The sequence below is a fragment of the Streptomyces sp. NPDC050433 genome (assembly GCF_044458565.1).
In the GTDB taxonomy this organism is placed as follows: domain Bacteria; phylum Actinomycetota; class Actinomycetes; order Streptomycetales; family Streptomycetaceae; genus Streptomyces.
In genome coordinates this window covers 1-56,170 of sequence record NZ_JBITIB010000011.1, presented here as the reverse complement: position 1 = coordinate 56,170, position 56,170 = coordinate 1, and the positions used below count along the sequence as shown (strand labels likewise).

51 protein-coding genes, 2 tRNA genes and 1 pseudogene (1 of these 54 cut by a window edge) are annotated in these 56,170 nt (G+C 69.4%); 26 read left to right on the top strand and 28 right to left on the bottom strand.

What is annotated here, in order from left to right:
• The 3 genes and pseudogenes from ACIBLA_RS15505 to ACIBLA_RS15495 all read left to right on the top strand — a co-directional run.
• A protein-coding gene (locus tag ACIBLA_RS15505) for a hypothetical protein (RefSeq protein WP_363244080.1) crosses the window boundary here: on the top strand, positions 1-61 show its final stretch. Its footprint begins 287 nt before the window's first position; the window shows 61 of its 348 coding nt (coding positions 288-348); the start codon falls outside the window, past its left edge; the stop codon is at positions 59-61.
• A 130-nt stretch (positions 62-191) separates the two neighbouring features.
• Positions 192-944: pseudogene (locus ACIBLA_RS15500) on the top strand (bifunctional DNA primase/polymerase).
• Positions 935-1,008 (top strand) — tRNA-Lys (locus ACIBLA_RS15495). Before ACIBLA_RS15500 ends, ACIBLA_RS15495 begins: the two are co-directional and overlap by 10 nt.
• 68 nt (positions 1,009-1,076) lie before the next feature.
• Here the strand turns inward: ACIBLA_RS15495 and ACIBLA_RS15490 are convergent.
• The gene (locus ACIBLA_RS15490) at positions 1,077-2,321 is read right to left on the bottom strand and encodes a M6 family metalloprotease domain-containing protein (protein WP_363244082.1); all 1,245 of its coding nucleotides are present in this window, start codon (positions 2,319-2,321) and stop codon (positions 1,077-1,079) included.
• Between the two features lie 327 nt (positions 2,322-2,648).
• Here ACIBLA_RS15490 and ACIBLA_RS15485 point away from each other — a divergent pair, with 327 nt between their 5' ends.
• Entirely contained in the window at positions 2,649-4,517 is a 1,869-nt protein-coding gene (locus ACIBLA_RS15485; protein WP_399198882.1) for a putative bifunctional diguanylate cyclase/phosphodiesterase, read from the top strand.
• A 17-nt stretch (positions 4,518-4,534) separates the two neighbouring features.
• Here the strand turns inward: ACIBLA_RS15485 and ACIBLA_RS15480 are convergent, their stop codons facing one another.
• The 3 genes from ACIBLA_RS15480 to ACIBLA_RS15470 form a co-directional block, all read right to left on the bottom strand.
• A complete protein-coding gene (locus tag ACIBLA_RS15480; RefSeq protein WP_363244084.1) occupies positions 4,535-5,602 on the bottom strand; it encodes an LLM class flavin-dependent oxidoreductase in 1,068 nt (355 codons plus the stop codon).
• 102 nt (positions 5,603-5,704) lie between these two features.
• Positions 5,705-6,424, bottom strand: a complete 720-nt coding sequence (locus ACIBLA_RS15475; RefSeq protein WP_363244085.1) for a decarboxylase — start codon at positions 6,422-6,424, stop codon at positions 5,705-5,707.
• On the bottom strand, positions 6,421-7,407 hold the full coding sequence (locus tag ACIBLA_RS15470; RefSeq protein ID WP_363244086.1) for a decarboxylase: 987 nt from the start codon (positions 7,405-7,407) through the stop codon (positions 6,421-6,423). The genes ACIBLA_RS15475 and ACIBLA_RS15470 overlap by 4 nt, the downstream gene beginning before the upstream one ends.
• A 130-nt stretch (positions 7,408-7,537) precedes the next feature.
• On the opposite strand from ACIBLA_RS15470, the gene ACIBLA_RS15465 reads away from it, so the two are divergent.
• Positions 7,538-8,488 carry a D-2-hydroxyacid dehydrogenase gene (locus ACIBLA_RS15465; RefSeq protein ID WP_363244087.1) on the top strand — a complete coding sequence of 317 codons (951 nt, stop codon included), beginning with the start codon at positions 7,538-7,540 and terminating at the stop codon, positions 8,486-8,488.
• The gene (locus ACIBLA_RS15460; RefSeq protein WP_363244088.1) at positions 8,481-9,890 is read left to right on the top strand and encodes an amidase; all 1,410 of its coding nucleotides are present in this window, start codon (positions 8,481-8,483) and stop codon (positions 9,888-9,890) included. Before ACIBLA_RS15465 ends, ACIBLA_RS15460 begins: the two co-directional genes overlap by 8 nt.
• Positions 9,891-9,924: 34 nt before the next feature.
• Here the strand turns inward: ACIBLA_RS15460 and ACIBLA_RS15455 are convergent, their stop codons facing one another.
• Positions 9,925-10,425, bottom strand: coding sequence for a DUF3830 family protein (locus ACIBLA_RS15455; RefSeq protein ID WP_363244089.1), 501 nt, complete (start codon positions 10,423-10,425; stop codon positions 9,925-9,927).
• 173 nt (positions 10,426-10,598) lie between these two features.
• Between ACIBLA_RS15455 and ehuB the strand changes: the two genes are divergently transcribed.
• From ehuB to ACIBLA_RS15430, 5 genes are all read left to right on the top strand, one after another.
• Positions 10,599-11,531 (top strand): ectoine/hydroxyectoine ABC transporter substrate-binding protein EhuB, encoded by a 933-nt coding sequence (ehuB, locus tag ACIBLA_RS15450; protein ID WP_363244090.1) that lies wholly within the window; start codon positions 10,599-10,601, stop codon positions 11,529-11,531.
• On the top strand, positions 11,528-12,274 hold the full coding sequence (gene ehuC, locus ACIBLA_RS15445; protein WP_363244091.1) for an ectoine/hydroxyectoine ABC transporter permease subunit EhuC: 747 nt from the start codon (positions 11,528-11,530) through the stop codon (positions 12,272-12,274). The genes ehuB and ehuC overlap by 4 nt, the downstream gene beginning before the upstream one ends.
• Positions 12,274-12,924, top strand: coding sequence for an ectoine/hydroxyectoine ABC transporter permease subunit EhuD (ehuD, locus tag ACIBLA_RS15440; RefSeq protein ID WP_363244092.1), 651 nt, complete (start codon positions 12,274-12,276; stop codon positions 12,922-12,924). The genes ehuC and ehuD overlap by 1 nt, the downstream gene beginning before the upstream one ends.
• On the top strand, positions 12,914-13,738 hold the full coding sequence (gene ehuA / locus ACIBLA_RS15435) for an ectoine/hydroxyectoine ABC transporter ATP-binding protein EhuA (RefSeq protein WP_363244093.1): 825 nt from the start codon (positions 12,914-12,916) through the stop codon (positions 13,736-13,738). Before ehuD ends, ehuA begins: the two co-directional genes overlap by 11 nt.
• 226 nt (positions 13,739-13,964) lie before the next feature.
• Positions 13,965-14,723, top strand: a complete 759-nt coding sequence (locus ACIBLA_RS15430) for an IclR family transcriptional regulator C-terminal domain-containing protein (protein WP_363244094.1) — start codon at positions 13,965-13,967, stop codon at positions 14,721-14,723.
• A gap of 135 nt (positions 14,724-14,858) precedes the next feature.
• On the opposite strand, the gene ACIBLA_RS15425 is transcribed toward ACIBLA_RS15430, so the two are convergent.
• Both ACIBLA_RS15425 and ACIBLA_RS15420 read right to left on the bottom strand, forming a co-directional pair.
• Positions 14,859-16,916 carry an SPFH domain-containing protein gene (locus ACIBLA_RS15425; RefSeq protein ID WP_399198881.1) on the bottom strand — a complete coding sequence of 686 codons (2,058 nt, stop codon included), beginning with the start codon at positions 16,914-16,916 and terminating at the stop codon, positions 14,859-14,861.
• A 14-nt stretch (positions 16,917-16,930) separates the two neighbouring features.
• Entirely contained in the window at positions 16,931-18,316 is a 1,386-nt protein-coding gene (locus ACIBLA_RS15420) for a peptidoglycan-binding protein (protein WP_363244096.1), read from the bottom strand.
• Between the two features lie 181 nt (positions 18,317-18,497).
• Here ACIBLA_RS15420 and ACIBLA_RS15415 point away from each other — a divergent pair.
• The 3 genes from ACIBLA_RS15415 to ACIBLA_RS15405 all read left to right on the top strand — a co-directional run bounded on the left by ACIBLA_RS15415 (position 18,498) and on the right by ACIBLA_RS15405 (position 22,945).
• Positions 18,498-18,571 (top strand) — tRNA-Lys (locus ACIBLA_RS15415).
• 433 nt (positions 18,572-19,004) lie between these two features.
• Complete coding sequence (locus tag ACIBLA_RS15410) at positions 19,005-20,996, top strand: glycosyltransferase family 2 protein (protein WP_399198880.1); 1,992 nt, start codon at positions 19,005-19,007, stop codon at positions 20,994-20,996.
• Positions 20,993-22,945, top strand: coding sequence for a kelch motif-containing protein (locus tag ACIBLA_RS15405; RefSeq protein WP_363244098.1), 1,953 nt, complete (start codon positions 20,993-20,995; stop codon positions 22,943-22,945). Before ACIBLA_RS15410 ends, ACIBLA_RS15405 begins: the two co-directional genes overlap by 4 nt.
• 90 nt (positions 22,946-23,035) lie before the next feature.
• On the opposite strand, the gene ACIBLA_RS15400 is transcribed toward ACIBLA_RS15405, so the two are convergent.
• From ACIBLA_RS15400 to ACIBLA_RS15370, 7 genes are all read right to left on the bottom strand, one after another.
• A complete protein-coding gene (locus tag ACIBLA_RS15400; protein ID WP_399198879.1) occupies positions 23,036-24,058 on the bottom strand; it encodes a glycoside hydrolase family 6 protein in 1,023 nt (340 codons plus the stop codon).
• 202 nt (positions 24,059-24,260) lie between these two features.
• Positions 24,261-24,941 carry a class F sortase gene (locus tag ACIBLA_RS15395; RefSeq protein WP_363244100.1) on the bottom strand — a complete coding sequence of 227 codons (681 nt, stop codon included), beginning with the start codon at positions 24,939-24,941 and terminating at the stop codon, positions 24,261-24,263.
• Between the two features lie 28 nt (positions 24,942-24,969).
• On the bottom strand, positions 24,970-25,653 hold the full coding sequence (locus ACIBLA_RS15390) for a hypothetical protein (protein WP_399198877.1): 684 nt from the start codon (positions 25,651-25,653) through the stop codon (positions 24,970-24,972).
• 113 nt (positions 25,654-25,766) lie between these two features.
• Positions 25,767-26,507, bottom strand: coding sequence for an HAD-IIA family hydrolase (locus ACIBLA_RS15385; protein ID WP_399198961.1), 741 nt, complete (start codon positions 26,505-26,507; stop codon positions 25,767-25,769).
• A 186-nt stretch (positions 26,508-26,693) separates the two neighbouring features.
• Positions 26,694-27,779: a 2-aminoethylphosphonate ABC transporter substrate-binding protein gene (locus tag ACIBLA_RS15380; protein ID WP_363244103.1), complete on the bottom strand. Its 1,086-nt coding sequence runs from the start codon at positions 27,777-27,779 to the stop codon at positions 26,694-26,696.
• Between the two features lie 259 nt (positions 27,780-28,038).
• Positions 28,039-28,944 (bottom strand): hypothetical protein, encoded by a 906-nt coding sequence (locus tag ACIBLA_RS15375; protein WP_399198876.1) that lies wholly within the window; start codon positions 28,942-28,944, stop codon positions 28,039-28,041.
• Between the two features lie 110 nt (positions 28,945-29,054).
• The gene (locus ACIBLA_RS15370; protein WP_399198960.1) at positions 29,055-30,296 is read right to left on the bottom strand and encodes an ROK family protein; all 1,242 of its coding nucleotides are present in this window, start codon (positions 30,294-30,296) and stop codon (positions 29,055-29,057) included.
• Positions 30,297-30,448: 152 nt separating this feature from the next.
• Between ACIBLA_RS15370 and ACIBLA_RS15365 the strand changes: the two genes are divergently transcribed.
• The gene (locus ACIBLA_RS15365; RefSeq protein ID WP_363244106.1) at positions 30,449-31,549 is read left to right on the top strand and encodes a Gfo/Idh/MocA family oxidoreductase; all 1,101 of its coding nucleotides are present in this window, start codon (positions 30,449-30,451) and stop codon (positions 31,547-31,549) included.
• Positions 31,546-32,052 carry a heme-degrading domain-containing protein gene (locus ACIBLA_RS15360; protein WP_363244107.1) on the top strand — a complete coding sequence of 169 codons (507 nt, stop codon included), beginning with the start codon at positions 31,546-31,548 and terminating at the stop codon, positions 32,050-32,052. Before ACIBLA_RS15365 ends, ACIBLA_RS15360 begins: the two co-directional genes overlap by 4 nt.
• Before the next feature lie 35 nt (positions 32,053-32,087).
• On the opposite strand, the gene ACIBLA_RS15355 is transcribed toward ACIBLA_RS15360, so the two are convergent.
• From ACIBLA_RS15355 to ACIBLA_RS15335, 5 genes are all read right to left on the bottom strand, one after another.
• Positions 32,088-32,681, bottom strand: coding sequence for a disulfide bond formation protein DsbA (locus ACIBLA_RS15355; protein WP_363244108.1), 594 nt, complete (start codon positions 32,679-32,681; stop codon positions 32,088-32,090).
• A gap of 82 nt (positions 32,682-32,763) precedes the next feature.
• On the bottom strand, positions 32,764-33,621 hold the full coding sequence (locus tag ACIBLA_RS15350) for a fumarylacetoacetate hydrolase family protein (protein WP_399198875.1): 858 nt from the start codon (positions 33,619-33,621) through the stop codon (positions 32,764-32,766).
• A gap of 169 nt (positions 33,622-33,790) precedes the next feature.
• The gene (locus ACIBLA_RS15345) at positions 33,791-34,552 is read right to left on the bottom strand and encodes a YidC/Oxa1 family membrane protein insertase (protein WP_399198874.1); all 762 of its coding nucleotides are present in this window, start codon (positions 34,550-34,552) and stop codon (positions 33,791-33,793) included.
• Between the two features lie 124 nt (positions 34,553-34,676).
• The gene (locus tag ACIBLA_RS15340) at positions 34,677-34,997 is read right to left on the bottom strand and encodes a DUF6412 domain-containing protein (RefSeq protein WP_363244111.1); all 321 of its coding nucleotides are present in this window, start codon (positions 34,995-34,997) and stop codon (positions 34,677-34,679) included.
• A 94-nt stretch (positions 34,998-35,091) separates the two neighbouring features.
• Positions 35,092-35,622, bottom strand: coding sequence for a winged helix-turn-helix transcriptional regulator (locus tag ACIBLA_RS15335; protein WP_399198873.1), 531 nt, complete (start codon positions 35,620-35,622; stop codon positions 35,092-35,094).
• 103 nt (positions 35,623-35,725) lie between these two features.
• Between ACIBLA_RS15335 and ACIBLA_RS15330 the strand changes: the two genes are divergently transcribed.
• Positions 35,726-37,150: an MFS transporter gene (locus tag ACIBLA_RS15330; RefSeq protein ID WP_399198872.1), complete on the top strand. Its 1,425-nt coding sequence runs from the start codon at positions 35,726-35,728 to the stop codon at positions 37,148-37,150.
• Positions 37,151-37,235: 85 nt separating this feature from the next.
• Positions 37,236-38,234: an SEC-C domain-containing protein gene (locus tag ACIBLA_RS15325; RefSeq protein WP_399198871.1), complete on the top strand. Its 999-nt coding sequence runs from the start codon at positions 37,236-37,238 to the stop codon at positions 38,232-38,234.
• 127 nt (positions 38,235-38,361) lie between these two features.
• Here ACIBLA_RS15325 and ACIBLA_RS15320 read toward each other — a convergent pair whose 3' ends face one another.
• Both ACIBLA_RS15320 and ACIBLA_RS15315 read right to left on the bottom strand, forming a co-directional pair.
• On the bottom strand, positions 38,362-39,306 hold the full coding sequence (locus ACIBLA_RS15320; protein ID WP_399198870.1) for a YDG/SRA domain-containing protein: 945 nt from the start codon (positions 39,304-39,306) through the stop codon (positions 38,362-38,364).
• A 442-nt stretch (positions 39,307-39,748) separates the two neighbouring features.
• Positions 39,749-40,438: an ATP-binding protein gene (locus ACIBLA_RS15315; protein ID WP_399198869.1), complete on the bottom strand. Its 690-nt coding sequence runs from the start codon at positions 40,436-40,438 to the stop codon at positions 39,749-39,751.
• A 198-nt stretch (positions 40,439-40,636) separates the two neighbouring features.
• Here ACIBLA_RS15315 and ACIBLA_RS15310 point away from each other — a divergent pair, with 198 nt between their 5' ends.
• The 5 genes from ACIBLA_RS15310 to ACIBLA_RS15290 all read left to right on the top strand — a co-directional run bounded on the left by ACIBLA_RS15310 (position 40,637) and on the right by ACIBLA_RS15290 (position 44,477).
• Positions 40,637-41,485, top strand: a complete 849-nt coding sequence (locus ACIBLA_RS15310) for a helix-turn-helix domain-containing protein (protein WP_399198868.1) — start codon at positions 40,637-40,639, stop codon at positions 41,483-41,485.
• A complete protein-coding gene (locus ACIBLA_RS15305) occupies positions 41,482-41,682 on the top strand; it encodes a DUF397 domain-containing protein (RefSeq protein ID WP_399198867.1) in 201 nt (66 codons plus the stop codon). The genes ACIBLA_RS15310 and ACIBLA_RS15305 overlap by 4 nt, the downstream gene beginning before the upstream one ends.
• Positions 41,683-41,746: 64 nt before the next feature.
• A complete protein-coding gene (locus tag ACIBLA_RS15300) occupies positions 41,747-42,181 on the top strand; it encodes a carboxymuconolactone decarboxylase family protein (protein ID WP_399198866.1) in 435 nt (144 codons plus the stop codon).
• A 280-nt stretch (positions 42,182-42,461) separates the two neighbouring features.
• Positions 42,462-43,127, top strand: a complete 666-nt coding sequence (locus tag ACIBLA_RS15295; RefSeq protein ID WP_399198865.1) for a class I SAM-dependent methyltransferase — start codon at positions 42,462-42,464, stop codon at positions 43,125-43,127.
• A gap of 156 nt (positions 43,128-43,283) precedes the next feature.
• Entirely contained in the window at positions 43,284-44,477 is a 1,194-nt protein-coding gene (locus tag ACIBLA_RS15290; RefSeq protein WP_399198864.1) for an endonuclease/exonuclease/phosphatase family protein, read from the top strand.
• Here the strand turns inward: ACIBLA_RS15290 and ACIBLA_RS15285 are convergent.
• Positions 44,474-45,352, bottom strand: coding sequence for a nitroreductase/quinone reductase family protein (locus ACIBLA_RS15285; RefSeq protein WP_363244125.1), 879 nt, complete (start codon positions 45,350-45,352; stop codon positions 44,474-44,476). The two genes, ACIBLA_RS15290 and ACIBLA_RS15285, sit on opposite strands and share 4 nt — an antisense overlap.
• A 93-nt stretch (positions 45,353-45,445) precedes the next feature.
• Here ACIBLA_RS15285 and ACIBLA_RS15280 point away from each other — a divergent pair, with 93 nt between their 5' ends.
• Complete coding sequence (locus ACIBLA_RS15280; RefSeq protein ID WP_399198863.1) at positions 45,446-45,916, top strand: MarR family winged helix-turn-helix transcriptional regulator; 471 nt, start codon at positions 45,446-45,448, stop codon at positions 45,914-45,916.
• A gap of 83 nt (positions 45,917-45,999) precedes the next feature.
• On the opposite strand, the gene ACIBLA_RS15275 is transcribed toward ACIBLA_RS15280, so the two are convergent.
• Together ACIBLA_RS15275 and ACIBLA_RS15270 are read right to left on the bottom strand one after the other, a co-directional pair.
• Complete coding sequence (locus ACIBLA_RS15275; RefSeq protein ID WP_399198862.1) at positions 46,000-46,809, bottom strand: alpha/beta fold hydrolase; 810 nt, start codon at positions 46,807-46,809, stop codon at positions 46,000-46,002.
• A 95-nt stretch (positions 46,810-46,904) separates the two neighbouring features.
• Complete coding sequence (locus ACIBLA_RS15270) at positions 46,905-48,419, bottom strand: DUF445 domain-containing protein (protein WP_399198861.1); 1,515 nt, start codon at positions 48,417-48,419, stop codon at positions 46,905-46,907.
• A 133-nt stretch (positions 48,420-48,552) separates the two neighbouring features.
• Between ACIBLA_RS15270 and ACIBLA_RS15265 the strand changes: the two genes are divergently transcribed.
• Positions 48,553-49,896, top strand: coding sequence for an SGNH/GDSL hydrolase family protein (locus tag ACIBLA_RS15265; protein WP_399198859.1), 1,344 nt, complete (start codon positions 48,553-48,555; stop codon positions 49,894-49,896).
• A gap of 53 nt (positions 49,897-49,949) precedes the next feature.
• On the opposite strand, the gene ACIBLA_RS15260 is transcribed toward ACIBLA_RS15265, so the two are convergent.
• Genes ACIBLA_RS15260 through ACIBLA_RS15245 form a run of 4 tightly spaced genes read right to left on the bottom strand, consistent with a single transcriptional unit; the run spans position 49,950 to position 53,367 of the window.
• Positions 49,950-50,639, bottom strand: a complete 690-nt coding sequence (locus ACIBLA_RS15260; RefSeq protein WP_399198858.1) for a DUF1707 domain-containing protein — start codon at positions 50,637-50,639, stop codon at positions 49,950-49,952.
• A 31-nt stretch (positions 50,640-50,670) separates the two neighbouring features.
• Positions 50,671-51,669 (bottom strand): ATP-binding cassette domain-containing protein, encoded by a 999-nt coding sequence (locus ACIBLA_RS15255; RefSeq protein WP_363244132.1) that lies wholly within the window; start codon positions 51,667-51,669, stop codon positions 50,671-50,673.
• A 44-nt stretch (positions 51,670-51,713) separates the two neighbouring features.
• Positions 51,714-52,574: an ABC transporter permease gene (locus ACIBLA_RS15250; RefSeq protein ID WP_399198857.1), complete on the bottom strand. Its 861-nt coding sequence runs from the start codon at positions 52,572-52,574 to the stop codon at positions 51,714-51,716.
• Entirely contained in the window at positions 52,567-53,367 is an 801-nt protein-coding gene (locus ACIBLA_RS15245) for an ABC transporter permease (protein WP_399198856.1), read from the bottom strand. Before ACIBLA_RS15245 ends, ACIBLA_RS15250 begins: the two co-directional genes overlap by 8 nt.
• A 220-nt stretch (positions 53,368-53,587) precedes the next feature.
• Between ACIBLA_RS15245 and ACIBLA_RS15240 the strand changes: the two genes are divergently transcribed.
• The gene (locus tag ACIBLA_RS15240; RefSeq protein ID WP_399198855.1) at positions 53,588-56,050 is read left to right on the top strand and encodes a transglycosylase domain-containing protein; all 2,463 of its coding nucleotides are present in this window, start codon (positions 53,588-53,590) and stop codon (positions 56,048-56,050) included.
• Positions 56,051-56,170 lie beyond the last annotated feature (120 nt).

Below are 56,170 nucleotides of genomic sequence, written 5' to 3'. Positions count from 1 at the left end.
CAAGAAGATGGTCGAGTTCGGCCGCGATCTGCTGCGGCACGGGCGCACGCCCGGAGAGTGACAGGGCACGTTTTTCCGGCCAGCCGCCCTGGCATATGCCGACGCGCAGGTTACGCCCTCCCGCACCACCCTGTCCCGATTTCCCGCAACTCCCCGGAATGGGTTAGTTACTCCAGGTAGACGTAGTCGTCATGAGCGGATGGCTGCGAGATGAATCCCCCCTGAGTCCGGGCGCCGACGACGAGCGCCGCACCGACATCGTCAACTATCTCCGCGAGGAGGGGAGCCACCACGCCGCGCAGGTCACCGCCGCCGGTGCCGGATGGCTGGCCTCCGCAGAGCCGTACCCCCGCTCCACGCTCTCCCTCTGGGAAGCCAGGCCGACCGCCCCCGGTGTGCTGCCCTGCGGCGGCGTCTTCGATGTCGTGAACGTGCCCACGATCTTCGGCCGGCGCATGCTCGACCGGCTCTGGTCCGAGGGTCCCGGCTCCGGGCCGGTCGCCACCAACCGGGGGCGGATGATGCTGTTCGCGGCGCCCGGCACCGCCCAGCGGCTGCCGTCACTGCTGTCCTGGGAGGAGTGGGGACGCTCGACCCCTGAGGGTGCCGCGCCCGCCGTCCCGCCGCTGCTCTGCCATGGCTCCGGCGACGCTGTGACCGTCCCGCCGCTGGTCCCCGGCAGCGGTGCGGCGCCGCGCTGGGTGGTGGCCCCGGACACCCGTCATCCGTGGCTGCCGGGCCCCGAGGTGCTGCTGTGGGCGTGTGTACGGGCCGGCCGTCCCACCGTGCGGACCGCGGTCACCCGCCCCCGGACCGAGGCGGCGACGAGCCTGCCGGGTACCTGCCCCTGAGCAGCGCACGAGCGGCTTCCGGGGCCTGTCATATCGATTTTTCTTCGCACCGATCCTGGTGCTAAGGTCTACGACGTCAGCAGGCGCCGCTAGCTCAGTTGGTTAGAGCAGCTGACTCTTAATCAGCGGGTCCGGGGTTCGAGTCCCTGGCGGCGCACAGACAGCGAAAGCCCCTCGTGAGAGCGAGGGGCTTTTTCGTGCGCCCCCGCCCCCGCATACGCGTCGCTACACCCCCGTGGTGACCTTGACCGTCCACGCGCCCGTCCGCGTACGGTCCGCCACCTCGACCTTCGTGCCCTCCCCCGGCACCGTGAACGTCTCCCCGACCCCCAGTGGCGCGTCCGCCAGCGGCGGGTAGACCGACTGGTCCCAGCAGGCCTCGCTGTCCGGATGTGTGTCCACCACTTCGATGGGGCCGCCGCCCGACTCCGTCTCGCCCCGCACCCGGTAGATCAGCACGCCCTGGGTGCAGGTGGTGGCGTCGTTGCCGGTCGAGCCGCGTGCCTCGATCGCCAGGGCCGAGTTCTCGCTCGTCCGGACCACCGCGAGCCGGGTCCCGGCGCTCGCGCCGACCGGGGGCGCGGTATCCAGCGGTTCCAGGGTGAGCATGCTCCTGCCGGTGGGCTTCACACAGCTGACCTGACGCCTTTCGAGCCAGCCCAGCTTCCACTTGTGCCAGCCGAACAGGTCCGGCGCCAGGCCGAATTGACTGCCCATCACATCCCAGTCGCCGACGTGTGTGTCCCAGTCGCCCTTCCCGTCGGTCGGCCGGTGGTAGAGGTCGGGCAGGTCGAAGACATGCCCGGTCTCATGGGCCAGCACATTGCGGTCCGGCGGGTGCCGCTCGAAGACGGTGACCACGCGCTTGATCTCCGTGCCGTCCGCGCTCATGGGGTGATCGAAGTTGACCACTTTCGTCGCGTCGGAGTCCACGCCGGGCGCGTCCGGGTCGGCGACCAGATACACGACGTCGTACCGGGCAAAGTCGATCACCGGATCGGCGACCGCCAGCGCGTCCCGCAGAAACGCCGTGCGCATCGACGGCTCCCAGTCGCGCTTTATGGCGTAGTCGGTGGAGGCGCGCGGCATGTCGATCCACCGCAGCCGGGGGTGCGGGCGCAGGGCGAACTTCCCGTACGAGGCCCGCTCGAAGAATCTGCTGGTCGCCGGGAAGTGGTCGGCGACCAGGTCGGCGGGCTCGATGCGCGGAACCGAGTCCGGGAAGGACAGGAAGACCATGACCGCGTCGAGGGTCCTGGCCGGGCGCGGGTAGGAGGCGTTCCAGGTGTCGAGGCCGAGCGAGTGGTGCGCGTTGGTACGGGGCAGGGCGCACGGCCCCGCGGAGTTGGCCGCCACGGCGGGTCCGGCCACCAGTGAGGTGGCGGCGACCGCGACGAGGGAGGTGAAGGCCGCGGCCGTACTGCGCAGGCGCGCCCGGTCCACTCCCCCGGGTGTCAGGCGACGCTCCACGTGGACCTCCGGCTGCGGAATGCGGGACGGCTCACCCACTTTGTGCTGATTCGCGACAGGACGCCCTGTTCCGCTGGCCCAGGTGGGTGAGTGGAACGACACCCCCGACGGATCACGGAAAGTCACAATCGATCAGGCCGCAGACATCCCGCGCCAGAGCCGCGCAGAAACGATCGAGCGGTGCCCGGCGTCGACATCGCGCACTCGGGTTCACCACTGGGGAGCTGGAACGGCCGACCGGCCAGCCTCTATGATCGGCACACTTTCCTGCGCCGATATCCCGAATCACACCCCCTGTACGACACCACTGCACTGCGGGAGCGAGCCGTGAGCGGAACCTCCGAAGGGCCGCGTCCTGCGGCAGTCGCGGCACCCGATTCCGCCACGCCGTCCGTCACCGAACGTGATGCTCAGGGCAGGCGGACCACCGCCACCGGCACCACCCCCGGCACCGCCACCCCCGCCACCGCCACCGCCACCGCCCGCGGCGACTACCGCGCCGCCTTCAACGCCGCCCAGCTCCCCATGGCCGTCGTCGACCGCCGCGGCACGGTCGTCACCGCCAACGACGCCCTCGCCGACCTGGTCGGCACCGAGCGCGCCTCACTGCGCGACCGCGCCGCCACCGACCTCGTCGACCTCGCCTCCGACGACCGGACCTGGCACGCGTACCACGAGGTGCTGCGCGGCCGTCGCTCCCGCTTCCGCTGCACCCGTCGCCTCAAGCACCCCGACGGCCGCGCGCTGTGGGCCGAGGTCACCGTCGCGCCGCTGCCCGACGGCGGCAGCGTGCTGCTCTCCCTCACGGACATCAGCGAGCGCCGCGAACTCCAGGCCAGGATCCGGCATCTCCAGATGCACGACCCGGTGACCCGGCTGCCCAACCGCACGCTGTTCTTCGAGCGGCTGTCGACCGCGCTTGAATCGTCGTACGACCATGGCAGAACAGGGCGGATCGGACTCTGCTATCTGGACCTGGACGGGTTCAAGGCCGTCAACGACACCCTCGGGCACCGCGTCGGGGACCGGCTGCTCGCCGCCGTCGCCGGCAGGCTCACCGAGTGCGCGGACAGCGACGCGTACAGCCGCGGCGGCAGCCACCTCGTCGCACGCCTCGGCGGCGACGAGTTCGCGATCCTGGTCGAGGACTCGACCGGTACGGAACAGCTCGCCGACCTCGCCCGCGCGGTGCTCGCCGCGCTCCAGCTCCCCTTCGACCTGGCCGGGCAGCGGCTCTCCGTCTCGGCGTCCATCGGCGTCGTCGAACGGGCCGCCGACGGCACCACCCCCACCGGTCTGATGCAGGTCGCCGACACGACGCTCTACTGGGCGAAGGCGGACGGCAAGGCGCGCTGGACCCTCTTCGACCCCGAGCGCAACGCGCACCGGATGACCCGCCAGGCGCTGTCGTCCACACTGCGCCCGGCGGTCGAGCGCGAGGAGTTCGTGCTCCAGTACCAGCCGCTGGTGGGGATGGCCGACGGGATCGTCCAGGGCGTGGAGGCGCTGGTCCGCTGGAACCATCCGCAGTTCGGCATCCTCGCGCCCAACCGTTTCATCGGCATCGCCGAGGAGGACGGCTCGATCGTCCAGCTCGGGCGCTGGGTGCTGCGGACGGCCTGCCTCCAGGCCCGCCAGTGGCAGCGCGACCACCCGGCGGACCGGCCGCTGTTCGTGAGCGTCAATGTCGCCGTACGGCAGGTCTGGGACTCCGACCTGGTGGCCGACGTGGCCGCGATCCTCGCCGAGACGGGGCTGGCGCCGCATCTGCTGCAACTGGAGCTGACCGAGTCCGCGGTGATGGGCTCGGCGGGCCGGCCGCTCCAGGCGCTCCAGGCGCTGAGCGACATGGGCGTGCGGATCGCCATCGACGACTTCGGGACGGGTTACTCGAACCTGGCGTATCTGAGCCGGCTGCCCGTCTCCGTACTGAAGCTGGACGGCTCCTTCGTACGAGGCTTCCGCTACGACGACGGCGTGCACCCCAATCCGGCGGACGAGACGATCGTGGAGACGCTGGTCCATCTCGCTCACCGGCTGGGCCTGACGGTCACGGCGGAGTGCGTGGAGACGGCGGGGCAGGCGGCGCGGCTGCGCCGGATCGGGTGCGACACGGGGCAGGGCTGGCTGTACTCACGGGCGGTCGTGCCGGAGCGGATCGCGGAGATGATCGGGGTCAGCCCGCTGACGGTCTGACCCCGCTCACGGCTCGTCTAGAGCGTGTCCGGCAGACCGTACGCGTCGGCGATCAGGCCGTAGCTGCGCAGCCGCGCCTCGCCGCCGTGGGCGTTGGCGGTGAGCATCAGCTCGTCGGCGCCGGTGCGCTTCTGGAGGTCGTCCAGTCCGGTGCGTACGGCGTCCGGGGTGCCGTGGACGATGTTCGCCAGCCAGCCGTTCACGAAGTCACGCTCCTGAGGGCTGAAGCTGTACGCCTCCGCCTCCTCGGGCGTCGGGACGAGTCCGGGGCGCCCGGTGCGCAGCCGCAGCATCGACAGCGCGCCCGTCAGGACCTGGCGGCGGGCCTCGTTCTCGTCCTCGGCGGCCAGGGCGGCGACGCCGATCACCGCGTACGGCGCGTCGAGCACGGCGGACGGCCGGAAGGACTCGCGGTACAGGTCGAGGGCGGGGATGGTGTTCTGCGCCGAGAAGTGGTGCGCGAAGGCGAACGGCAGCCCGAGCGTGGCGGCGAGCCGGGCGCTGAACCCGGACGAGCCGAGGAGCCAGACCGGCGGCCGGGCGGCGGGCCCCTGGACGGGACCGGGGACGGCGTGGATCCGGGAGTACGGGTGCCCGTCCGGGAAGTCGTCGTCCAGGAAGCGGGTGAGTTCGGCGAGCTGCTGAGGGAAGTCGTCGGCGCCTTCGTTCAGCCGGTCGGTACGGCGCAGGGCGGCGGCCGTGGCCCCGTCGGTGCCGGGCGCCCGCCCGAGCCCGAGGTCGACGCGTCCGGGGGCCAGCGCCTCCAGGGTGCCGAACTGCTCGGCGATGACGAGCGGCGCGTGGTTGGGCAGCATGACGCCGCCCGAACCGAGCCGGATGCGCTCGGTGTGGGCGGCGAGATGGGCCAGGATCACGGCGGGGGACGAGGAGGCGACGCCGGGCATCGAGTGGTGCTCGGCGACCCAGTGCCGGTGGTAGCCCCGGCGCTCCCCGAGCTTGGCGATCTCGACGCTGGTCCGCAGGGACTCCCCCGCGGTACTCCCGCTGCCGACGGTGACCAGATCCAGCACGGACAACGGCACGGGGGCGCTGCCCGGCGCCGTACCTCGAATTGCGTCAACCACCGGTGTGAGCCCTCCTGAGCGCGAAGTGTGTACGACCTCCGGCAACAGGAGGAGGGCTCCGTTTTATTCCGGTCGTTTATTCCCGGTCGGCCGGCGCCCCGATCAGTCGCGGCTCGCGAACAGCGTCCCGAGCTTCGGGGCCCACGCGTGGCGTTCCACCAGCCGCAGCCCCTCCCAGACCGTCACCTGGTTCGCGGTGAGGACCGGTTTGCCCAGGGCCTCCTCCAGCTCCGGGAGGTACGCCACCGTGTGCAGCGCCGTGTCCGGGAGCAGGACCACCTCCGCGTCGGGGTGGTCGCCCTCGCGGGCCAGGGCGAGCACCTCGTCCCGGCCCCACGTGCCCACCTCGGCCGCCGTGATGATGCCGCTGCCGCGCGTGGAGACCACTTCGATGCCGGCCGACTTCAGGAAGGCGGCGAAGTAGTCCGCCACGTCCTCCGGATAGGTCGCGGCGACCGCGACCCGCCGCGCGCCCAGGGCCTGGACCGCGTGCGCGAAGGCGAAGGACGTGCTCGAAGCCGGCAGTCCCGCCTCCACCGCCAGCTTGCGGGCCTGCTCGTGCGCGCCCTCCCAGCCGTATACGAAGCTGCCGCTCGTGCACGCCCAGACCACGGACTCCGCGCCCGCCATCCGCAGCTCCTCGACGCCGTCGGCCAGCCGCCGCGCCGCGCCCATTTCCAGGAGCGCGTCGACGCGGTGCGCGTCCTCGCCGATGTCGGTGTGGACGAGGGGCAGTCTGATGTCGCTGTCGAAAAGCATCTCCAGACGGGGGTAGTCGTCCTCGGCGGAGTGGCCGGGGTAGAGAAGTCCGACGGTCGTCATGTCCACCCTTCCTGTTCCTCGGTCGGAGTGTCCGGCTGGGAAGGCTGCCCCCACTCACCGGGCTGGGCCGGCTGGATGTCCTGCGTGTGCTGGACCGGCTCCATCCGCTCCATCTCCGCGACACCGGGGATGTCTCTGATCTCGGAGATCTCGTGGATCTTCGAGATCTCGGACATCGGGATCTCATGGATCTCGGGGATCCCGGGAAGTTCTCCCATCCCTTCCAGCGTAGGCACGTGGCGCACCGGAGGCGGGTCGAGCAGCAGGCCCTGGTACGGACCGACCGCGTGAGCCCCGATTCTGCGCAGGGCCGCCCACATCGTGACCTGGTTCGCCGACAGCACCGGCATCCTCAGCTCGGCCTCCAACTGCGGGATCGCGTCGTACGTCGGCAGGTTCGTACAGCTGATGAACAGCGCGTCGGCCGCGCCGACGACGGCCTCCCGCGCCATGTCCACGACCGACCGGTACGGCACCTTCCAGATGTGCCGGGTCAGCCCCAGAAAGGCGCGACCCGTGACGGTTACCCCGGCCTCCGCCAGGTACTCCTCCAGCGATTCGGTGACCGACTCCGTATAGGGAGTGACCAGTGCGATCCGTTTCGCTCCCAGCTCTTCGAGCGCTTCCAGCAGCGCGCCCGACGTGGTGAGCGACGGGACCTCGCCCGCTGTGTTCATCGCCTCGCACATGGCGCGCTCGCCGGCGACACCGCCGACGAAGCTGCCCGATGTGCAGGCGTACGCGATCACCTCTGGTTCGGACGCCCCAAGGGCCCGCACCGCCTCTCCGAGGGTCTCGTGCTCACTCACGAGCCGGGCAAGGTCCAGCGACACCTCGACGGGGACGAAGGGCGTCCTCGTCAGGCGCAGCGAGATCTCGTCCGGCATCCAACGCCAGAGTTCACGATCAAGAGCAAAATCGAAAGGGGCGACCACACCGACCCCACGCTGCGGCTGTGGTCCACCCAGAAAGGAGACATCCATCGCACGGCCCCCTTTGGCTGTTGTTGACGACGGTAGGAGGTGAATGCGAGCGTGGTCAATCCGCACAGGAAGGTCGTTTCACCGAGTTTTCCTCGTGGAAATACCCGCCCAGCTCAGAAGGGCACTCCCGATGGCTGAACGAACTCTTCTCGTCCTTGGTTCCGACCCGCCGCCGCGCCTCGGCAGGCTGACCGGCCGGGCCCGGATCCTGTACGCCGACGACTCGTCGCTGGCCGCCCAACTCCCCCTGGCCGACGTCCTGTTGGCTTGGGACTTCACCTCGGACGCGATCCGGCTGGCCTGGCCGGGTGACGGCCCGCGGCCGGGCTGGGTGCATACGGCGAGCGCCGGTGTGGACCGGCTGCTCTGCCCGGAGCTGATCAACTCCGAAACAGTGGTCACGAACGCCCGCGGCATCTTCGAGGAGCCCATTGCCGAATATGTGGCAAGTCTTGTACTTGCCATGGCCAAGGATCTGCCGGGAACTCTTGAACTCCAGCGTCAGCGGCGCTGGCGCCACCGCGAAGGACAGCGGGTCGCCGAGAGCCGCGCGACCGTCGTCGGCGCGGGTCCGATCGGCCGGGCGATCGCCGAGACCCTGAAGGCGCTCGGTGTGACGGTGGCGATCACCGGCCGTACGGCAAGGCCCGGAATCCACGGCGCCGACCAGCTCGACCGGCTGCTGACCCGATCGGACTGGGTGATCTGCGCGGCACCGCTCACGGAGAGCACCCGCGGCATGTTCGACGCGCGTCTCTTCGGCCTGATGCAGCCGTCCGCGCGCTTCATCAATGTGGGGCGTGGCCAGCTCGTCGACGAGAAAGCGCTGGTGGACGCCGTGTCCAAGCGCTGGATCGCGGGCGCGGCCCTCGATGTCTTCGAGGCGGAGCCGCTCGACCCGGAGAGCCGGCTGTGGGATGTGCCGGGCCTGATCGTGTCGCCGCACATGAGCGGTGACACCGTCGGCTGGCGCGACCGGCTGGGCGAGCAGTTCGTCGGGCTTTACGACATTTGGGCGTCCGGAGAGCCATTGCCTAACGTGGTGGACAAGAAACGTGGGTACGTCCCCATGCATGACTGAGTCCATGTTCCTCACCGATCTCACCGCACGACAGCTGCTGGCCGGTTACGAGAAGGGCGACTTCTCCCCGGTCGACGTGGTGCGCGCCACCCTGGGCCGGATCGAGGCGGTCGAACCGCTCGTCAACGCCTTCGTCCGGGTCGACGCCGACGAGGCGCTGGCCGCCGCCGAGGCGTCCACGGGCCGATGGCGCGAGAAGAAGCCGCAGGGGCTGCTCGACGGAGTCCCTGTCTCGGTGAAGGACATCTTCCTCCAGCGCGGCGGGCCGACCCTGCGAGGGTCCCGCACCGTCGACCCGGCAGGCCCCTGGCAGGAGGACGCGCCCTGCGTGGCCCGCCTGCGGGAGAACGGCGCGGTGCTGGTCGGCAAGACGACGACCCCGGAGTTCGGCTGGAAGGGCGTGACCGACTCGCCGCTGAGCGGGATCACCCGCAATCCGTACGACCTGTCCCGGACGGCCGGCGGATCGAGCGGCGGCAGCGCGGCGGCGGTGGCGCTGGGCGCCGCCCCGCTGTCCATCGGCACCGACGGCGGCGGCTCGGTCCGCATCCCCGCGTCCTTCTGCGGCATCTTCGGGCTCAAGCCCACCTACGGGCGCATCCCGCTCTACCCCTCCAGCCCCTTCGGCACGCTGTCGCACGCCGGCCCGATGGCGCGTGACGCGGCCGACGCCGCGCTGCTGCTCGATGTCATCAGCGGCGCGGACTGGCGCGACTGGTCGCAGCTCGCCCCGGCACCGGATGTCACCGCCACCCTGTCGGAGGGGGTGGCGGGGCTGCGGATCGGGTATTCGCCGTCGTTCGGCGGCCAGGTCGCGGTGCGGCCGGACGTGGCGGCGGCGGTACGGCGCGGGGTGGGGCGGCTCGCCGAGCTGGGCGCGTACATCGAAGAGGCCGACCCGGACATCTCGGAGCCGGTGGAGGCGTTCCACACGCTGTGGTTCACGGGCGCGGCACGGGTGACGCAGTCACTCGGCGAGGAGCAGCGCGCGCTGCTCGATCCGGGGCTCCAGGAGATCGTGGCGGCCGGGTCGCAGGCGAGCGCGCTGGACTATCTGGCGGCCGTGGACACGCGGATGGAGCTGGGCCGGCGGCTGGGCCGGTTCCACGAGACGTACGACCTGCTGGTCACGCCCACCCTGCCGATCACCGCCTTCGAGGCGGGCGTGGAGACGCCGAAGGAGTCGGGGCAGCGCCGCTGGACCAGCTGGACCCCGTTCACGTACCCCTTCAACATGAGCCAGCAGCCCGCGGCGACGGTGCCGTGCGGGGTGGACGCGGACGGGCTGCCGATCGGCCTGCAGCTGATCGGCGCCCGTCACGCGGACGCGCTGGTGATGCGGGCGGCACACGCGCTGTACGAGTCGGGAGCGACGGCGCTCCCGGCGCCGACCGGCGCGTAACCCCTTGAGGGCGGGCCCCGGGGCCCGCCCTCTCTCAGACTCGCCGGAAGTTGAGCGTCTCGCCGGTCGCGCCGGCGCGCCACAGGTCCTGGCACGCCTCCGCCATCTCGTCGAGCCCTTCGACGACCGAGCCCCAGACGATGCCGGGGATCCACCCCGTATCGCCGTTGATCAGCAGATTGTTGCGCTCGTAGAACAGCGCGAGGTCGACGACGGTACGGCGGCCCCGGTGGGCGGCCTGCTCCTCGTATCCGTACGACGTGGTGCCGAGCACCGTGTCCGAGAAGGTGAAATAGCACAGATCACCCGGAATGGGGGTGACCGTCGGATTCTCCAGCGGCGGCTCCTCGGCCGCGAATCCGGGCATCAGGGCGTAGATCTCGTTGCGCGCGTACTTGGCGTGATAGACGTCCCCGCCCAGCGGCAGCGCGTCCCACACCGCGGCGCAGGTGATCGGGGCCAGTTCGTCGAGGAGCTTGGCGGTGCAGCGCACGCCGCGCTTGTCCAGGGAGACTTCGATGAAGCGGTCGCTCATAGGTTCTTCGCGCCCTTCTCGTCGGTTCGATGCAGCCTGTGTCCGGCCATGAATACCCGCCCCCGCCGTGCGAATGCCGGACCGGACGGACCCGACTCGCCGCAGGTAACGATAGGCATATCGGTCCGAAATTGATCCGCATACCCTCGGACGATCCGGGTAGCCGCGCGCCTATGGCTCCAGTACAGGGAAACAACTCAGGAAGCACGGGAAGCGCAGGAAGCAGACTCCGGCGCCGTTCGCTGCTCGCGGGTGCCGCGGCACTTGGTGTGGCGGGGGCGGTCGGAGCCACCAGCGGATGCAGTCGCGTGGCCACCGCCGACGCCGGGGACGGGGGGACCCTGCTGGAGCAGTTGCGTGCCAAGGGGACCGTGCGTCTCGGACTGGCCGGTGAGCAGCCGTACAGCTACATCGGCAAGGACGGTGAGATGACGGGCTCGGCCCCGGCCATCGCGTCCCGCATCTTCAAGGAGTTGGGTGTGGACAATGTCCAGCCCTTCGCCACCGAGTTCGGTTCGCTGATCACCGGACTGAACTCGCTCCAATTCGATGTGGTCGCCGCCGGGATGTACATCAACCCGGAGCGCTGTGAACAGGTGATCTTCGCGGACCCCGAGTACCAGATGCTCGACGCGTTCATCGTGCCGAAGGGGAATCCGAAGAATCTGCACACCTACAAGGACATCGCCGCGGCCGGCGCCAAGATGGCGACGGGTGTCGGTTACGCGGAGATCGGCTACGCGGAGGAGGCCGGGGTCAAGAGCATCACGACCCTGCCCGACCAGCTGGCCGGACTGCTCGCCGTCGAGCAGGGCCGCGTCGATGTCTTCGCCGGTACGGCGGTCACGGTGTTCAACGTCATCAAGGAGACCGAGAGCACGAAGGCGGAGGCCACCAAGGAGGTCACACCGATCGTGGACGGCAAGCCCGTCATCGACGTCGGCGGCTTCGCCTTCCGCTCGCCGGAGACCAACCTCCGCGACTCCTTCAACCGCGAGCTGCACAAGCTCAAGAAGAGCGGCGAACTCCTGGAGATCATGCGGCCCTTCGGCTTCACGAAGGACCAGATGACGACCATCACCGCCAAGGAGAAGTGCGCGCCATGAGCGAAATCACCTGGGGTCTGTGGGAAATACTCCTCAAGGGCGTCTGGATCACGGTCCAGCTGACCGTCTTCAGCGCCGCACTGGCCGCCGTGGTCGCGCTGGTCGTCGGACTCGCCCGCTCCCACCGGCTGTGGATCGTGCGCTTCATATCCGGGGCCTACTTCGAGATATTCCGCGGCACGTCCGCGCTGATCCTGATGTTCTGGATCTTCTTCGTGCTCCCGCTGGGCTTCGGCTGGCAGCTCGTCCCGCTGTGGGCGGCGACGCTGGCGCTCGGGCTCACTTACGGGGCGTACGGCTCCGAGGTCGTCCGGGGCGCGGTGCAGGCCGTGGCTCCCGCCCAGCGCGAGGCGGGGATCGCGCTGAGTTTCACGCCCGCGCAGCAGCTGCGGAAGATCATCCTGCCGCAGGCCTGGCCGGAGATGATCCCGCCGTTCAACAACCTGCTGATCGAGCTGCTCAAGGGCACGGCACTGGTCTCCATCATGGGCGTGGCCGACATCGCCTTCGGTGCGTCGCTGGTGCGTAACGCGACCGGTCAGAGCGCGCCCGTCTACACGATCATCCTGGTGATGTACTTCGTGCTCGCCTTCGTGCTCACGCGCGGTATGCGCGTCCTCGAACGGCAGGCGAAGGCCGGGATCGGTCAGCGCCCCGAGAGGACACGGTGGTTCGGCCGCAGGGCCGAGATCCCCCAGCAGCAGCGGGACGCCGTCGCGGCGACCGCGGGAGGTGAGCGCTGATGCAGTGGAACTGGTCCGCGGTCGGCGACTTCATGCCGATGTTCTGGGACGGCCTGCTCGTCACGCTCCAGGCGCTGGTCCTGGGCGCGCTGCTCGCCTTCGCGCTCGGTCTCGTCTGGGCGATGGCCCAGCGGTCCGGCCTGGCGGTGGTGCGCTGGCCCGTGAACGTCATCACCGAATTCGTCCGCAACACCCCGCTGCTCGTGCAGCTGTTCTTCCTCTACTACGTGCTCCCCGAGTGGGGAATCACCCTCAGCGCCATGGTCACCGGTGTGGTCGGCCTGGGGCTGCACTACTCGACGTACACCGCCGAGGTCTACCGGGCCGGCATCGACGGCGTCCCGGTCGGCCAGTGGGAGGCGGCCAAGGCGCTCAACCTGCCGAGGTCCCGCACCTGGGGTGCGGTGATCCTTCCGCAGGCGATCCGCCGCGTCGTGCCCGCGCTGGGCAACTACGTCATCGCGATGCTGAAGGACACTCCGATGCTGTTCGTCATCGGAGTGCTGGAAATGCTCGGCGAGGCACGGCAGTTCGCCTCCGAGACTTTCCTGACGGTCGAGGTCTTCACCGTCGTGGGGGTGGCCTTCATCCTCATCGCCTATCCGGCATCCCTTCTCATGCGAGCATTGGAGCGTCGCCTTGTCCGCTGACAGCACTCCCGCCAACACCTCGAAGGAAACGGCCAATCCCGCCGCGGACGGCAGCGAGCTGATCCGCTTCGACAAGGTCACCAAGCGCTTCGGGTCCAACACGGTCCTGGACTCACTGGACTTCACGGTCAACTCCGGCAAGCACGTGACGCTGATCGGCGCCTCCGGATCGGGCAAGACGACGATCCTCAGACTGCTGATGACGCTGATCAAGCCGGAGGAGGGCACCATCAAGGTGGCCGGCGACTACCTCACGCACGAGGAGAGGGACGGCAAGCTCGTCCCCGCCGGCGAGAGCCATGTCCGTGAGGTGCGCAAGAAGATAGGCATGGTGTTCCAGCAGTTCAATCTGTTCCCGAACATGAAGGTGCTGCGGAACGTCACCGAAGCGCCTGTGCATGTGCTCGGTCTGTCCCCGGACGAGGCCGAGGAACGGGCGCGCGAGCTGCTCGACCTGGTCGGACTCGGGGACCGCTGCGGCGCGTATCCGAGCCAGCTCTCGGGCGGGCAGCAGCAGCGGGTGGCCATAGCGCGGGCGCTCGCGATGCGGCCCCAGGTCCTGCTCCTGGACGAGGTCACGTCGGCGCTCGACCCGGAGCTGGTCGCGGGAGTCCTCGATGTGCTGCGGGACATCGCCACCACGACGGACATCACGATGCTGTGTGTGACGCACGAGATGAACTTCGCGCGCGACATCTCCGACGACGTACTGATGTTCGACGCCGGCCGGGTCATCGAGTCGGGGCCGCCGGAGAAGATCTTCAGCGACCCGGAGCAGGACCGCACCAGGGAGTTCCTGAGCGCCGTTCTGTAGCGCGTCGCCCAAAACGGGGGAATCCGGTCCGCGTGAAGAGGACCGGGTTCCCCCGTTTTCGCGGCCGAACTCCGGGAAGGTTGTGACGCTGGCATATGCCAAGGTGATACGCCCCAGATGGGACCGCTGTGGCGATCGTCATTCTGCTCAACAGCCGCCCCGGAAAGGGTTCTTGACGGCTATCGTGATAGAGAAGCTTGCGGTCACAACCTGCTAGGGGGAAACCGTGGCGCTGAAGCCAGAGCCGACCGCGCCGTTCCACTCGGTGCAATACGTCCTGCGCGTTCTCGAAACGGTTTCCAAGCACGCCGGGGGCGTCACCGACGTACAGATCGCTCGGGAGACGGGCCTGCCGACCGGGCATCTCGCCCCGCTGCTGGCGATGTTGCGGCGCGAGGCCTATGTGGAGCAGGTCGCGGACGGTGCGTATGTCATAGGGGATTCGCTGGTCCTGCTCGGCTCCGGCACCACCCGCCAGGAGGCCCTGGAGGCCAAACTCCAGGACACGCTCCGCGAATTGCGCGACTCGGTGGGGGCGGCGGTCTACATCAGCCGGTACATCGACGGCGAGGTCAGGATCACGCAGGTCGCCGACGGTCCGGACGCCCCCGCGGTCAACGAGTGGGTGGACTTCCGCTCGGCGGCGCACGCGAGCGCCGTCGGCAAGTGTCTGCTGACCCAGCTCGACCAGAACAGCCGCCGGGACCATCTCTCCCGGCACAAGATCGCGCGTCTCACCTCACGGACCATCACCAACGAGCGCGTGCTGTTCTCCAAGCTGGACAGCCAGCCCGCGACGGTGCCGATCCTGGACCTCCAGGAGTACGCGGTGGGCACGGTCTGCGCGGCGGTGCCGCTGACGGCGGGTTCGGCGGTCGGCTGTCTGGCCCTGTCGATGCCGATCGAGCACGCGCACCGGCTGCGTTCGGCGGCGGACACCCTCAACCGGGGCGCGGCGCCGGTGGTGCTCTCGCTGGCCATCTGACGACCGGGGCCGGGTCACCGCGCGCGGGCTGCGGCTCACACCCCACGTACGGCGACCCGGCCCGGCACGGTCATGAACGGCTGCGGGTCGAGGGCCGCACGGGTGAGCAGGTCCAGATCAATCACGGTGGAACGGTCAGTTCCCCTCGTTCAGACCGTGCCTTCCGGTGTAGAACGCCACGGTCAGATCTTTCACGAGCACCTTCCGCTCGTAGTCGTCCAGCTCCACGAGCCCCCGCGACGTCAGCCGGTGCACTGTGTCGTCCACCGCGTCGACCACCGACGTCAGGACCGTGTCCCGGTGCCTGGCGTCGATCGCCGCGATCCGGCTGCGCTGCATGGCCGCCGAGATCTCCGGCGCGTACTCGATCCGTGTCGGCTGCGCCGAGAACACGTCCAGCCCGACCGGCCGGCACTCGGCCGACAGCATCCGGGTCAGCGCCTCGCCGACCACCTCGGCGTTGCGCAGCGTCGGCGCGGCCTCGTTGAAGGCGTCGGCGGGCAGTTGCGAGAGGACGCGTGCCATCGCCGCCTCGACCTGCTCGCGCAGATACTCCTCGTGGTCGGCCACCCCGAGCGCCGCCCGGACCGTGTCCCTGACCCGCCAGACCACCAGGACCACGACGCGCAGCGCCGTACCGTTCGCGTCGACCGCGGGCATCGGCTCGCTGCGCCAGTGCCGGAGCCGTACGTCCACACGACGGCGCAGCAGAAGCGGGCTGACCCAGAGAAGTCCCGTACGCCGCACGCTTCCCCGGTACTCACCGAACAGCGTCAGCACCCAGGCGTGCCCGACCCGGCCGCGGCCGAGCCCGCCGAAGGCGAAGAGCGTGAGCGTCAAACCGACGGCGAGCAGCGTCCACTTGCCGATGCCGATTCCGTTGTACGGATTCGAGCCCAGGCCGAACATCTCCGTCAGCGCCTCGGGCACGGCCCCGACCCACCAGAGCACCGTCACACAGCCGAACAGCGCGGCCAGACCGACGAGCGCCGCCATCCAGCCGGGCAGCGTGGGGCCGGGCCGCTCGACCAGCTTCGTGTCCACGGGCGTCGCGGGGCGCGAGGTCGCGGCGGGGGCCAGAGGCGGCGGCGTAACCGGGTCGGGGACGGGTTGCGAAGGCCGGATCCGCGGACGCCCGGCGGCGGGGGCGGTCGCGGGGGTGGTCACCTCGTCGTCGCGGAAGAGGAGATGGACGGGGATCTCGTGGGTGGCCTCACCGACGATGAGCGGGCTCCAGCGGTGGCTGTCGAAGGTGACGGAGGCCCGCGTGGGAACGACAGCACCCGAACCGGTCGGCACGGAGACGTCCCACACGGGCGCGGGGATCCCACTCGACGCGGGGACGTCGGCGTCGGTCTCATCTGACGGTTCGTCAGTCTCCGCCTCTACTTCTACTTCTACTTCTGCCTCGGCCGGTTCCACGGCAGCGCCCGCGAAGACGAACTTCGGGGGCAGCGCCCAGCACTCACCGCGCGAGTGCGGTACGTCGGCGGCCTCGGCCGTCGGCTCAGGTGCGGCAGGCGCTCCCGGTTCGTCGGTTACTGTCCGGACGGACTCCAGCACATCACCCGCCGGTTCCCGCTCCGGGCCGGTCTCCGCTCCGGCGTACGCGATCTGCGACGGAGCGGTGTCACTCCCTGCCGACTCCCCCGAATCGACGCCGACCGCGCCCGGCGAAGCCCCCACCACCGGCGGAGCGCATCCCGCACCAGCCGCCGGCACCGGCTCGCCCGCCCGCGCGGAGTCCGTCTCCCCCTCGGCCGGCGTCCACTCCACCACGCCGGCGGCGACCGGGGCCCCGGCCACCGTCCCGCCGTAGCAAGCATCCGGCCCGGACCCGAAGTCGACCTCGGGCTCCGCCGGTAGCTCCTCCTGCGCAGGTCGTTTCACGAACACGTCCACGCGCTCCGCCGTCGCCACGCCCCCCGGCGGCTCGCCCTCGTGCGGTGGATCGGGCTCGTCCGGCGGGCCCGCCAGCAGGCGTACGTTCTGGTGCCAGCCGGTCTCGTTCCAGCCGATCGGCTCCACCGGCCGCACCGGCTCCGTCGAGTCCACGGGCTCCACGGTCTCGGCCGGATCCACCGGTTCCACGGGTCCCCGTGCCGTCAGCGCGTTCCGCGCCGCCGCCCGGAGCGCGGGCGCGCCCCGCAGCAGCTGTCCGTCGCCGTTCGGTTGCGATGTCTGTGTGGTCATCCTTGCCTCCGTCGTCATGCGAAGAGTCGTCGCCAAGTCTCGGGGCCGGGATACCCGTCGGCCGCGCTGCCGCGCCAGCCCTGCGCCCGTTGGAAGTCCTCCACGTTGCGCCGGTCGGCCTCGCCCCACCGCGGGCCGGGGCGCGAGACGTAGTGGCCGCCGTACCCGCGCCGCACCAGCCGGTCGCGGAGTTGGGTGATGTGCGTGCCGGACCGGCCGGGCCGGAACTGTGCCGCTCCGGGGTAATCCGGCCGCGCGCTCCTACCGCCGGGCCCGCTCGCCCCCGCCTTCGGGATGTCCTTGCCGAGCCCGTTCACCAGATACCGCCAGGTTTCGGGCCCGGGCAGCCCGTCGGCCTTAGCGCCCCGCCAGCCCTGGGCCCGCTGGAACGCCTCGGTGGCGCGCCGGTCGGCCTCGCTCCACCGGGGGCCGGGGGCCGTGCCGTAGAAGCGTCCGCCGCCTCGGGCGACGAGCATCTCGCCGAGCCGGGTCACATGCGCGTTGTCCGCGCCGGGCCCGAAGGACTTCGCACCGGGGAAGGCCGCCGGCTTCGGGGCGTCCGCCGTGTCCGCTGTGTCCGGCGTACCGCCGCTGCCGCCCCCGGTCACCCCTTTGTAGCGATACGCCACATAGCTCGCTGAATTGTTCCAGTACGCCATCGGCGTGGACTGCGCCCGCGTGCTCGGCTTCGTCTGCTCGTACGCGAAGTAGTACGCGTGCGTGTAGTCGGTCCAGCCGCCGAAGATCGTCACGTGTGACCCCTTGGTGGGGTCGGACGGGTTGTGGAACAGCAGGATGTCGCCGGGTTGCAGTTCCTCCCTGGGGATCCGGGTGCCGAAGCGGGACAGGCTTCCCGTCCACTCGTTGCCGTCCAGGTTCCAGGCCATCGAGACATAGCCCGAGCAGTCCTGGCGGTAGCCGTCGGACCAGTACTTCGTCATGGAGTACGGGACCTTGGCGTCCACCCACAGCTTGGCTCGGTTGATGATGTCGGCGCGGCTGGTCTTGCGCAGCGTGTCGACGGAGGGGTCCGGCGACGGGCCCGCCGACGGGGGCGGCCCGTACAGCGGACCGCTCGCACCCTGCGGACTTGTCGGTTCCGGTTCCGATTCCGGTTCGGCCGCCGCCGTAGCCGCGTCGTCCGCCCGCGCGGAACCGAGCGCGGCACCGAGCGCGGGCCCGCCGGTGTCCGCGTCGGCCTCACCCGCACCGACGCCCGTGGCGGCGAGGGCGACGCCGGCCGCCGTGACGAGGACCAGGGCGCGGCGCACGCCGTGGGCGGCGGGATGGCCGCCCGCAACTAGGGGCAGGCCCTGGGCCAGCCGGCGGCGTTGCTCGGCGCATCCGCCACAGGGGCAGTCACAAGCGGGTTCGTACTCCTCGAAGACCGGTGCGGTCATGCGATCCACTCCACGCTCGACAGGGTGCTGTGCGGTGTTGCACGCGCGTCAGCCACTCACGATCCTTACTAATCACACTTTGACGGATCAAAGGTAAAAAACGACCATCCGACAGGCCACATCACTCATCAAATGGTCGGGAGCACTCCGGAGCGTCGGGTAGAGTTCTCCAGGTCAGCAGGCGCCGCTAGCTCAGTTGGTTAGAGCAGCTGACTCTTAATCAGCGGGTCCGGGGTTCGAGTCCCTGGCGGCGCACGCAGAGCTGAGGCCCCCTCGCATCACGCGAGGGGGCCTCACTCGTTTCCCCGTATCGCGTCACACGAGCGGGTGGCCTTCGCGGCAACTTCACAGTCCGGCCACAGCTCCACCTTCAGCCGACTCCCCAATGGGGGCATATGCGGCTCAAGTATCATCTTTCACTCTTGCGATCATGGCTGGGGTCGTAGAACCTATCCTGAAGCCGACGAGCCCAAGGAAGCACGCGTCACTTGCAGTTGGGGCCGCTGAAGAGTTTGCTCCGGTTTGCATACCGAGCGGGGTGGGGGTCCCGCTCATGGGCTGGTGCCGCCGGCGGCCTCAAGCAACCGGAAGGTCCCGACGCGTGTCTGTACTGATGGCGGCGCGCCAGTCCGGATGAACCAACCGACCGACCAATCACGCAGCCGGCAGGCGTGCGGGGGGATAACTGATGACGGCGACGCCGAACGGCGAGCGGCCGAACAACGACGCGTCCCGGACCACTCAGCTTCGGGTCCCCTCACAGTTCAGGACCGGCAGATTCCGGCTTCGACCCCAGAAGGAACTGTCCAAGTACGACTACGAGCACTACAGCCGGCTCGCCGGGCCGCTCACCCAGCCCGCCCCCGACAAGCCGTACAAGGTCCAGTACCGCTCACTGCTCTCCCAGGAACCGCACCGAATCCGGGCCGCCCTGCTGCTCGGCGCCGCCCCGCTCCTCTCCCTCGGCCTCTTCGCCTGGCTGATGCAGCCTCAGCACTGGACCGAGCGCGATCCGAATCTCAAGAACGACACACTGCTGGTCCTCGACATCGTGATGCTCGTCTCGATCGGACTGATCGAGCTGTTCCGCACGATGAACGTGCTGTCCAACGCGCACGCGACGCTGGTGGCACGTGACCCCGTCCCCGTCGTCCCGGCGAGCGGCACCCGCGTCGCCTTCCTCACCTCCTTCGTGCCGGGCAAGGAGCCCCTCGAAATGGTGACGAAGACGCTGGAGGCCGCGGTCAAGATCCGGCACCGCGGACTGATGCACGTCTGGCTCCTCGACGAGGGCGACGACCCCGCCGTCAAGGAGGTCTGCGCCCGGCTCGGTGTGCACCACTTCTCGCGCAAGGGCGTGGCGAAGTGGAATCAGGCGAAGGGCGCGCACCGCGCCAAGACGAAGCACGGCAACTACAACGCCTGGCTCGACGCGCACGGCGACGACTACGACTTCTTCGCGTCCGTCGACACCGACCACGTCCCGACGGCCAACTACCTGGAGCGGATGCTCGGTTACTTCCGCGACCCGGACGTCGGCTTCGTCATCGGCCCGCAGGTCTACGGCAACTACGACACGTTCGTCACGAAGGCGGCCGAGTCGCAGCAGTTCCTCTTCCACGCCCTGATCCAGCGCGCGGGCAACCGCTACGGCTCGCCCATGTTCGTCGGCACGAGCAACGCCGTACGGATCTCGGCGCTCAAGCAGATCGGCGGGCTGTACGACTCGATCACCGAGGACATGGCGACCGGCTTCGAGATGCACCGCGCCAGGAACCCGCAGACGGGCAACAAGTGGCGCTCCGTCTACACCCCGGACGTGCTCGCCGTCGGTGAGGGCCCGACCGCCTGGACGGACTTCTTCACGCAGCAACTGCGCTGGTCGCGGGGCACGTACGAGACGATCCTCAAGCAGTACTGGCGGGGCTTCACCACGCTGCCGCCCGGCAAGCTGTTCAACTACACCATGATGATCATCTTCTACCCGATGTCGGCGCTCAACTGGATCCTGGCGGCGCTGAGTTGTGCGCTGTTCCTGGGCATGGGCGCCTCGGGTGTGCAGATCGACCCGGCGATCTGGATGATGCTGTACGGCAACGCGTCGGCCCTCCAGATCGGTCTCTACATCTGGAACCGGCGGCACAACGTCTCGCCGCACGAGCCCGAGGGGTCCGGCGGTCTCGCCGGTATGGCGATGTCCGCGCTCTCCGCGCCGGTCTACGCGCGCTCGCTGCTCGACGCCGTACTGCGCCGCAAGAGCGGCTTCGTGGTGACACCGAAGGGCGACTCGTCCAGCCCGGACACGCTGTTCGGGACGTTCCGGATCCATCTGTTCTTCATTCTCGTCTTCGCCGGATCACTGGTCTCGTCCTTCTTCTTCGGGCACGACCATCCGGCGATGATCACCTGGGCGTCGCTGGCGCTGCTGATCACGGCGTCGCCGATCATCATCTGGCGCCTGGGGATGCGGGCGGAGAAGAAGAAGCGCGGGAAGCACGGATCGCGCCGCGGCGGCGGGAACCCGCCTCCGCAGGCCCAGCAGCACACTGCGTACCACCAGACCCCGCAGCACAACCCGTACCAGCAGGCCCCGTACCAGGCCCCGCAGCCCGCGCGGCCGACGCCGCCCGGGGCTCTTGACCAGACCGTACAGATATCCCATGGGGGACCTGAGCAATGAGTGCGCTTCCCGTCCGGCCGAACCACCGGAAGAACCGCGCCCGTCGCCTCGCGATAGGCGCCGCGGTGGTCGTCGTGGTGGCCGGGATGAACGGGCCGGCGATGTGGCGGTTCGGTTCGGAGCAGTACCACGAATACAAGATCAACCGGCCCGACTACAAGGCCGCGAACGGTCACTGGGGCTATCTCGACATCCCGGCGAAATTCAAGATCAATTCAATTCACGCGGCGCTCCTGCACACCGGCAAGGTGCTGCTGATAGCCGGGTCGGGCAACAACCAGAAGAACTTCGACGCGAACAAGTTCGAGTCCGTCCTCTGGGATCCGGTGACCGACGACTTCAAGATGATCCCGACACCCAAGGACATGTTCTGCGCCGGGCACACCCAACTGCCCGACGGCAAGCTGCTGGTGGCGGGCGGCACGAAGCGGTACGAGAAGCTCAAGGGCGACGCCACCAAGGCCGGCGGTCTGATGGTGGTCCACAACGAGGACCCCGACAAGCCGATGACACTGCCCGCGGGCACGATGTTCACCGGCAAGAAGAACGGCAAGACCTTCGAGTCCAAGGACCCGGTCCTGGTCGAGAAGGCGGAGAAGGTATTCGACCCGGTGACCGGCGCCTTTCTGCGGACCGAGCCCGGCCTGGGGCGTATCTACGTCGAGGCCAGGGAGTCCGGGAAGAAGTACGAGACCGGCACCGAGGACAATTACCGCGTGCAGGGTATGAAGGGCACCGACGCCCGTAATGTCTACGGCATCGCGCAGAAGCTCGCGCTCGACAAGAAGGACTTCCAAGGCATCAAGGACGCCTTCGAGTTCGACCCGGTCGCCGAGAAGTACATCAAAGTGGACCCGATGAACGAGGCCCGCTGGTATCCGACGCTCACCACGCTTGAGGACGGCAAGGTCCTCGCGCTGTCGGGCCTCGACGAGATCGGGCAGATCGTCCCCGGCAAGGACGAGATCTACGATCCGGAGACCAAGAAGTGGGAGTACACCGGGATCGTCCGGAAGTTCCCCACCTACCCGGCGATCTTCCTGATGGACAACGGCAAGCTGTTCTACAGCGGCTCCAACGCCGGATACGGCCCGGCCGACGTCGGCCGCAAGCCCGGCATCTGGGATCTGGAGACCAACACGTTCGACAAGATCCCCGGACTGAGCGACGCCGACACGATGGAGACGTCGGCGACCGTCATGCTGCCGCCCGCGCAGGACCAGAAGTTCATGGTCATCGGCGGCGGTGGCGTCGGTGAGTCCGAGAAGTCCAGCGAGAAGTCGCGGCTGGTCGATCTCAAGGAGAACGACCCGGAGTTCAGGGACGGCGCCGCGCTCGACAAGGGCACCCGCTACCCGAGCGCGTCGCTGATGCCGGACGACTCGGTCCTGGTGACGGGCGGATCCGAGGACTACCGGGGCCGCGGCGGCTCCAACATCCTCGAAGCGCGGATGTACGACCCGAAGGCGGGCGAGTACAAACGCGTCGCCGACCCCAAGGTGGGCCGCAACTACCACTCGGGCTCGCTCCTGCTGCCCGACGGCCGCGTCATGATCTTCGGCTCCGACTCGCTCTACGCCGACAAGGCCAACACCAAGCCGGGCGTCTTCGAGCAGCGGATCGAGATCTACACCCCGCCGTATCTCTTCCGGGACTCGAAGCCGACGCTGACCGACGGACCGAAGCGGATCGAGCACGGCGACTCCGGGACCTTCAAGACCAAGGACGCCGCGTCGCTGAAGTCCGCGAAGCTGATGCGGCCGAGCGCCGTCACGCACGTCACGGACGTCGAACAGCGGTCGATCGCACTGGACATGAAGAAGACGGCGGACGGGGTCGAGGTGACGGTGCCGAAGAACCCGGCGCTGGTGCCGACCGGCTGGTACATGCTCTTCGTGACGGACGACAAGGGGACGCCGTCCGAAGGTGTGTGGGTCGAAGTGCCGTAGCCATACGGCGTGTTGGGCGTAGGCCGAGTTGAAGGGGGCGGGTCCGTACGTGTACGGACCCGCCCCCTGCTTTCTCCTTGACGTTGCGCGCTACTTGGCGTTGCGCGCCAGCTCCAGCGCGTACTCCGGATACCAGTCGCCGGCCTTCGGCCCGCCCTTGCAGTCGCCGTCCGACTCACCCGGACGCTTGATCCACAGATACGCCTTCACCTGCGGGTCGCCGGTCTTCGTGGTCGGCGGCTCGCCGAGCGCGCGGCCCGGCGGGTTGCACCAGTTCTCGCTCGGATCGCCTTCCGTGTAAGGGCCGTTGCCATTACGGCTGGTGTCGATCACGAAGGGCTTGTTGCCGACCTTCGCCGACAGCTTCTTGCCGAACTCCTGACTCACGTCGGTCGGGAAGAAGTTGGAGACGTTCACCGAGAAGCCGTCGGCCTTGTCCACGCCCGCCCGCTGGAGCGGCTCGAAGAGCGCGTCGGGCGACTGCCAGCCGGCGTTGCCCGCGTCCAGGTAAACCGTGGTGGCCGGCTGCTGCTTGAGCCGTTCGATGGCGCCCTTCAGCAGGTCGTACCGCTCCTCGTGGAACTCCGGGGGCGTGCACCCGTCCACCAGGTGCAGCAGCGCGTCCGGCTCCAGGACGACAGTGGCCCGCCGGTCGCCGATGCCCTTGGCGACGCTGTCGACCCAGCCCCGGTACGCGTTTCCGTCGGCGGCTCCGCCCTTCGAGAACTGGCCGCAGTCGCGATGCGGGACGTTGTAGAGGACCAGCAGGGCGTCCCGGTCGGCGTTGGTGGCGGCCTCCGTGAAACCACGGGCCTCGGCCTCCGGGTTGTCCGGGCCGATCCACTCGCCGACGGGCTGCGAGGCGATCTTCTTGATGAGGCCGGCGTTCTTGTCGTCGCCGTCCTTCGTGTAGTCGGAGACCTGCTTGGCCGCGTTTCCTTCGGGGTTGACCCAGTACGGAGCGGTCGCCTTGGGCTGCTGACTCGACGAGGCGTTCTTCTCGCCCTTGTCCTCGTCGTCGGAGGAACAGCCCGCGATGAGCAGCGCCGCCCCCGTTGCTGCCGCGCATGCCGTCACTCGAAGACCGCGACCGGAATTACTGCTGCCGTACATCCACTCCCCCTCGGTGCCCGTCCGTCGGAGCCGCCCCAGGCGCCTCGTTCCTGCCCTGCCTGCTGCCCACCCGCTGCCCGCCTGCCCGGACAAGATCGGTCGAATCCATCCTGGCACACGGGTCGGAGCCGTAACGGCGCCCGTTCGCCTTCGTGTACGAGCTGTGACAGCGGAGCCGCCGGGGGGCCGCCGGGGGGTTGGATCAGCCATCGTGACGTGCCTCTTTCACATCGGTGAGATACGCGGAGACGACGACGTTCGCCGTGTACGTACGGCTCTTGCGGTCGAAGGTCCCGCCGCAGGTGATCAGCCGCAGTTCGGCGCGGTCCGGCGCGTGGGGGCCGTACACCTCGCGCGCGTCGAACCGCTCCCGTGTGTAGACCTGTACGTCGTCGATGGTGAACTCGGCGACCGAGCCGTCGGCCCTGGCCACCCGGACCTTCTGGCCGGGCCGGGCGGCGCTCAGGTCGTAGAAGACGGCCGGTTCGGTGCGGGTGTCGACGTGGCCGACGAAGAGGGCGGTGCCCTTGGCGCCGGGCCGGACGCCGCCGCCGTACCAGCCGACGGTCCCCGGCAGTTCGTACGGCGGCGGCTCGACCGCCCCGGTCGCGTCGAGGCCGCGGGAGACGACGGGCGCCTTTATGCCGACGGACGGGACGTCGACGCGGCGCGGTTCGGCGGGCCTCGACGAGTCCTGGGCCACCGGTGGTCGCTGCTCCATCGGGCGGCCGACGGCGGCGACGTCGCCGGTCATGGGCGAGGAGGTGCCGGCGATGCCGTCGGCTCCCCAGCCCCAGAGGGCGAGTAGCAGCACGGCCCAGGCGACGCCGGTCAGGAGCCGGCCCGATCCGGGCGCGCGGTGGGTGGTCGGCGTCTCAGCCATCTCAGCCGTCTCCGTTGCCTCAGTCGTCTCAGTCGGAGTCCCGCGCGGCGGAACGCTTCCGGCGCACGCTGCGGATGGCCACGGCCACGGCGGCGACGCCGGCGAGGACGAGACCGATGACGGTGTGCGGGGTGCTGGGGCCGGCCTCGTCGGCGGCCACGGCGCTGGTCGTCCTGCCACCGCCACCGGCGCGCACCGGGGCGACGGGTGAGGCCTGGGAGGACTCGGAGGACTGCTGCGGCCGGTCGGCCTGCGCGCGCCTGGAGAGGGTGGCCTCGGGCTTGGGCTTGGGCTTGGGCTGGGCCTCGGACTCAGGCTTGGGCTTGGGCTTGGGCTTCGGGTTGTGGTCCACCGCGAAGACCGCCGCGCGCCGGTGGTCGTGCCCGTCGCACCAGACGTCGACCTCGTACCTGCCGTCCTTGGTCGACGACTTGATCTTCGCCTCGCCGCGCAACACCGACTTCCCGTCGTCGCCACGGCGGCCCGCCAGCTCGGAGTCGGCAACGAAGACATCGGAGCGCGCAGCCACCGAGCGGGGGTTCGCACAGCCCGTGACCTTGAGCTTCACCTCGCCGCCGGGACGGACGGGGGACGGCGTGACCGTCGCCTTCACGGAGTCGTGGGCGTCGGCGCTGTTGGTCCCGAGGACGGGTACCACCACCATCGCGGCGACCAGTCCGACACCACGGAGAGCGAGCAAGCCAGAACGCATCGTGAACCTCCTGATGATGGAAGCCTCACGCGTTCCGCCGGATCCCGCATCCGCAGCAGGCCTCAGAACGCCCCGTACACGGCCGTGACCAGCGAGTACTCAGCCAGATCCGGTCAGATCAGATCCACCAGATCGGCGATGGAGTCGACGATCGTGGAGGGCCGGAACGGATAGCGGTCGACATCGTCGGGCTTTGTCAGACCGGTCAGCACCAGGAACGTCTCCATACCGGCCTCAAGACCGGCCAGCACGTCGGTGTCCATCCGGTCGCCGATCATCGCGCTGGTCTCGGAGTGCGCGCCGATGGCGTTCAGCCCGGTGCGCATCATCAGCGGGTTCGGCTTGCCCGCGAAGTACGGGGCCTTGCCGGTCGCCTTGGTGATCAGCGCGGCGACGGAGCCGGCGGCGGGCAGTGGGCCCTCGGCCGAGGGGCCGGTCTCGTCGGGGTTCGTGCAGATGAAGCGGGCGCCGTCGTTGATCAGCCGGATCGCCTTGGTGAGGGATTCGAAGCTGTACGTACGGGTCTCGCCGAGCACCACGTAGTCCGGGTCGTGGTCGGTGAGGATGTAGCCGATGTCGTGCAGCGCCGTCGTGAGACCGGCCTCGCCGATGACGTACGCGGTGCCGCCGGGGCGCTGGACGTCGAGGAACTTGGCGGTCGCGAGCGCGGACGTCCAGATGTTGTCCACGGGCACGGCCAGACCCATGCGGGAGAGCCGGGCCTGGAGGTCGCGCGGGGTGTAGATGGAGTTGTTGGTGAGGACAAGGAAGGGCTTGCCCGAGTCCCGCAGCCGCTTGATGAAGGCCTCGGCACCGGGGATGGGGGTGCCTTCGTGGACGAGGACACCGTCCATGTCGGTGAGCCAGGAATCGATCGGCTTGCGCTCTGACATGTGACGGACTCCTGCCGTACGCAGTGTGCTGGTGGCGCCGGGGGCACTGCTCCGTGCCGCTCGGGGACCCCAGCCTAATCAGGTACCGATGATCTTGGCGCTCGGAGGGTGGCGGGGCCAGGAGCGCCGGTGGCGGTGGACGGCGCCTCAGTTGCCGGTGGCCGTCTTCCAGGAGGCTATGTAGCCGCCGAGGCTGGGCTCGATCTTCTGCCAGTTGGGCTCGAAGAGCGTGACGCCGTCGAGGAGCCTGGCCAGCTCGATGGCGTTCTCGTCGGTGGGTCTGACGTCCGTACGTGCGGGGAAGCCGCCGCCGATGCCGCTGACCTGCTTCTGTGCCTTCTCGGTGAGCATGTAGTTGAGGAGCTTCTTGCCGTTGCCGCTGTGCGGGGCGCCGTCGACGACACCGGCTCCGTAGTACATGGCGAACGTCGTCGGCTTGCCGCCCTCCCTCGCCGGGAACCAGATCGCGATGTTCGACAGGCTCTTGGACTGCTCGAAGTTCGTCTGGACGTCACCGTTCGCGACGAGGATCTCGCCCTTGTCGACCTTGGCCGCGAGCTTGAAGGTGGAGGGGGTGGGGCCGACGTTGTTCGCTTCGAGCTGCTTCAGATAGTCCATGGCGGGCTCCTCGCCGCCGAAGTCCTGCATGGCCTTGATGAGCAGGCCCGTACCGTCGCCGGCGATTCCCGGAGTCGAGTACTGGATCTTGTGCTGGTACTTGGGGTCCAGCAACTCTTCCCAGGTGGCCGGAGGGTCCGTCAGTTCCTTCTTGTTGTATATGAAGCCGAAGTAGTTGTTGACGATCGACGTCCACCGGTTGTCGGCGGACTTGACCGAACCGTGCACGCGGTCTGAGCCCTTCGGGTCGTACGACGCCAACAGCCCCTTCCGCTCCGCCTGTTGGATGTACGGCGGCAGGGCGACGACGACGTCGGCGAGGGGGGCGTCCTTCTCGCGGGCGACCCGGTCGACCATCTCGCCGGAACCGCCCTCCACGTACTTCACCTTGATGCCGGTGTCCTTCTCGAAGTCGGCGAAGACCTTGTCGTACCAGCCGTCGCCCTCGACCCCCTTGAGCCCGTCGGCGCTGTAGACGGTGACGGCCTTCGCCTCGGAGCCGCCCGCGCTGCCGCATCCGGTGAGCGAGGCGGTGAGGACGAGACTGCCGGCGACGGCGGTGAGCGGGGTGCCGCAGGTTCGAAGGGCTCTGAAGGTGCGGGAGTTGCGGGGCATGACGGTTCGTATCTCCTAGCGGGCGACGGCTCGGGGCGGGGCGGGGCGTCGTCCCGTACATCCGTCCACCAACACGCCCGCTCACCACCCGTAGATCACAGAGGACCCGCGGAAATGGCGATGTCGAGGACCACGCACGCGACTTCGTGGGTCGCGGGGATGGTCGGACTCCGGAATCGCTTCGTTCAGGCCCAGGACGAGCACGAGAGTACCGCCCACGGCGCGGCCTGGCTGCGCCCGCGCAAGGATCGAGACAGTGTCAGCGGCGTTTGCGCGGGCGGCGGAGGCCGATGATCAGCGCGACACCGGAGAGGACGAGCACCGCGGCGGCGATGGCGGGGCCGGCGAAGGAGCCGGAGCCGGTGTCGGCGAGTGCGCCGATTCCGAGGGGGGCCGAAGAGTCTTTGTGGCGCTCGGAGTTGGGGGTGGAGCCGGCGGTGGGCGTACGGCGCGGGTCGCCGGGTGCGGTGTCCGTGCCGTCCTTGGTGCTGGGGTTGGGGTTGGGGTGGGTGCTGGTCTCCGTGTCCGTCGCGCCTCCCACGGAGAAGCGGTAGTCGTTCGACTCCCCCACCCAGTCACCGTCACCACCGCGCCGCTGCACCGTCGCCGCGTTCGCCACGACCTTGTTGGCACCGGCGGCAGCCGTGAAGGCCAGCCTCACCCGTACAGTGACGGTCTGTTGGGCCGGAACGGCGAAGCCGGGGAAGCCGCCTTCGAGGACGGCGATCGTCTCGTCGTCGTCCGACTTCTCCAGCGACATGGTCCGCCATCTGCCCTTGTCGTCGGTGAGTTGGAGCTTGACCTCGGCGGCGGTGAGGGATCGGTGACGGTCGCTGAGCACGATGACGGGGTGGATGTTGTGGCAGGCCTCGTCGGTGCTGTTGCTGAGATCGATGGACCAGCTCTGCGGCGGACCGCCGGGGCGGTAGTCGTCGGGGCCGCCGTGGATGCGCGCGTCGATGGGGAAGTCGGAGTCGGACGCCTTGCCGCAGCTCGGCTGCCGGTCGGCCCCTGGGCCGGGGCCCGGCCCGTCGCCCGGGTCCGGTACGGAAGCGGCGCCGGCGATCGTGGCGGGCAGCGCGGTGGGCACGATCGTGCCGACGGTGATTCCGACAGCTCCGATGGCTCCGAGGGTTCCGGTGACGAGGGCGGGGCGCAGTCGCATGGACCCGACGCTGCCACGGGTCGGCCGCCGGGCCGGGGAGCCACATCCGGGCATGGTCCGAAAATCGTACGAATACCTCCCAACGGCCCTGCCCGCCGACGAGCGCAGGATCAGCCGCCACCCGTCGGCGCCATCAGCCCCACCGGCCCCGGCCGCCCCGCCCGCCCCCGTCCGAAAACCCGCGCATGACCGAACACCGGCGCGAGGACCTGTTGCGCGGCGCCTTCGGCGACCGGGTGCGTTCCGCCGTCGGCCAAGGCCACCGGAACGACGGGGCCCCGCGCACGCTCTTCGAGTACGGCTCCGACTCCCGTGACGAACCGCTCCTCGGCCGCGACCACGACCCGTCCCCCGAGCAGCACCCGGTCGATGTCGAGCAGCCCGACGAGGTTCGCGGCCCCGGCGCCCAGCACCCGCGCGGCCTCCGCCAGGTCGCCGCGCGCGACCGCCGCCAGGCACAGCGCCTCGATGCAGCCGCGATTTCCGCAGTCGCACAGCGGCCCGTCGAGCTGGATGACCTGGTGCCCGAACTCGCCCGCGCCGGTGCGGTCGCCCCGGTAGAGGGCGCCGCCGAGCACGAGGCCGGCGCCCAGGCCCGTACCGAGGTGGAGGTAGGCGAACGAGTCGCCGGGACCGCGCAGCGCGAGGCCGAGTGCGGCGGCGTTCGTGTCCTTGTCGAGGACGACCGGCAGGCCGAGGCGGGCGGCGAGCGCGTCGCGCAGCGGGAAGCCGTCCCACTGGGGGAAGCCGGTGACGCGCTGGGGCACGCCGGTGGTGTGGTCGAGCGGGCCGGGCATGGCGACACCGACGCCGAGCAGGCTGCCGGGGTTCGCCGCGCCGCGCGCGGCCAGGTGGCGAGTGATGTCCGCTTGGCGCTCCGCCTCCGCCCGTACCGACTCCACCTGCGCCGCCGCGGTCTCGACCACCTCGGCCGCCCCGGCGCCCAGGTCGAACGGCACCGTACGGGCCGCGACCGGCGTGCCGGCCAGGTCGACGACGACGGCCGTCAGTTCGTCGCGGTCCAGATGGAGGCCCACGGCGTGCGCGGCGGAGGGGACCAGACACAGCACGGTCCGGGGTTTGCCGCCGGTGGACGCCCGGTGGCCGGCGCCGGCCGCCAGGCCCTCCGTACGGAGCCTGGCCGTGATCTTGCTGACCGCCTGCGGGGTGAGGCCGGTGGACTCGGCGAGTTCGAGACGGCTGATGCCGGCCTCGCCCGCCGTACGGAGCAGGTCGAGCACCAGCGCGGAGTTGTAGCTGCGCAGCGACGGCAGATTCGCGCCGGTGTGCGGGCCTGGATGCGCGCCCGCGTGCACCCCCGTACGGATGCCTGCCGGTACGCCCTCAGCCATGCTCTCGCCACCTGCCATTCCCGTGCCGGACTCGCTGCCGCCGTTGACTGTGCCGTGGTCTGTGCCGTTGTCTCTGCTGCCTTCACCGTTGCCCACGCTGTCATTGTCCCGCGCGCTTGCACTATGGCAACACCGTTGCTTAAGTGGAAGGCATGACTGGCACCAGCACCCCTCTGCGCGTCGCACTCGTGGGCTACGGCCTCGCGGGCTCCGTCTTCCACGCCCCGCTGATCTCCGCGACCGACGACCTCGTCCTCGACACGGTCGTCACCTCGAACCCCGAGCGCCAGGCGCAGGCGCGCGGCGAGTTCCCCGACGTCCGGTTCGCCGTGTCGCCGGACGAGCTGTGGGAGCGGGCCGACGAGCTTGACCTGGTCGTGATCGCGTCGCCGAACAAGACGCATGTCCCGATCGCGACCGCCGCGCTGAAGGCGGGCCTGCCGGTCGTCGTGGACAAGCCGATCGCCGGCACCGCCGCCGAGGCACGCGCCCTGGCCGCCCTCGCCGAGGAGCGGGGGCTGCTGCTCTCCGTCTTCCAGAACCGCCGCTGGGACAACGACTTCCTGACTCTGGCCCGCCTCGTCACGACCGGCGAGCTGGGCGACGTACAGCGCTTCGAGTCGCGGTTCGAGCGGTGGCGTCCGGAGACCAAGGGCGGCTGGCGCGAGTCGGGAGTGCCGGAAGAGATCGGAGGGCTGCTGTACGACCTGGGCAGCCATGTCGTGGACCAGGCGCTGGTGCTGTTCGGTCCGGCGGCGCTGGTGTACGCGGAGTCCGACGTACGCAGGCCCGGTGCGGCGGCCGACGACGACACGTTCATCGCCCTCACCCACACCAGCGGGGTCCGCTCACACTTGTATGTCAGCGCCACGACGGCCCAACTCGGCCCGCGCTTCCGGGTGCTGGGCTCCAAGGCCGGCTATGTGAAGTACGGCCTGGATCCCCAGGAGGCCGACCTGCGCGACGGCCGACGGCCCAACACCCCGGAAACGGCCGGAAACTGGGGTACGGAGCCCGAGTCGCTGTGGGGCCGGATCGGGTCCGGCGAGTCCCCCGCGACGGGTGGCGGCAACCCGGTGGAGAGCACACCCGGCGACTACCCGGCGTTCTACGCGGGTGTGGCGCGGGCACTGCGCGACGGTACGGCGCCGCCGGTGACCGCCCACGAGGCCGCCGCGGCGCTGGACGTCCTGGAGGCGGCGCGCCGGTCCGCCCGCGAGGGTGTCACGGTCGCGATCGGGCACTCGTCATGACGGCGCGCGACGCCCGCGCGCTGCCGACGGTGGCCGAACTGGAGGCGCAGGAGGAGCGGTTGGTCCTGCCGCACTTCACGTACGACGACGCGTGGGCGCTGGGCAGCATGCTCGTACAGCTGTCGCGGGAGCGCGAGGCGCCGGTCGCGATCGACATCCGGCGGGGCGGGCAGCAGCTGTTCCACAGCGCGCTGCCGGGCTCGTCGGCGGACAACGACGCCTGGATCGACCGCAAGCGGCGGGTCGTGGAGCGGTACGGCGCCAGTTCGTTCCTGGTCGGTACGCGCTTCCGCGCCAAGGGCAGCACGTTCGAGGACTCCTCGCGACTCGACCCGGACCGGTACGCGGCTCATGGCGGCTCGTTCCCGATCACCTTGGAGGGAGCGGGAGTTGTCGGCACGGTGACGGTCTCGGGTCTCCCGCAGGAGGAGGACCACGCACTGGTGGTGGAGGCGCTGGAGCGGATGATGAGCCAGATGCTGGAGCAGGTGCTGCGTCGCTGACGTACCGTCAGCGATCCTCCGCCAGTGACGTACCGTCAGGTCTTGATCTCGCGGAACCCCGGAACGCTCGCGACGAGCAGCGTGCCGTCCCACAGGCGCAACGCGTCCTCGGGCACCGGTGTCTCGGTGACGACAGGGCCGAAGAACGCGTGCCGGGCTCCGGAAGGGTGGGTGACGGCCAGCACCGGCGTACCCACCTCCCCGACGACCAGGCTCATCGCCTCCTCGTGCGAGGCGCGCAGCGCGGGGTCGTGGTCGGTGGCGAATCCGGCGTCGGCCAGCGCCACCGGCAGCCCCGCGCCGCCCAGGGCCTCGGCGATGTCGCCGATCCACTCCCGCCGGCCGCCGTCCGGCGCGGTCCAGAGGGCGTCGTAGAACCTGCCGAGCGCCGCGTGCCCGTGCGACGTCTGGATCGCGGCGCACACGCGGGCGGGAATCCAGAGGTAGCCCTCCTCGTCGCCCTCGGGGTCGACGTCCTTGCCCTCGTTCAGCACCGCGAGGCTCATCACGCGCCAGCGGATGTCGAGCGGGCGCTGTTCGGCGACGGTGCCGATCCACGACGCGGTGACACGGCTCAGCGGGCAGGCGGGGTCGAACCAGAAGTCGACGGTCCATCGACCGGTCCCCATCGGACTGCTCCCCCCGTCGATCCGTCCCCACCGAACCCGCGATGCCGCAAACCCGCACCCCCGCAGCCGAGTCACATCACGCTCACGCGTCCTTGAGCTGCTGGCGCTGCCGCCCCAGTCCTTCGATCTCCAGCTCGACGACGTCCCCCGCCCGCAAGTAGGGCTTCGGCTCCGGCTGCCCGAGCGCCACGCCCGCCGGCGTACCGGTGTTGATGACATCGCCCGGATAGAGCGTCATGAACTGACTGACGTAGCGTACGACTTCGGCCACCGGGAAGATCTGCTCGGCCGTCGTCCCGTTCTGCTTCAGCTCCCCGTTCACGGACAGCGTCAGCGACAGCGCCTGCGGGTCCGGCACTTCGTCGGCCGTCACGAGCCACGGGCCGAGCGGGTTGAACGTCTCGCAGTTCTTGCCCTTGTCCCACTGGCCGCCGCGCTCGATCTGGAACGCGCGCTCGGAGACGTCGTGGGAGACGGCGTAGCCCGCGACGTGCGCCAGCGCCTCCTCCTGGGATTCCAGATAGCGGGCGGTGCGGCCGATGACGACGGCCAACTCCACTTCCCAGTCCGTCTTCACGCTCGTACGCGGTACGAGGACGGTGTCGTCCGGGCCGACCACCGTGTCCGGGGCCTTGAAGAAGATGATGGGCTCGGACGGGATGTCCGCGCCCGTCTCGCGCGCGTGATCGTGGTAGTTCAGCCCGATGCACACGATCTTGCCGATCCGGCCGACGGGCGGCCCGGTGCGCAGCCCGGTGGAGTCGACGACGGGCAGTTCGCCGGACGCGGCGGCGGCCCGTACCCGGTCCAGTGCGGCTTCGTCGGCGAGCAGCGCGCCGTCGATGTCCGTGACCAGTCCGGACAGGTCCCGCAGGGTCCCGTCCCCGTCGAGCAGCGCCGGGCGCTCCGCACCCGCCGTACCGACACGCAGCAGCTTCATGGTCTGTTCTCCCTCTGGTCGAGCGGATCGACCTGGTCGAGCGGGGGCCCGCCGACGGGTTGCGGCCGTCGGGGGACTGGCCGATCCTCCAAGACATCGGATCACTCTGCAAGACCCCGTTCACACCCTGGACCGCGCCGGCTCGGCGGACGCCGTGCCGCCCGAGGTGTTACGCGGCGGTGGCCAGCGCCCCCGCCGGCATGTCCCGGTAGAGGAAGGCCCGTTCGACGGCGGTCCACGTGGTGCTTGTCACGACGTACAGCGCGGCGGCCAGCGGCACCACGCCCACGGTCATGAGCGTCGCGAAGGACAGCAGCGGCATCAGCTTGGTCATCGCCCCCATGCCGGGCACCGGCTGCCCTTCCGGGCCCGCGGTCGGCGTCGGCATGGCGGCCATCTGCCGCTTCGTACGCCGGTAGTTGAAGGTGGCGACGGCCAGGACGATGGCGAAGAGCGCGACGTACACCAGGCCCGCTCCGCCGAGGATCCCGCCGTCGGCGAGCGCGTCCTTCCAGCGGTCGCCGAGCGGCGCGGCGCCGAGGGAGTGGCCGAGCAGTTCGTTCGGCGTGCCGCCGATCTCCCGGCTGGAGAAGAGGTGGTACATCAGGAAGAACGCGGGCAGTTGGAGCAGGCTCGGCAGACAGCCGGAGAGCGGTGAGACCTTCTCCTTCTTGTGCAGCTCCATGATCGCCTTCTGGAGGCGCTCGGGGTTCTTGGAGTGCTTCTTGCGCAGCGCGGCGATCTGCGGCGAGAGCTTGGTGCGGGCCTTCTGGCCACGGGCCGCCGCCCGCGAGAGCGGGTGGACCGCGAGCCGTACGCAGGCGGTGAAGACCACGATCGCCGCGGCGGTCGCGCCGCCGTGGAAGAGGGGCTGGAGCAGGTCGGCGAAGTGTCCGACCAGGGAGGCGAAGCCGGACAGGAAGACGGACATGGGTGAGCCCTCCGAGGGTCTCGTCGTGCCGGATGGGAGGCGCGGCGCCGGTGGCACGGCGCGGCTCGGCATGACGACCCGCGTGGGATCGATCGCTCGGCGGATCAGGGGTGGCGAAAGGGCCCTACGCGGTCGTCAGGACGGGACGACCGGGGGCTCGGGGCCTGGTGCGGCCCCGTGCGTCGGGATCTCGCTGCGGCAGGAAGGCCGTGCGCTGTTCGCGGTCGCGGATGGCCGTGCGGACCCGGGTGGGTGGTACGGCGGGGGCGCACCGGGCCGAGATGACGGCGGAGGCGGCGAACGCGGTGGAGGCCGCGGCGGTGGCGGCGAGGGCGACGGCGGCGGAGAGGCTGCCGGCGTCGACGAGAAGGACCTGGACGAGGCCGAGGAGCAGGAAGAACAGGAGGGCGGCTGAGCGCAGCGGCGGTGTCGCGCGTCGATTCATACCCTTCCTCCCTTCCCTGCGGTCGCGGCCCCTGTCTACGGTCACGGCCCTTCCCTGCGGTCGCGTCCTCAGCCCGTTTACATCCCTCCAGCCGTTATACACGATCGGTTTCGATGGGCAGAAGGAGACGCCGAGGGGCAAGCAGGGCCCGGCTCACCGGATTGTCCGGCTCCGGATCGAGTCCGCGCCCCGGCAGCATCTCCACATCGCGCGGCGGTACGGCCACGCCGCAGGCCGGGCACTCGCCGTAGGAGCCCAGCTCCGTCCCGCAGGCGGCGTGCCTGAACTCGCGCATCGGCAGAACGCCTTCGATGTGCTCGCGCCCCCAGACCCCGAGGGAGCGCACGACGGGCCACAGCGCGATGCCGCGCTCCGTCAGGACGTACTCGTCGCGCGGTGGCGACTCCTGGTAGCGGCGCCTCTCCAGGATGCCGGCCTGCTCCAGGCTCTTGAGGCGGGTGGCGAGGACGGCGCGGGGCACGCCGAGGTGGGTGAGGAAGTCGTTGTAGCGGCGCACTCCGTAGAAGGCGTCACGCACGACGAGCAGTGTCCAGCGCTCGCCGACGACCTCCAGGGCTCGGGCGATCGAGCACTGCTGGGACGAGTAGTCCTTGCCGAGGGCCATGACCTCACCTTAACCAATCAAAGGTTCGATGAACGAACTCACCATGCTACGGTCGGCACGCTCATGAGTTCATTCACCGAACCTTGAAGGGTGGCATCTCCCCATGCCCTCGACGCCCCTACCCTCGACGCCCGCGACCACGAGCCCTGTCACCAGCACCAGCACCAGCACCAGCGCCTCTCACGACCGCGCCGGCGCCACGCTCGCCGTCACGAGCGCGGCCACGACCGTCGCGCTGATGAACTACACCGTCCCGATGCTCACGCTCCCCGACCTGACCGCCGACTTCGGCACCGCGACATCGGCCCAGGCCTGGCTCCTGAACGGCGCCCCGCTCGGCCTCGCGGCCCTCCTGCTGGTCGCGGGCAGCCTCGCCGACGACTACGGCCGACGCCGGCTCTTCCTCGCGGGCACCCTCGGTCTCGCCCTCACCACCGGCCTCGGCGCGCTGGCCGGCTCCACCCTCACCTTCACCCTCGCCCGCATCGCGCAGGGCGCCTCCAGCGCCGCGATCATCGCCAGCAGCCTCGGCCTCCTCGTGCACGCGTTCCCTCCGGGGCCGGGGCGGATCAGGGCCACCGGCGTCTGGGGAGCGTTCGTCAGCGCGGGAATCGCCACCGGGCCGCTGCTCGCCGGGGCGCTGGGTACGTACGGCTGGCAGCAGCCGTACGCCGTACTCGCCACGGCCGCCCTCGTCGTCGCCGTCCTCGCCTTCCGTACGCTCGCCGAGTCCCGCGCGCCGCGCGGCGGACGCCCCGACCTGGCGGGCGCCGTCGTACTCGGCGCGGCCATGACCGCCCTGCTGAGCGCGCTGACGCTGGGGCGCGATGGGTGGCTGCGGACGCCCGTCGTTCTGCTGCTGGTGGCCGCCGCCGTCCTGACCGGCGCCTTCGCCGCCGTGGAGCGGCGCGGCGGCGCCCCGCTGATCGACCTGGGGCTGCTGGGGCGGCGGCCCTTCCAGGCAGCCACGGCGGGGGCGCTGATCACGGGGCTCGCCGTGATCGGGCTGTTCAGCTACCTGCCCACGCTGCTCATGCTGACCCTCGGCATCTCCCCGATGGGTGCGGCGGGCCTGTTCGTGCTCTGGTCCGGCACGGCCTTCCTGACCGCCCTCCAGACCCGCCGCCTCGCGGGCCGCGTGGCCGCCCGCCACCAGCTGGCACTGGGTTTCGCCCTGCACGCGGCCGGCGCCCTGTCGATGCTGGGCGCGGTGAGCGCGGGATCGTGGGGGCGGCTGGTACCAGGCCTCCTCGTCGCGGGCGCGGGCAGCGGCCTGCTCAACGCGGCGCTGCCCCGCCTGTCGGTCGAATCGGTCCCGCAGGAGCGCGCGGCGATGGGCTCGGGCGCGAACAACACGGCCCGGTACATCGGCTCCGCGGCCGGAGTCGCCCTGCTGATCGCGGTGGCGACATCGGCGAAGACCGCGGAGCACGGCACCGACCTCGCGATCCTGGTCTCCACGGGCCTGACGCTCCTGGGCACGGCGCTCGTACTGGCCCTGCGGGACGGACCGGCCGGCCGGAACTGAGGGGGGCACGTCCCGCATATGACCCATGCATTGTCTGCCCGTACACCCTCCGCCCGGACCGCCGTACAGCAGTACGGTGTGGACCATGCGCCCCGACATCCCTGCCGACCACACCACTGAAGCCGAGCGCCTGCTGCGCACAGCTGCCCAGTACCCCGAGGACCGCGAGCCCCTGCTCCTCCAGGCCGCGGCCCATCTGGAACTGGCCGACGCCCGCGACCGCGCCACCGGCCTCTACGACGACCTCCTCACCGGCGCCCCCGACCACCCCCACCTGGTGAAGGCACTGAAGGCCGCCAACCTGTGGGAGTACGGCCACGAGGCCGAGGCCCGCACGATCATCGACGGCCTGCGCATCGCCGAACCGCTGGAGCCGGCCCCCTGGGAGATCATGGCGGAGACGCTGGAGGCCCACGACGAACTCGAAGCGGCCCACGACTCCTACACCACGGCCCTGAACCTGCTCCTGACCCCCGGCGAGGAAGTCCCGTACTCCGCCGCCTCCCTCCTCCTCGGCCGCCACCGCCTGCGCCGACTGCTGGGCCTGGAACACGACGACTGGGACGCCCTCGGCGACCAGGTGAACAAGACGTCAGTCCCCCTCGACGAACTCCACGACCCGAAACGCATCTGGGCCCTCGGCTCCGACAACCCGGCCGAACTCCAGGCCGAGATCGCCCGCCTCCGCGCCGAACTGGGCTCCTACCGCTCGGCCCTCTCGCGCCCCTTCCCGGTCGCGGTCCTGCACTGGCCGGCCGCGGAACTGACGGAACTCCTCACGGCGTACCCCACCCTCCGCACGGAGTACCCCTCCCGCGAGGCCCACCTCGCCCAACTGGAGTCCTCCCTCCGCGAACTGGCCTCCACGGGCACCCCCAACCTGGGCATCGTGACAGGCACGGTCCCCTCCTACGAGGCCTTCGCGGCCTCCGAGGGCGCTTCCCCCTCGGACCCCAACCTGCTCCCCCAATACGCCACCACCCTCGCAGCCCGAGGCCGCGCCACCTCCTGGCCCCCGGCCCGCAACGCGGCGTGCTGGTGCGGCTCGGGGAGGGCGTACAGGGAGTGCCACGGGGCGGGTTAGCGGACAGCAAGTTCCCCGCTTTATCGTCCTTTCATCGAAGTCGTGCCAGTGATTGCTGCAACAAATTGAGCCGGACTTCAGTGAAGCCGGGAGGGCTGGGCGTAAGCCCGTCAGTGGATTGCCGGGTCTAGCCCTCCTCCTCATTTACCACACCCCAGTACCGACGGTGCGCACGCACAAACCTCTTCCTAATTTCATGACGCTCTACAGTCGTGAGCTTAGTTATCCTCGGCCGTGAACCGTCCGGGAATCTATCTACAACATTCAGACCATCCGTGAGATAGAGCGCACCGCGGTCGAGTTTTACATGGCAGTTAGGACAGAGGCATAGTACGTTTCCATCAACGTCAGGCCCATTGTTCGGCTTCCCCAGGGCCTGAATATGAGCACCCTCCGCATAGTTCAAACCATCCGGCCCGACAGCAAGAGCCAGACTACAGATTTGACAGGTGTATCCGTACAACCTCTTTATGCGTTGGGCGACAGCAGTATCTCGAACGATACGTTCAACAGTCGTTGTCTGCCGTCGCGGGGCACCATCGATCACGTCCTTGATTTGTTGCTCCATCGGCGTCAACTCCTGATTTTCATCCGAGAGTCGACGCAGCTTAAAGCGGCAGATCTGGAATCCGGACTTTCCATCTTCCGTCCACTCGCTAAGCACTCGATAGAGGCCATCATATCGATATCCACTAGTCGGCGAGTAAACTTCCTCACCATCACTGCCCCGGATAACACGCACGCTGTAGGCGCTCTCCCGGCTGCGACGCAGGCTGGCGTTCCCTGGATTTTCCCACGTTTGATCTTCCACTTGATGGCCTGTATTTGCATCTCGACCGCCGGCACCGGTATATATCACCTCGTCCCACAAATCGCGGTCGTCCTCGTATCCATTACTGAGGACGATTGCGTCGGCTGCCCTTTTGTCATGAGGATCAAGACCCCATGAGATGCCATCTTGATTCGCCTTGTGAAGACCAGCAGCTTTCACTTCCATGCGAGACTCGAAACGAGTACCTGGAAGAACCTCTACATGCCCGAAGACAGCTCTGTACGTTTTCTTTGCAGCCATGCCGGCATACTGCCGAACCACCCAAGAGGATTCGAACAGGCTGCGCCGCACAAACGTCCACTGTCTGAAAATGATCGAAGTATGGCTTACTTACGCCCTTCGTCGCGCGTGAGGGTAAGGGACCTTGCGGGCACCGAATGACTAACATCAAGGACGCAGGCTTAATGTCAAGATTTACCCTGAAATATCTGCTAATTCCTGATCACTCGAAGCTGTCGACGCCTAGAGGCTCGGGCCAGTCCGCCCCGTAACCCGGTTTGGGGCCTTTGAAGTGCTTGTACATCCAGGCGGTCCAACACGTCGAAACGAAGCGAATCTTTTGTCCGCGGGAGAACCTTGACGCGTTTCCGCCTCCCAGGTCGATGAACTGCGTCACCAAGGGACCGAGCTAATGCGGGCAGGCAGTGGATCCTACGCATAAGATGCCTGCCACGACCTCGAATCAATAGACTCTCCGACTTAAGCTCTCCGCACGAGCAGCTTTTTCCAACTGTGCTTCAAAGCGCATCTGGGCCCGATCAAGGGTTTCGTCAGGGTCGCAGCCGTGGGCGCGGACCCAGTGCAGGACATCGGCGACCAGGTCGATCGCCGCCTTCTCGGCGACCGCCACCGACAGAGGGCTTCCCTCTTCCGGCAGGGGTCGTTGAGCGGAGCCGTAGCGGACGATGCTCATCTCGGCCTGCCCAACGCGAGGATCGGGGTGCTCGTTCGGCGACTCCAGTCCCGTTGCCAAATCGCACCACACCACCTTCGAGTCGGCCCGAGAGATGACACCCCAGCGCTCGGCCACCGCATCGAGGATGATCAGGCCCCGCCCCGACTCAGTGCCGGATGCGGGAGCGAGAAGCATAGGCATCGCCCGCGTGTCCGGGTCGGTCAGCTCAATACGGAGGTGGGCACCGTCCGTTGAGACCGCGAGGGTGACCGGAGTTCCAGGACCGACGTGGTTGATCACATTCGCCACCAGTTCTGAAACGCAGATCTGAGCCATATCCTCCAGCTCCGACAGACCCCACAGCGAGAGATGCAGTCGCATCGCTCGGCGCACTCGGGCGACCACGCGCGGCTCGGCGGTGAACGGCACCTCCCACGGTCGCCGCTGAACGCAACCACTCTCCTGGTAGATGGCCATACCTCTGCTCCTTCCGCCGGGCGACCCACGTCGTCGCACCTGATTGAGCCAGCCGTGACGTTGCGTCACTCACCATGACAGAATGACAGCGGACATCCCTTCGTGCAATGTGCACGAGGGGATTAGCTCGAACGAGTGATTGTCGCGAGCGCTGCCTTCCGGTGGGATAGAACCCCCCTTACCGCAAGAGGAGTTGAAGTGGCCGGATCACCCACCGCACGGCGTCGCCGTCTGGCGATCGAGCTCAAGAAGCTGCGTGACGAGAGCGGCATGACCTGCAACCAGGTCGGCAAGGAACTCGACTGGAGCGGTTCCAAGGTCAATCGCATGGAGACGGGGCAGGGGCGGGTGCAGCCTTCGGACATTGATGCTCTGTGTCGCTTCTACGGCACGAACGACGAGCTGCGTGAGCTGCTGAAGTCCCTGGCCAAGGAGTCGAAGACCAAGGGGTGGTGGCACGCGCACGGTGATGCCGTGCCGTCGTGGTTCTCCGTGTACGTGGGACTGGAGCAGGCGGCGACCAACCTGCACACCTACCAGGGCGAGTTCATCCCCGGTTTGTTGCAAACACCCGAGTACGCCACGGAGTTGAGTCGGGTCACTCCTGACCAGGACCACGACGAGATCCCGCGTCTCGTCGATGTGCGCATGCGCCGTCAGCAGTTGCTGACGGAGAGCAAAGCTCCCGACTTCTGGGCGGTGATTCACCAGAGCGCCCTCATGCACGTGATTGGCAGCAGACAGGTGATGGCAGGGCAGCTCGAACGTATGCTGGATCTGGGGCAGCAGCGGAACGTGACGGTGCAAGTCCTGGCGTACGACGCGGGCGCTTACCCGACCACCGGCCCCTTCACCGTCCTTGGTTTTCCTGAGCAGGAGGATCCAGATGTGGTGTACCGAGAGGGTCTGACAGACTCGGTGTACCTCGAACTCCCCGCAGACGTACGGATCTACACGAAAGCCTTTGACCACTTCAGGGCCCTGGCTCTGAGCCCTCAGCGATCAGCCGCCTTGATTCGTTCAGCCTTGGAGGAGCACTCCCCATGACGTCGTCCCCCATCACCCCCCAGTGGCGAAAGAGCAGCTACAGCAATGGAGCCGGCGGAGAGTGCGTCGAAGTCGCTGAGCTGGCCGGCATAACCGCCGTACGCGACTCGAAGGTGCCTGCGGGGCCTCGGATCGCCATACAGCACGCCGCGTGGGCCGACTTCGTCGGCGCGCTGCGAACATCCCGCCTTGGCTGATCACCTTCAGGTTCCGGCAGGCGCGACAGCGGTCGCCGTGGTATGCGGTGCGATTTAGGCTGGAGTGGAGGACATCCGTTCCCTTGGTGGAGAGGAAGTGATCGCCATGGCGGGCCGGAGTCGCAGCGAGGTTGAGTCGGAGATCAAGGAGACTCTCGGTCTCGTGCCGCATTTCTTGGCGCAGATCCCCGATGACCTGCTGGATGCCGAGTGGGAGATCTTCAAGAGGATCGAACTCGGTGAGACGCTTATCCCGAACAAGTACAAGGAGCTGATGGGGATAGCGTTGCATTCGGAGACGAAGTGCCGCTACTGCACGCTCTTCCACACGGAGGCCGCGAAGATGTTCGGGGCCACCGATGAGGAGATTCAGGAAGCTGTGCACTACGCGAAGAACAGCGTCGGTTGGAGCGTGTACCTCAACGGTACCCGTGAGAACTACGACGAATTCGCGGAGGAACTCGGGCAGATGAAGGACTACATGGCAGCGAAGGGCTGACACCATGCGCCTTGAGTGGGCCCGGCCGGGTGTCGTACGAGCGACTGCTCACCCTTACGAACTCGCGGCGTTGGTGTCCGCCGCCCGGTTGGTGGCCGAGTCCGAGTCATCCGAGATCCCTCCGGAGGCGTTGGAACAGCTCCGTCAGATTCTCGATGAGTACGATGCCCAGGCCGTGCGTCTGCGTGAAGCTCCGTCCCCCGTGGACGGCGCCTGAGCGCAGGCGCTCTCCGCAGCCGTGCTTGTTCCACGACTTCAACCGCCGACCCGAGGAAGCACGTTGTCTGCACGGCACGACCTGGATGTGGAACGCGAGTTGTGGAACACCTACGCCGAGAGCAGCACCAAGGGCGACGTGCTCGACGGCGAGCCCGGCTTCCGGTGGACTCAGTACGCCGGGCACGGGCCGGGAGTTGAGTTGTTGGGTGAGCCCGAGTCCGTGCTTGAGATCGGTTGCGGCACGGGGCGTGCGGTGGCCTTTGTCGCTCAGCAGGGGGTGAAAGCGACCGGGGTCGATCTCTCCCCCGTCATGGTCGAGCGGGTCACCAGGCGTTGGGGATATGCCGGTGCGCGGTTCATCTGTGCTGACGCGGTCGGTCATCTGCGGGAGACCACGGAGACCTACGACGCCATTTACTCGATCTTCGGGGCCGTCTGGTTCGCCGATCCGGTGCGGCTCCTTCCTCTGATTGCGAAGCGCCTCAACCCCGGCGGCGTTCTCGTCTTCTCCCACCCCCCGGCCATCCCCGGAGCCTACGGACCACAGGGGATGTACAAGGGCGGCTTCGCTGGCAAGGCGATGTTCACCTATCGGTACAGCTACACACCTCGAAAGTGGCTCGGTCTGCTCAGCAGGAGCGGTTTCGCGCATGCCGACGCGGAGGTCCTGGATGCTCCGAAGCCCGGTCACATCGGCACGCTCCTCGTCCGCGCCACAGTCAGCTGAGCGCGGGGCCGTCAGGGCCGGAGCACCACCTGGGGCCGCGGAGTCGACCTCCAGCGAGGCACACGTGAATGACCTGATCAAGCCTGGTGGATCTCATCCGCACAGCCCTAACGTTCCAAGACTGAAGCGCTGATCCGTTCTTGGAACGAGGGATTCTTGAGACGCAAGCGGAAGTTGGCAGCGGGACTGACAGCCGTGGCGGCCGTGATCATGGCCGGGACGGGCGCGGAGTTCCGGCAAGCGGCCGGTGAGGGTTCGGAACTGGTGCCTACGGCGGCAGCGGCTACGAGTCTCAAGGTCATGGACTGGAACATCCAGGGCGGGAACAGCTCGGACGGGGACGCGCACTGGGACAGCATCGTGAGCACGATCGCTGCCGAGGACCCGGACATCGTCACCCTTCAGGAAGTGCACAACGACACGGGCCACGTGGTCGACGGCAGTCCCGGTATCAACCAGTACCAGACCCTGCTGGACACGTTCCCGGAGTACAAAGGGCATTTCGCCAGGAGCGACACCAACGCCTACGGGGGGTCGGCCGGGCAACTGATCCTCTCCAAGTACCCCATCACCGAGAAGGTCAGCTACATACTGCCGAACGACGACAGCGGTGCCGTCGACCGCAGCATGGGGGGCGTCAATGTCGACGTCGGAGGCACGGCTGTGCGCATCTACAGCACACACCTCTCCGCCGGTGACGGCGCGGCGGCCGTCACCCGCCGCGAGGCACAGGTCAGGTACATCCTCGGCAAGCTCCCCGCCGACAAGATGACCACCCCGATGCTGTTCACCGGGGACCTGAATGTACGGCCGGACGCCGCCATCCGGTCCTGGATCGCCGGCGCCGGGTGGATCGACACCTGGACGCAGGTGAATGCCAACACCGGTGCCGACGTGGTCACACACCCGGGCAGCGGCGACGACGCGCGTATCGACTACGTCTACGGCTCCCCCGCGATCGATGTGTCCGCCGCCCGCACCCGTACCACGACGGCCTCCGACCACCGGCCGGTGGTGTCCGACCTGACCATCCACAGCACGACCGTCGCCAAGTCCGGAGCCGTGCTCGCGGGCGCGGACTCGCTGGCGGGCTCGGCAAATGTCTCGGTGTACTCGGACGCCGCCGCCAAGCTCCGGGTGTGTGACAACAAGGCGGACGGCTGGGGCGTACGGGCATACGTCTACGGAAAGGCCGGCGGCGGTCTTGTCGTGACGGGCCAGGACGGAGCGTACGCGGATCGCTGCGGGACGTTCGACGTAGCCTCGGGCACGACCAGTTCGCCCGTCGTGAAGGTATGTCTGTACAAGTCGGGCGAGGAGAAGGACTGCAGAGAGAAGACGATCACCTAGGGACGTCTGCCGGGGCGGCCGTTCAGCGCGGGAAGCAGGTGCCTCTCCTCGTACGTGAAGTGGTCGTCCAGGTCCTTCGCCAGCCGTTCCAACTCCTGCCGCAGGGCGTCCGGTGTGGCCGGCGGCTCGTCCCGCAGCTTCGTCAGCGCCGCCGAGACCGCACGGTGTTCCGCGCGCAGGCGCTCCAACACCGGTGCCAGCTCCGGGAATTGCTGATCAAAGGCCGAGAACGCGCCGTCCTCGGCGGTGTGGTGCATGCTCAGCGACTCGCAGAAGCTCAGGCAGTGGAGCAGCAGCCCCTCATCGAGAGAGGAAGGGGATGAGGGAGACGAGGGGGCGGCGCGGAGCGCTGCCAGTTCGGCTCGTAGCTGGGCGTGGACACGTACGAGTTCCTCCCCTATCGCCCGGTTCCGCGCCGGGTCCGTCAGATTCAGGGGATGCAGGGCGATCACCGGGATCGTGCGGTCGGTGCCCGCCTGGTACGCCGCGAAGCCCGGGTCCCGCGCGGCCTGGAGGGCGAACTGGTGGTCGCGCTCCTCGCCCTGGAGCGGTTCGGCGCGCGCCGAGAAGGCCCGGACGCCGCCCTCCTCGGTGCCGATCTCGACGGTGACCCGGTTATCGGCGAGGAGGTTGTAGTACCAGCCCGGATGCACGGGGCCACCGGCGTTGGAGGCGAAGACCAGGAGTCGTTCGCCGTCGCGCGCGTACGCGGCGGGGTTCGTGCGCCGCTTCCCGCTCTTCGCGCCCAGCGTCGTCAGCAGGACGAGCGGGGCGCCCTCGAACATCCCGCCCACCCGGCCGCCGTTCGCCCGGAACTCCTCGATGATCAGCCGGTTGAATTGCTGCATGTCCTGCCGCTGTTCGGATTCGGTCATGGGGTGGCCCTCTCCGGATACGCTCGACCAGAAGACGTATTTGCTTTGCAGGCAAAGATACTTTGGATTCAAAGCTATTGAGAGGCGGTAGGGATGTCAACCGACGGCCGGCACGACGACGAGGCCGCCGGTCTCGGCGTCGAGGACGGAATCCGTACGTTGTTGCTGCTCATGCCCCGGATGGTCGGGCGCGTGAAGCGGATCAAAATCCCCGCGGAACTGGAGTCGTTCTCCCTCGCACCCCGTCATCTGTCACTCTTCGCCTTCCTCCTCTTCGACGGCCCGATGACCGTCAACGCGCTCGCGGCGCGCCTCGAGGTCGCCCCCGCGACGGTGAGCCTGATGGTCGGCGAGCTGAGCCGGCAGGGGATCCTGCGGCGCGAGGCCGACGAGAGCGACCGGCGCCGCACGATCGTCAGCATCAGCGACGAGCACCGGCCGGCCATCGACGGCTGGCTGGCGCGCGGCGCCGGGGCCTGGCGCAGGGCGCTGGAGCCGTTGACACCCGAGCAGCGGCGGATGTTCGTCGACACCCTTGAGGCGTACGAGCAGGGGCTGGATTGAAGTGCTCTCCTCCCTTCGCAAGCTCAGGAAGGAGATTCCCGCCTACCTTGCGACAGCGGGCGTAGAACCTCCGGACGGGCCGCCTAGCCGGGCGTCGCCGACAGGAACTCCTCGATCAGCGCGCGCAGTTCCGCCGGTCTGTCCAGATGTACGTCGTGGCCCGCCCCCGGCACGGCCTCGACCCGCGTCCCCGCCGGGCGGCGTACGCGCATCTCGTCGGCCTCCGACGCCGGCATGGAGCCCGCCTCGCCCCGCACCACGAGCGTGGGGCAGCGCACCTGGTCCCACTCCCGCCAGAACGAGCGGACGGCACTCTCCGCCACGCAGTCCACCATCACATCCCGCTCGACCCGCGGATACAGGCCGTCGGAGCGCGCCTCCAGGCCCGCCGCCCAGGCCAGGCCCGCCGGGCCGCCGCCGAAGAAGCGCGCCGCCGCTTCGGCCGACTCGAACGGGATGGGCCACGAGTCCAGCCAGGCGCCGATCTTGCCGGGCAGTTCGGGAGCTGGGCCCCTCGGGCCGGCCTCCACAAGCACCAGCGCGCGTACGAGACAGGGATGCGCGGCGGCGGTGAGCAGGGCCGTGAGGCCGCCGAGGGACTGACCGATCAGAACCGGGCGGGTCAAGGCCAGTTGCCCGGCGACGGCCACCGCGTCGCGTACGTGCGCCGCGCGCGACACGTCCTTGGGACGGCGATCGCTCAGGCCGTGGCCGCGCGCGTCGTAACCGACCCGGCGGTAGGCGGGGCCGAGCAGCCCCGCCAGTACGTCCCACTCGGCCGTGTGGCCCGCGAGGCCGTGCAGCAGCAGGACGGGGGCGGCGGACTCCTCGGAAGGGACGTACTCCGTGCAGGACAGCCGTACGCCGTCGTCCGTCGTGATCGTCGTTGTCATGGCGGTCTTCCCCCTCGTTGAACGCGTACGCACCGCACTGCGTATGAGAGGACACTTCCCCGCGGTGGCTGGGTGCGTGCGCCGGACCGTCCGGTTCACGCACCCAGCGCGTGCGAGATCGTGTAGATCAGCAGGCCCGCCAGCGCGCCCACCACAGTGCCGTTGATACGGATGAACTGGAGGTCGCGGCCGATGTGCGCCTCGATCTTCTTGGAGGTGTGCTTGCCGTCCCAGCTCGCGACGGTGTCGGAGATCAGGGACGTGATCTCGCCCCGGTACGTCGTCACTACGTAGTCCGCCGCGTCCTCCACCCAGCCCTCCAGCTTCCGCTGGAGTCTGCCGTCCGTCGCCAGGCGGGCGCCGAGGGAGAGGAGGGAGGCGCGGGCGCGCAGGCGCAGTTCGCTGCGGTCGTCCTCGGCCGCGGCGATGATCATCGCGCGTACGGAGGACCATGCCGACGCGATGATGTCCTGCACCTCGGGGCGCGCCAGCAGCTCCGACTTGAGGCGTTCGACGCGCGCCCGTGTCTCCGTGTCCGACTGGAGGTCGGAGGCGAAGTCCGTGAGGAAGCGGTCGATCGCGCCGCGTGCCGGGTGCGTGGGCATGTCGCGCATCTCCGTGACGAAGCGCAGCAGTTCCTTGTAGACGCGGTCGCCGACCCTGCGGTCGACGAAGCGCGGCGTCCAGCCGGGGGCACCGCCCTGCACCGCGTCCATGACCGAATCGCCGTGCTCGACCAGCCAGTCGTGCGCGCGGGCGCAGATCAGGTCCACGGCGCGGTGGTGGGCACCGTCCTCGACCACGCGCTCCAGCGTCTTCCCGATGCCGGGGGCGACCTCGACGGCGTCCGCGCGGCGGGTGATCGCCTCGCCCACGACCGCCTGGACGTCGCCGTCCCGCAGGACGGTCAGCGCGCCGCGCAGGGCTGTGGCCAGCTCGGCCGTGACGCGGTCGGCGTGGGCGGGTTCGGCGAGCCAGGCGCCGAGCCGGCCGCCGATGCCCAGTCCGCGCAGCCGGGTCCGTACGACGTCGCCGGCGAGGAAGTTCTCCCCCACGAACGAGCCGAGTGAGGCGCCGAGTTGGTCCTTCTTGTTCGGGATGATCGCGGTGTGCGGAATCGGCAGGCCGAGCGGGTGGCGGAAGAGGGCCGTGACGGCGAACCAGTCCGCGAGTGCGCCCACCATGCCGGCTTCGGCCGCCGCGCGCACATAGCCGGGCCAGCCGGTGATGCCGGAATTCTCGGCCCAGGTCGCAAGGATGTAGACGAGGGCGACGAAGACCAGCAGGCCGGTCGCCGTGGTCTTCATACGGCGGACGCCGCGCCGCTTCTCCTCGTCGGCGGCGGTGAATCCGAGCGGGCCCAGCGCGGAGAACGGCGACCGCTTGCCCCCTCCGGGGCCGGGACCGGCACCAGGGGTGCTGGAGCCCGGCACGGGGTCCGGACCGGCGGTGATGGCCGTCGTCGACCCGCCCCCGCGGCCGGTTGCCGAAGAGGTCTCCCCCGCGCGCGCGGGACCCGCCGGGCCGTCCGCTCCCGTCGGACGGTGACCGCCGTCGTCCGCGCCGGACGCCCTCACCCTGTCCGGATCAGCCGGATCGCGTCGTTCCATTCACTCCACCCATCTCACTCCGCCCATCCGCCTACGCATTGTCCCTACCCCTGGTACTCCCGAGGCGCATCCCGAGTTCCCGCGCCATGCCGGATGATGTCCTTTGTACGTAGGTGAGGGAGACACGGGGGACATGAACAGACAACGGGGATTCGCCCTGCTCGCGGGCCTTATGGCGGTCGTGGCGCTGGTGTGCGCCACGATATTCGCCGGGGTCGGCGCGCTGGGCGGCGGCGGGGGCCGTGACGAGGGCAGCAGTGATCAGGCAGCCGCATCCGGAAGCGGGGCGGGCGGGCGCGCCCGTACGCCCGTGGGGTCCGCCGCGCCCGCGTCCGCCGACGCGTGGGTCGGGACCTGGGCCGCCGCACCGGCGGGGATCGAGCCCGGCGTACCCAGGGGCCACGTCGGGCGTTCCATACGCAACGTCGTGCACACCAGCATCGGTGGCACCGCCGCGCGCATCACCCTCTCCAACCTCTTCAGCCGCGAGGCCCTCCTGATCGGCCGCGCCTCGATCGCCGTCACCGACAGCCGCGAGGACGCGCATGCCGCCTCCGGCACCATGCGTTCCGTCACCTTCGGTAAGAGGACGTCCGTCGTCGTCCCGCCGGGCGGGCACGTCGTCAGCGATCCCGTACGGCTCCATGTGTCGCCCGACACGGACCTCCTGGTGACCGTGTACACGCCCGCGCCCGGCGGGCCCGTCACGTACCACCCGCGCGCGCTGCGGACCTCGTACACGGCCATGGGCGACCGTACGCGGGACCTCGGCGGCGACGCGTACATCGAGCGCGCCCCGGTCTGGCGCTACCTGACCGCCGTCGACGTGCTCAACCGGCAGGCGCGGGGCTCGGTCGTCGTCATCGGTGACTCGATCACGGACGGCATCGGCTCCTCGTACGACGCCGACCACCGCTGGACCGACACGCTGGCGGACCGGGTACGCGGCAGCGGTCTGGGCGTACTCAACACGGGCATCAGCGGCAATCGCCTTCTGCGGCAGAGCCTGGCCGTCGGCAAGGGGCCGAGCGGCGTCTCCCGCTTCGGGCGCGACGTCCTGGGGCAGTCGGGCGCCGAGGTCGTCTTCGTCGAGCTGGGTATCAACGACATCATCCGGCAGCCGAACGAGACCGACCCGGAGCGGATCACCGCCGGTCTGAAGGCCCTGACGCGGCAGGCGCACGCCCGCGGGCTGCGGGTCGTCGGGTCGACGCTCATGCCGTTCGGCGGCAACTCGCGCCACACCGACCAGCTGGAAGCCGTACGGGACCGGGTCAACGACGCCATCCGGTCCGGCGACGTCTTCGACCGGACCGTCGACTTCGACCGGCTGCTGCGCGATCCGTACGCCCCCGACCGGCTGCGGCCGGACTACGACTCGGGCGACGGTCTGCACCCGAGCGACGCCGGTTACGCGGCCATGGGGCGCTTCGTCGACCTCGGGGACCTGGTGGGCAGGGAGCCGGCGCGGCTCTGAGCGTGAGCGTCCGGTGGGCGCGGTGGGCCCACTCGGCCTGTGCAGGAGCGGAGTCAGTCCAGTTCCTTACGGAACTTGTCCTTCTCCAGCGCCGCCTTCTTGCGCTCCTCCTTGAGACGGCGCTTCTCCGCCGACCGGATCTTGCGCTCCACACCCACGCCGCCCATCAGCGCGAACCCGGTGATGATCACCCGTGGCGACCCCGGACTCGGCTCGGAGGTGTCCCCGGTCTCCCCGAAACCGCCCATCACACCGAAGCCGCGGACCGTGACATCCATGTCCGGCGGTACGACGATACGGATGCCGCCCATCAGCGTGAAGCAGCGGATGACCACGTCGCGCTGCTCGAACCGGGCCTCGCGCAGGTCGATGTCGCCGCCGCCCTGAAAGACACCCGCGTGGAACTTGGGACCCACAGTCCATGTGCCCTTGCGGTTGAACCCTCCCCAGAAGGCGAAGGCGCCCCGCGATGTCGCGGGGCCACGTCCGATCCGCGACGCCCAACCGCCGCCGCCTTCACCGGCGTCGGCGGCGGGAGTCAGCTCGGTCGTCGTGCCGGGTGCGGGCAAGTCGCGTACGAGCGGCTGCAGTTCACCGTGCGTACGGGCCTTGTACGCCGCGTCCAGGCGGGTGTCGAACTCCTCCATGTCGATGCGCCCCTCGGCCACGGCTTCGCGCAGCACTTCGGCGACGCGCTCGCGCTCGGCGTCCGAGGCACGCATCTCAGGAAGTTCACTCGTCATGTTGTCAGCCTAGTCAAATCAGAGGCGGACATCACAGCGGCGTACGCTCCGCAGGCTCCGGGACTTTCGTCCTGGACAGCATCTTCGCGATGACGGACTCGATGTCCGGCTCCCGCACCGACAGGTCCACCAGCGGGTACTCCGCCGCGATCCGTGCCACCAGCGGCGCCGCCGACGCCGCGGCCGGGAAGGCCAGCCACTGCCGCGGCCCCTCCACCTTCACCACCCGCGCCCCCGGCAGCTCCACCGGCGGCAGCTCGCGTTCGAGGTCGACGACCAGGGTCCGCTCGCTCTGGCCCACCTCGTGCAGCCCGGTGAGCGCCCCGTCGTACACGAGCCGGCCGTGGTCGATGACCATGACCCGCGCGCAGAGCTGCTCGATGTCCGTGAGGTCGTGCGTGGTCAGCAGCACCGTCGTACGGCGCTCCGCGTTCAGATCCCGCAGGAACTCCCGGACCCTGGCCTTGGAGATCACGTCAAGGCCGATCGTCGGCTCGTCGAGATACAGCACCTCGGGGTCGTGGAGCAGCGCCGCCGCGATGTCGCCGCGCATCCGCTGCCCGAGCGAGAGCTGCCGTACGGGGACGTCCAGCAGCTCGCCCAGTTCGAGCAGTTCGACGCAGCGCTCCAGGTTCTCCTTGTAGCGCGCGTCGGGGATGCGGTACATGCGGTGCACCAGCCGGTACGAGTCGATCAGCGGCAGGTCCCACCACAGGGTCGTGCGCTGGCCGAACACCACCCCGATACGGCGCGCCAGCCTCGTACGCTCGCGCTGCGGGTCGATTCCGGCGACCCGCAGCCGGCCCCCGCTCGGGGTCAGGATGCCGGTGAGCATCTTGATGGTGGTGGACTTGCCGGCGCCGTTGGGGCCGATGTAGCCGACCATCTCGCCGCGTGCCACGCGGAAGCTGATGCCGTCGACCGCGCGCACCTGATGCGTCTCGCGGCGCAGCAGTCCCGCTCTGCGCCGTACGTCGAAGACCTTCTCGATGCCGTCCAGTTCGATGAAGCCGGAGCCGTCCGAATCCATTGCCCGTTCCTCTCGTTCCTCTCCAGTCGTCGGCCGTCGTAGCCCTAGCTGCCCGTGCTGCGGTACGCGCGCAGCCCCGCCCGCCACGCCAGTCCCGCCAGCGCGCAGCACCCCACCGCCACCACCGGCGGCAGGAACGCCACCCAGTCCGGCAGCCCGAGCGGATCGTCACGGTCCATCACGTACAGCGCGGGCATCCAGTTGACGAAGGCCAGCGGCACCACGAACGTCACCCCGCGCACCAGGTCCTTCGCGAAGACCGTCGGCGGGTACTGGAGCACGGTGGCGCCGCCGTACGTGAAGGAGTTCTGCACCTCCGCGGCGTCCTGTGCCCAGAACTGGAACGCCGCGCCCGCCACGAACACCGCCGAGAAGATCACCGCGCCGCTGAGCACCATCATCGGGATCATCGCCACCTTCAGCGGCGTCCACGCGATGTCCAGCGTCACCAGCGCGTATCCGAGGACCAGCAGGCCCTGGGTGATACGGCCCAGCCGCCGCAGGGCGAAACGGTCGGCCGCGACCTGGGCGAGCACCGGCGCCGGGCGCACCAGCAGGGTGTCCAGGGTGCCGTCCCTGATCCGCCGGCCCAGCCGGTCGGTGGAGCCCATGACCAGGTCGGCGAGGCCGAAGGCAGTGCCCGCAGCGCCGTACAGGAAGGCGACCTCGGCCAGCGAGTAGCCGCCCAACCGGTCGACGTGCGAGAACATCATCAGGATCGCGAGGAAGTCGAACGCGGTCACCGCGAAGTTCCCGAAGGCCGTCATGGCGAACGACGCGCGGTAGGCCATCGTCGACCGCATCCACATGGCGACGATCAGGCCGTACGCGCGCAGCCCCTCCCAAAGAGGCGGGCGCGAACGCTCTCCTTCTACTACTGCCGACACACCCACCTCGTCAGCCACCCTGCACCACCACCCGTCGCGTCGCCAGGGACTGGACCAGCCGCCCGAGCGCCAGCAGCGCCACCGCCCAGCCGGCCTGGAAGGCGAACGCCCCCACCAGCCCCCACCCGGTGCGGCGGCCGAGGAAGACGTCCGCAGGGACCTGGAGCAGCGACGACCACGGCAACGCCCGCGCGACCTCGCCCAGCAGGCCGGGGAAGAGCGTCAGCGGCAGCAGCATCCCGGAGAAGAACAGCCCCGCCAGGAAGGCGATCTGCCCCACGCCCGCGCCGTCCAGCAGCCAGAAGGCGGACAGGGCGACCAGATAGCGCACGGCGAAGCTGACGACCACGCCCAGGAAGACGGAGAAGAGGAACGCGAGCCAGACCAGCGGACGGGAGGGCAGTGTCAGGTCGAAGGCGAGCGCGCCGAGCGCCATCGGTACGATCCCGCGCCCCAGCAGATGGAACGCGGCGCGCCCCAAGTCGCTGGCCAGCCACCACAGTTGGAGATCGGCCGGCCGGTAGAGGTCGATCGCGATGTCACCGGTGCGGATGCGTTCCATCAGCTCGTCCTCGAAGCCGCCGCCCATCATGGCGCAGGTCATCAGCAGCGCCTGGCCGAGCCAGACGTAGGTGAGCGCCTGCGAGAGGTCGTAGCCGCCGAGGTGGGGGCGCTGGTCCCAGAGCGCCGTGTAGGTGTACGCCCCGATGAAGCCGAAGACGGTGTTGGTGAACACCCCGGCGGCCGTGGCCGTCCGGTATGTCGCGTAGCGGCGGAACCCACCTGCGGCGACAGCCGCGTACAGACGCACGTCAGCACTCCCCCTCGGTCCCGTTACGTGTGGTCTCCCCGCGCCGTTTCCGCTGTACGGCACCAAAGCGCACGACCCTAGCCCAAGGGGGTCAGCCACCGCGAGCGGTTATCCGGTCAGCGGCCTCGCGCCGGTTCGACCGTGTTTCATGGTGCCGGACGCGAATCACCCGTATAGCCCGTAACCACCGATACGACCCGGCCGAGGAGCCTCCGTACACATGAGCGACGCGCAGCAGCAGGGCTGGTCCCCGCGCGACCCCACGGACATCGGCTCGGGCACCGGCGGTCCGGGCGGCCCAGGCGGTCCCGGCGGCGGAAACGGCCCCGGCGGCACAGGCGGCGGCAACGGCTCCGGTGGCGGCCCCGGCCGCAAGGGCCGCCGCAAGCGCACCGGCTGGCGGCGGATCATCCCCACCTGGCGGATGCTGCTCGGCGCGTTCCTGATCTGCGCGCTCCTGATCATCGGCGGCTTCATCACCGGCTACACGCTCGTCAAGATCCCGCCCGCCAACGTCTCGGCCGTCGCCCAGTCCAACGTCTATCTGTACGCGGACGGCAGCCAGCTCGCCCGTGACGGCGAGGTCAACCGCGAGAACGTGCCCCTCTCCCACATCCCGCAGCCCGTCCGCCGCGCCGTACTGGCCGCCGAGGACCGCGACTTCTACAACGAACCGGCCATCGATCCGCAGGGCATGATCCGCGCCGCCTGGAACACCGTCACCGGCAAAGGCACCCAGGGCGGCTCCACGATCACCCAGCAGTACGTCAAGAACTACTACCTCGGGCAGGAACGGACCCTCGTCCGCAAGGCCAAGGAGTTCTTCATCGCGATCAAGCTCAACCGCGAGGAGAGCAAGACGCAGATCCTGGAGGGCTATCTCAACACCAGCTACTTCGGGCGCAACGCGTACGGCATCCAGGCCGCGGCACACGCCTACTACAGCAAGGACATCCAGCACGTCGACACCGCGGAGGGCGCCTTCCTGGCCGCGCTGCTCAACGCCCCCAGCGCGTACGACGTGGCGTTGCACCCGCAGAACAGGCCGCAGGCGGAGGACCGTTGGAACTATGTGCTCGACGGCATGGTCAAGGAGAAATGGCTCTCCCCCGCCGACCGGGCCGCCCTGGTCTTCCCGGCGCCCAACAAGGCCAAGCCGTCCACCGGCCTCTCGGGGCAGCGCGGCTACATCGTCCAGGCGGCCGAGGGCTATCTCGCCGAGAACCAGATCCTCGACGCCGACACCCTCGCCGGCGGCGGCTACCGGATCACCACCACGATCCAGCGGCCGAAACAGAACGCGCTCGTCAACGCGGTCGACGAACAGGTGATGTCGAAGGTCGACGAACAGCGCGTGGCCGACCGCAACGTACGGGTCGGCGGCGCCTCCATCGACCCCGCCACCGGCGAGGTCGTCGCCATGTACGGCGGCGTCGACTACACCCGGCAGTTCGTCAACAACGCGACCCGCCGCGACTACCAGGTCGGCTCCACCTTCAAGCCGTTCGTGTTCGCCGCCGCCGTCGAGAACGACGCGCAGACCCAGGACGGCGAACAGATCACCCCCAGCACCGAATACGACGGCACCAACAAGCGCATGGTGGAGGGCCCGAACGGGTCCACCGGCTACGACCCCGCCAACGAGGACGACATGTCGTACGGCTCCGTCAGCGTCAGCGAGGCCACCGACAAGTCCATCAACGCCGTCTACGCGCAGATGGCGCAGGACGTGGGCCCGAGCCGGGTCCGGAACGCCGCCGTCCGCCTCGGTATCCCCGACGACACCCCCGACCTCACCGCGTCGCCGTCCATCGCGCTCGGCCCGGCGACGGCGAGCGTGCTCGACATGACGGAGGCGTACGCGACGCTCGCCAACCACGGCCGGCACGGCTCGTACACGATGGTCACGAAGATCACCAAGGACGGCTCGACCGTCGAACTGCCGCGCAAGCGCCCGTCCCAGGCCGTCAGCCGCGAGGCCGCCGACACCACGACGGCGATCCTGCGGAGCGTCGTGGAAGGCGGTACGGGCACAGCGGCGCAGTCCGCGGGCCGCCCGGCGGCGGGCAAGACGGGAACGGCCGAGGACGACAAGGCGGCCTGGTTCGCGGGCTACACGCCCGACCTCGCGACCGTCGTCGCGATGATGGGCGCGGATCCCAAGACGGCCCAGCAGACGCCGCTGTACGGTGCGCTCGGCCTGGCCCGCGTCAACGGCGGCGGGCCGCCCGCGCAGATCTGGGGCCAGTTCACGGCGGCGGCGCTGGAGAACACCGACGCCACGGACTTCGAACTGACCCTGGCGGACGGCGTGGACGAGATCTCCCCGCCGGGCGACGAGTCGGCCCGGCCCGAACACTCCTCGTCACCCGGCGCCCCGGAGAGCCCCGGAGCTTCGGGAGAGCCCGACGCACCGGAGGAGGGCCAGGGCGCCGACACGGGCGGGAGCCAGGGGCAGTCGCAGGGCCAGACCGAGGGCGGCGGAGGCGGCGGTACGGACGGGGGTCAGGGCGACGGCGGGACGCAGGGCCAGAGCGAGGGGCAGACGAACGGTCTGACCGACGGCCTCATCGGAGGCGGCGGAGACGACGGCGGGACCGACGGCTCGGCCGACAACGGGGGCGGCTCGGCGGACGGAGGTACGGGCAACGGCGCGCCCTACACCTCACATCCCCTGCCGTAGCGGTCCGCCGGACGGGGCCTAGGCCCAATGCCGGTGACTTTGGCCTTTCTTTCTCGTTGGTTGTGGTGTGGCGAGGGTGGGGCAGGTCAAGTCGCCTGCGGGTGAGCGGTTGTCGGACCG

Bases quoted from the DNA above. Each gene is read 5' to 3' on its own strand.
- ACIBLA_RS15340 (WP_363244111.1), bottom strand. From the start codon at position 34,997: ATGAATCGACGCGCGACACCGCCGCTGCGCTCAGCCGCCCTCCTGTTC.
- ACIBLA_RS15355 (WP_363244108.1), bottom strand. From the start codon at position 32,681: ATGGGGACCGGTCGATGGACCGTCGACTTCTGGTTCGACCCCGCCTGC.
- ACIBLA_RS15315 (WP_399198869.1), bottom strand. From the start codon at position 40,438: ATGGCCATCTACCAGGAGAGTGGTTGCGTTCAGCGGCGACCGTGGGAG.
- ACIBLA_RS15345 (WP_399198874.1), bottom strand. From the start codon at position 34,552: ATGTCCGTCTTCCTGTCCGGCTTCGCCTCCCTGGTCGGACACTTCGCC.
- ACIBLA_RS15330 (WP_399198872.1), top strand. From the start codon at position 35,726: ATGCCCTCGACGCCCCTACCCTCGACGCCCGCGACCACGAGCCCTGTC.
- ACIBLA_RS15260 (WP_399198858.1), bottom strand. From the start codon at position 50,639: ATGACGAGTGAACTTCCTGAGATGCGTGCCTCGGACGCCGAGCGCGAG.
- ACIBLA_RS15385 (WP_399198961.1), bottom strand. From the start codon at position 26,507: ATGGACGGTGTCCTCGTCCACGAAGGCACCCCCATCCCCGGTGCCGAG.
- ACIBLA_RS15280 (WP_399198863.1), top strand. From the start codon at position 45,446: ATGTCAACCGACGGCCGGCACGACGACGAGGCCGCCGGTCTCGGCGTC.
- ACIBLA_RS15255 (WP_363244132.1), bottom strand. From the start codon at position 51,669: ATGGATTCGGACGGCTCCGGCTTCATCGAACTGGACGGCATCGAGAAG.
- ehuC (WP_363244091.1), top strand. From the start codon at position 11,528: ATGAGCGAAATCACCTGGGGTCTGTGGGAAATACTCCTCAAGGGCGTC.
- ACIBLA_RS15275 (WP_399198862.1), bottom strand. From the start codon at position 46,809: ATGACAACGACGATCACGACGGACGACGGCGTACGGCTGTCCTGCACG.
- ACIBLA_RS15305 (WP_399198867.1), top strand. From the start codon at position 41,482: ATGACGTCGTCCCCCATCACCCCCCAGTGGCGAAAGAGCAGCTACAGC.
- ACIBLA_RS15375 (WP_399198876.1), bottom strand. From the start codon at position 28,944: ATGCGACTGCGCCCCGCCCTCGTCACCGGAACCCTCGGAGCCATCGGA.
- ACIBLA_RS15240 (WP_399198855.1), top strand. From the start codon at position 53,588: ATGAGCGACGCGCAGCAGCAGGGCTGGTCCCCGCGCGACCCCACGGAC.
- ACIBLA_RS15475 (WP_363244085.1), bottom strand. From the start codon at position 6,424: ATGACGACCGTCGGACTTCTCTACCCCGGCCACTCCGCCGAGGACGAC.
- ACIBLA_RS15320 (WP_399198870.1), bottom strand. From the start codon at position 39,306: ATGGCTGCAAAGAAAACGTACAGAGCTGTCTTCGGGCATGTAGAGGTT.
- ehuB (WP_363244090.1), top strand. From the start codon at position 10,599: ATGGCTCCAGTACAGGGAAACAACTCAGGAAGCACGGGAAGCGCAGGA.
- ACIBLA_RS15425 (WP_399198881.1), bottom strand. From the start codon at position 16,916: ATGACCACACAGACATCGCAACCGAACGGCGACGGACAGCTGCTGCGG.
- ehuD (WP_363244092.1), top strand. From the start codon at position 12,274: ATGCAGTGGAACTGGTCCGCGGTCGGCGACTTCATGCCGATGTTCTGG.
- ACIBLA_RS15265 (WP_399198859.1), top strand. From the start codon at position 48,553: ATGAACAGACAACGGGGATTCGCCCTGCTCGCGGGCCTTATGGCGGTC.
- ACIBLA_RS15335 (WP_399198873.1), bottom strand. From the start codon at position 35,622: ATGGCCCTCGGCAAGGACTACTCGTCCCAGCAGTGCTCGATCGCCCGA.
- ACIBLA_RS15400 (WP_399198879.1), bottom strand. From the start codon at position 24,058: ATGTACGGCAGCAGTAATTCCGGTCGCGGTCTTCGAGTGACGGCATGC.
- ACIBLA_RS15360 (WP_363244107.1), top strand. From the start codon at position 31,546: ATGACGGCGCGCGACGCCCGCGCGCTGCCGACGGTGGCCGAACTGGAG.
- ACIBLA_RS15470 (WP_363244086.1), bottom strand. From the start codon at position 7,407: ATGGATGTCTCCTTTCTGGGTGGACCACAGCCGCAGCGTGGGGTCGGT.
- ACIBLA_RS15285 (WP_363244125.1), bottom strand. From the start codon at position 45,352: ATGACCGAATCCGAACAGCGGCAGGACATGCAGCAATTCAACCGGCTG.
- ACIBLA_RS15455 (WP_363244089.1), bottom strand. From the start codon at position 10,425: ATGAGCGACCGCTTCATCGAAGTCTCCCTGGACAAGCGCGGCGTGCGC.
- ACIBLA_RS15270 (WP_399198861.1), bottom strand. From the start codon at position 48,419: ATGGAACGACGCGATCCGGCTGATCCGGACAGGGTGAGGGCGTCCGGC.
- ACIBLA_RS15405 (WP_363244098.1), top strand. From the start codon at position 20,993: ATGAGTGCGCTTCCCGTCCGGCCGAACCACCGGAAGAACCGCGCCCGT.
- ACIBLA_RS15420 (WP_363244096.1), bottom strand. From the start codon at position 18,316: ATGACCGCACCGGTCTTCGAGGAGTACGAACCCGCTTGTGACTGCCCC.
- ACIBLA_RS15395 (WP_363244100.1), bottom strand. From the start codon at position 24,941: ATGGCTGAGACGCCGACCACCCACCGCGCGCCCGGATCGGGCCGGCTC.
- ACIBLA_RS15460 (WP_363244088.1), top strand. From the start codon at position 8,481: ATGACTGAGTCCATGTTCCTCACCGATCTCACCGCACGACAGCTGCTG.
- ACIBLA_RS15410 (WP_399198880.1), top strand. From the start codon at position 19,005: ATGACGGCGACGCCGAACGGCGAGCGGCCGAACAACGACGCGTCCCGG.
- ACIBLA_RS15465 (WP_363244087.1), top strand. From the start codon at position 7,538: ATGGCTGAACGAACTCTTCTCGTCCTTGGTTCCGACCCGCCGCCGCGC.
- ACIBLA_RS15325 (WP_399198871.1), top strand. From the start codon at position 37,236: ATGCGCCCCGACATCCCTGCCGACCACACCACTGAAGCCGAGCGCCTG.
- ACIBLA_RS15365 (WP_363244106.1), top strand. From the start codon at position 30,449: ATGACTGGCACCAGCACCCCTCTGCGCGTCGCACTCGTGGGCTACGGC.
- ACIBLA_RS15380 (WP_363244103.1), bottom strand. From the start codon at position 27,779: ATGCCCCGCAACTCCCGCACCTTCAGAGCCCTTCGAACCTGCGGCACC.
- ACIBLA_RS15350 (WP_399198875.1), bottom strand. From the start codon at position 33,621: ATGAAGCTGCTGCGTGTCGGTACGGCGGGTGCGGAGCGCCCGGCGCTG.
- ACIBLA_RS15390 (WP_399198877.1), bottom strand. From the start codon at position 25,653: ATGCGTTCTGGCTTGCTCGCTCTCCGTGGTGTCGGACTGGTCGCCGCG.
- ACIBLA_RS15370 (WP_399198960.1), bottom strand. From the start codon at position 30,296: ATGGCTGAGGGCGTACCGGCAGGCATCCGTACGGGGGTGCACGCGGGC.